51 protein-coding genes (2 of these 51 cut by a window edge) are annotated in these 57671 nt (G+C 60.0%); 23 read left to right on the top strand and 28 right to left on the bottom strand.

Annotated elements, in window-relative coordinates:
- A protein-coding gene (locus QM600_RS03095) for an ABC transporter substrate-binding protein (RefSeq protein ID WP_283260016.1) crosses the window boundary here: on the bottom strand, positions 1–1424 show its 5' portion. Its footprint begins 151 nt before the window's first position; only the first 1424 of its 1575 coding nucleotides appear in the window; its start codon is at positions 1422–1424; its stop codon lies off the left edge, out of view.
- Positions 1425–1483: 59 nt separating this feature from the next.
- Entirely contained in the window at positions 1484–3733 is a 2250-nt protein-coding gene (locus QM600_RS03090) for an arylsulfatase (protein WP_283260015.1), read from the bottom strand.
- A gap of 120 nt (positions 3734–3853) precedes the next feature.
- On the opposite strand from QM600_RS03090, the gene QM600_RS03085 reads away from it, so the two are divergent.
- From QM600_RS03085 to QM600_RS03040, 10 genes are all read left to right on the top strand, one after another.
- Positions 3854–4708: a sugar phosphate isomerase/epimerase family protein gene (locus QM600_RS03085; RefSeq protein WP_283260014.1), complete on the top strand. Its 855-nt coding sequence runs from the start codon at positions 3854–3856 to the stop codon at positions 4706–4708.
- 77 nt (positions 4709–4785) lie between these two features.
- Positions 4786–5652 (top strand): CoA transferase subunit A, encoded by an 867-nt coding sequence (locus tag QM600_RS03080; RefSeq protein ID WP_283260013.1) that lies wholly within the window; start codon positions 4786–4788, stop codon positions 5650–5652.
- 17 nt (positions 5653–5669) lie between these two features.
- Positions 5670–6425: a CoA-transferase subunit beta gene (locus QM600_RS03075; RefSeq protein ID WP_283260089.1), complete on the top strand. Its 756-nt coding sequence runs from the start codon at positions 5670–5672 to the stop codon at positions 6423–6425.
- A complete protein-coding gene (locus tag QM600_RS03070) occupies positions 6422–7495 on the top strand; it encodes an NAD(P)H-dependent flavin oxidoreductase (protein WP_283260012.1) in 1074 nt (357 codons plus the stop codon). The genes QM600_RS03075 and QM600_RS03070 overlap by 4 nt, the downstream gene beginning before the upstream one ends.
- A 33-nt stretch (positions 7496–7528) precedes the next feature.
- On the top strand, positions 7529–8404 hold the full coding sequence (locus QM600_RS03065; RefSeq protein WP_283260011.1) for an SDR family NAD(P)-dependent oxidoreductase: 876 nt from the start codon (positions 7529–7531) through the stop codon (positions 8402–8404).
- Positions 8405–8437: 33 nt separating this feature from the next.
- Positions 8438–8887 carry an FAS1-like dehydratase domain-containing protein gene (locus QM600_RS03060; protein WP_243619536.1) on the top strand — a complete coding sequence of 150 codons (450 nt, stop codon included), beginning with the start codon at positions 8438–8440 and terminating at the stop codon, positions 8885–8887.
- Positions 8884–9315 (top strand): MaoC/PaaZ C-terminal domain-containing protein, encoded by a 432-nt coding sequence (locus tag QM600_RS03055; protein ID WP_283260010.1) that lies wholly within the window; start codon positions 8884–8886, stop codon positions 9313–9315. The genes QM600_RS03060 and QM600_RS03055 overlap by 4 nt, the downstream gene beginning before the upstream one ends.
- The gene (locus QM600_RS03050; protein WP_283260009.1) at positions 9312–10280 is read left to right on the top strand and encodes an NADPH:quinone oxidoreductase family protein; all 969 of its coding nucleotides are present in this window, start codon (positions 9312–9314) and stop codon (positions 10278–10280) included. Before QM600_RS03055 ends, QM600_RS03050 begins: the two co-directional genes overlap by 4 nt.
- Before the next feature lie 68 nt (positions 10281–10348).
- Positions 10349–11548 (top strand): acyl-CoA dehydrogenase family protein, encoded by a 1200-nt coding sequence (locus QM600_RS03045; protein WP_283260008.1) that lies wholly within the window; start codon positions 10349–10351, stop codon positions 11546–11548.
- Positions 11549–11566: 18 nt separating this feature from the next.
- Positions 11567–13186, top strand: a complete 1620-nt coding sequence (locus QM600_RS03040) for a class I adenylate-forming enzyme family protein (RefSeq protein ID WP_283260007.1) — start codon at positions 11567–11569, stop codon at positions 13184–13186.
- Positions 13187–13422: 236 nt separating this feature from the next.
- Here QM600_RS03040 and QM600_RS03035 read toward each other — a convergent pair whose 3' ends face one another.
- Genes QM600_RS03035 through QM600_RS03025 form a run of 3 tightly spaced genes read right to left on the bottom strand, consistent with a single transcriptional unit; the run spans position 13423 to position 14760 of the window.
- Positions 13423–13866 (bottom strand): transketolase C-terminal domain-containing protein, encoded by a 444-nt coding sequence (locus tag QM600_RS03035; protein WP_283260005.1) that lies wholly within the window; start codon positions 13864–13866, stop codon positions 13423–13425.
- Positions 13863–14228 (bottom strand): thiamine pyrophosphate-binding protein, encoded by a 366-nt coding sequence (locus QM600_RS03030; RefSeq protein ID WP_283260004.1) that lies wholly within the window; start codon positions 14226–14228, stop codon positions 13863–13865. Before QM600_RS03030 ends, QM600_RS03035 begins: the two co-directional genes overlap by 4 nt.
- A 31-nt stretch (positions 14229–14259) precedes the next feature.
- Positions 14260–14760, bottom strand: a complete 501-nt coding sequence (locus QM600_RS03025) for a thiamine pyrophosphate-binding protein (RefSeq protein WP_283260003.1) — start codon at positions 14758–14760, stop codon at positions 14260–14262.
- 343 nt (positions 14761–15103) lie between these two features.
- Between QM600_RS03025 and QM600_RS03020 the strand changes: the two genes are divergently transcribed.
- Positions 15104–15280: a hypothetical protein gene (locus QM600_RS03020; RefSeq protein ID WP_283260002.1), complete on the top strand. Its 177-nt coding sequence runs from the start codon at positions 15104–15106 to the stop codon at positions 15278–15280.
- Between the two features lie 7 nt (positions 15281–15287).
- Here the strand turns inward: QM600_RS03020 and QM600_RS03015 are convergent, their stop codons facing one another.
- Positions 15288–16958 (bottom strand): thiamine pyrophosphate-binding protein, encoded by a 1671-nt coding sequence (locus tag QM600_RS03015; RefSeq protein WP_283260001.1) that lies wholly within the window; start codon positions 16956–16958, stop codon positions 15288–15290.
- A 161-nt stretch (positions 16959–17119) separates the two neighbouring features.
- Here QM600_RS03015 and QM600_RS03010 point away from each other — a divergent pair, with 161 nt between their 5' ends.
- Positions 17120–18754 carry a flavin-containing monooxygenase gene (locus QM600_RS03010; protein ID WP_283260000.1) on the top strand — a complete coding sequence of 545 codons (1635 nt, stop codon included), beginning with the start codon at positions 17120–17122 and terminating at the stop codon, positions 18752–18754.
- Positions 18755–18989: 235 nt separating this feature from the next.
- Here QM600_RS03010 and QM600_RS03005 read toward each other — a convergent pair whose 3' ends face one another.
- The gene (locus QM600_RS03005; protein ID WP_283259999.1) at positions 18990–20663 is read right to left on the bottom strand and encodes a thiamine pyrophosphate-requiring protein; all 1674 of its coding nucleotides are present in this window, start codon (positions 20661–20663) and stop codon (positions 18990–18992) included.
- On the opposite strand from QM600_RS03005, the gene QM600_RS03000 reads away from it, so the two are divergent.
- Positions 20662–20874, top strand: coding sequence for a hypothetical protein (locus QM600_RS03000; protein ID WP_283259998.1), 213 nt, complete (start codon positions 20662–20664; stop codon positions 20872–20874). The genes QM600_RS03005 and QM600_RS03000 overlap by 2 nt on opposite strands.
- Before the next feature lie 124 nt (positions 20875–20998).
- On the opposite strand, the gene QM600_RS02995 is transcribed toward QM600_RS03000, so the two are convergent.
- From QM600_RS02995 to QM600_RS02980, 4 genes are all read right to left on the bottom strand, one after another.
- On the bottom strand, positions 20999–22072 hold the full coding sequence (locus QM600_RS02995) for a TauD/TfdA family dioxygenase (protein ID WP_283259997.1): 1074 nt from the start codon (positions 22070–22072) through the stop codon (positions 20999–21001).
- A gap of 28 nt (positions 22073–22100) precedes the next feature.
- Entirely contained in the window at positions 22101–23840 is a 1740-nt protein-coding gene (locus QM600_RS02990) for an N-acyl-D-amino-acid deacylase family protein (protein WP_283259996.1), read from the bottom strand.
- 176 nt (positions 23841–24016) lie between these two features.
- On the bottom strand, positions 24017–25516 hold the full coding sequence (locus QM600_RS02985; RefSeq protein WP_283259995.1) for an MFS transporter: 1500 nt from the start codon (positions 25514–25516) through the stop codon (positions 24017–24019).
- Between the two features lie 223 nt (positions 25517–25739).
- Entirely contained in the window at positions 25740–26333 is a 594-nt protein-coding gene (locus tag QM600_RS02980; RefSeq protein WP_283259994.1) for a TetR/AcrR family transcriptional regulator, read from the bottom strand.
- An 84-nt stretch (positions 26334–26417) separates the two neighbouring features.
- Between QM600_RS02980 and QM600_RS02975 the strand changes: the two genes are divergently transcribed.
- The 3 genes from QM600_RS02975 (at position 26418) to QM600_RS02965 (ending at position 30936) form a co-directional block, all read left to right on the top strand.
- The gene (locus QM600_RS02975) at positions 26418–27239 is read left to right on the top strand and encodes a TauD/TfdA dioxygenase family protein (protein ID WP_283259993.1); all 822 of its coding nucleotides are present in this window, start codon (positions 26418–26420) and stop codon (positions 27237–27239) included.
- Between the two features lie 125 nt (positions 27240–27364).
- On the top strand, positions 27365–28597 hold the full coding sequence (locus QM600_RS02970) for an NADH:flavin oxidoreductase (protein ID WP_283259992.1): 1233 nt from the start codon (positions 27365–27367) through the stop codon (positions 28595–28597).
- A complete protein-coding gene (locus QM600_RS02965) occupies positions 28594–30936 on the top strand; it encodes an arylsulfatase (protein WP_283259991.1) in 2343 nt (780 codons plus the stop codon). Before QM600_RS02970 ends, QM600_RS02965 begins: the two co-directional genes overlap by 4 nt.
- A 58-nt stretch (positions 30937–30994) precedes the next feature.
- Here QM600_RS02965 and QM600_RS02960 read toward each other — a convergent pair whose 3' ends face one another.
- Entirely contained in the window at positions 30995–31930 is a 936-nt protein-coding gene (locus QM600_RS02960; protein ID WP_283259990.1) for a TauD/TfdA dioxygenase family protein, read from the bottom strand.
- A gap of 46 nt (positions 31931–31976) precedes the next feature.
- On the bottom strand, positions 31977–34331 hold the full coding sequence (locus QM600_RS02955; RefSeq protein ID WP_283259989.1) for an arylsulfatase: 2355 nt from the start codon (positions 34329–34331) through the stop codon (positions 31977–31979).
- Positions 34332–34458: 127 nt separating this feature from the next.
- Between QM600_RS02955 and QM600_RS02950 the strand changes: the two genes are divergently transcribed.
- The 3 genes from QM600_RS02950 to QM600_RS02940 are packed head-to-tail and all read left to right on the top strand — an operon-like array spanning position 34459 to position 36933.
- Positions 34459–35268: a mycofactocin-coupled SDR family oxidoreductase gene (locus tag QM600_RS02950; protein WP_283259988.1), complete on the top strand. Its 810-nt coding sequence runs from the start codon at positions 34459–34461 to the stop codon at positions 35266–35268.
- A complete protein-coding gene (locus QM600_RS02945) occupies positions 35268–36101 on the top strand; it encodes a mycofactocin-coupled SDR family oxidoreductase (RefSeq protein WP_283259987.1) in 834 nt (277 codons plus the stop codon). Before QM600_RS02950 ends, QM600_RS02945 begins: the two co-directional genes overlap by 1 nt.
- Positions 36102–36108: 7 nt before the next feature.
- Entirely contained in the window at positions 36109–36933 is an 825-nt protein-coding gene (locus QM600_RS02940; protein WP_283259986.1) for an SDR family NAD(P)-dependent oxidoreductase, read from the top strand.
- Positions 36934–36952: 19 nt separating this feature from the next.
- On the opposite strand, the gene QM600_RS02935 is transcribed toward QM600_RS02940, so the two are convergent.
- Positions 36953–37183 carry a hypothetical protein gene (locus QM600_RS02935; RefSeq protein WP_283259985.1) on the bottom strand — a complete coding sequence of 77 codons (231 nt, stop codon included), beginning with the start codon at positions 37181–37183 and terminating at the stop codon, positions 36953–36955.
- 162 nt (positions 37184–37345) lie between these two features.
- On the opposite strand from QM600_RS02935, the gene QM600_RS02930 reads away from it, so the two are divergent.
- Both QM600_RS02930 and QM600_RS02925 read left to right on the top strand, forming a co-directional pair.
- Positions 37346–37780: a nitroreductase family deazaflavin-dependent oxidoreductase gene (locus QM600_RS02930; protein WP_283259984.1), complete on the top strand. Its 435-nt coding sequence runs from the start codon at positions 37346–37348 to the stop codon at positions 37778–37780.
- A 15-nt stretch (positions 37781–37795) separates the two neighbouring features.
- A complete protein-coding gene (locus QM600_RS02925) occupies positions 37796–39571 on the top strand; it encodes a pyruvate dehydrogenase (RefSeq protein WP_283259983.1) in 1776 nt (591 codons plus the stop codon).
- A gap of 12 nt (positions 39572–39583) precedes the next feature.
- Here the strand turns inward: QM600_RS02925 and QM600_RS02920 are convergent, their stop codons facing one another.
- Positions 39584–40450 carry an amidohydrolase family protein gene (locus tag QM600_RS02920; RefSeq protein WP_283259982.1) on the bottom strand — a complete coding sequence of 289 codons (867 nt, stop codon included), beginning with the start codon at positions 40448–40450 and terminating at the stop codon, positions 39584–39586.
- Positions 40451–40654: 204 nt separating this feature from the next.
- On the opposite strand from QM600_RS02920, the gene ilvA reads away from it, so the two are divergent.
- Positions 40655–42010, top strand: a complete 1356-nt coding sequence (ilvA, locus tag QM600_RS02915) for a threonine ammonia-lyase IlvA (protein ID WP_283259981.1) — start codon at positions 40655–40657, stop codon at positions 42008–42010.
- Between the two features lie 19 nt (positions 42011–42029).
- Here the strand turns inward: ilvA and QM600_RS02910 are convergent, their stop codons facing one another.
- Positions 42030–42551: a TetR/AcrR family transcriptional regulator gene (locus tag QM600_RS02910; protein ID WP_283259980.1), complete on the bottom strand. Its 522-nt coding sequence runs from the start codon at positions 42549–42551 to the stop codon at positions 42030–42032.
- A gap of 128 nt (positions 42552–42679) precedes the next feature.
- Here QM600_RS02910 and QM600_RS02905 point away from each other — a divergent pair, with 128 nt between their 5' ends.
- Positions 42680–44224 carry an MFS transporter gene (locus tag QM600_RS02905; RefSeq protein ID WP_283259979.1) on the top strand — a complete coding sequence of 515 codons (1545 nt, stop codon included), beginning with the start codon at positions 42680–42682 and terminating at the stop codon, positions 44222–44224.
- A 60-nt stretch (positions 44225–44284) separates the two neighbouring features.
- Here QM600_RS02905 and treZ read toward each other — a convergent pair whose 3' ends face one another.
- The 12 genes from treZ to QM600_RS02845 form a co-directional block, all read right to left on the bottom strand.
- Positions 44285–46006 carry a malto-oligosyltrehalose trehalohydrolase gene (gene treZ / locus QM600_RS02900; protein ID WP_283259978.1) on the bottom strand — a complete coding sequence of 574 codons (1722 nt, stop codon included), beginning with the start codon at positions 46004–46006 and terminating at the stop codon, positions 44285–44287.
- Between the two features lie 183 nt (positions 46007–46189).
- On the bottom strand, positions 46190–46786 hold the full coding sequence (locus QM600_RS02895; RefSeq protein ID WP_283259977.1) for a helix-turn-helix domain-containing protein: 597 nt from the start codon (positions 46784–46786) through the stop codon (positions 46190–46192).
- A gap of 229 nt (positions 46787–47015) precedes the next feature.
- A complete protein-coding gene (locus tag QM600_RS02890; protein WP_283259976.1) occupies positions 47016–48041 on the bottom strand; it encodes an NADP-dependent oxidoreductase in 1026 nt (341 codons plus the stop codon).
- A gap of 45 nt (positions 48042–48086) precedes the next feature.
- The gene (locus tag QM600_RS02885) at positions 48087–48848 is read right to left on the bottom strand and encodes an SDR family NAD(P)-dependent oxidoreductase (RefSeq protein ID WP_283259975.1); all 762 of its coding nucleotides are present in this window, start codon (positions 48846–48848) and stop codon (positions 48087–48089) included.
- On the bottom strand, positions 48845–50398 hold the full coding sequence (locus QM600_RS02880) for a long-chain-fatty-acid--CoA ligase (protein ID WP_283259974.1): 1554 nt from the start codon (positions 50396–50398) through the stop codon (positions 48845–48847). The genes QM600_RS02885 and QM600_RS02880 overlap by 4 nt, the downstream gene beginning before the upstream one ends.
- A gap of 106 nt (positions 50399–50504) precedes the next feature.
- Positions 50505–50792, bottom strand: coding sequence for a YdhR family protein (locus QM600_RS02875; protein WP_283259973.1), 288 nt, complete (start codon positions 50790–50792; stop codon positions 50505–50507).
- Positions 50793–50814: 22 nt separating this feature from the next.
- The gene (locus QM600_RS02870; protein ID WP_283259972.1) at positions 50815–52005 is read right to left on the bottom strand and encodes a MalY/PatB family protein; all 1191 of its coding nucleotides are present in this window, start codon (positions 52003–52005) and stop codon (positions 50815–50817) included.
- Between the two features lie 83 nt (positions 52006–52088).
- Positions 52089–53267 (bottom strand): metal-dependent hydrolase family protein, encoded by a 1179-nt coding sequence (locus QM600_RS02865; protein ID WP_283259971.1) that lies wholly within the window; start codon positions 53265–53267, stop codon positions 52089–52091.
- Positions 53268–53356: 89 nt separating this feature from the next.
- Entirely contained in the window at positions 53357–54319 is a 963-nt protein-coding gene (locus QM600_RS02860) for a transporter substrate-binding domain-containing protein (protein WP_283259970.1), read from the bottom strand.
- A gap of 88 nt (positions 54320–54407) precedes the next feature.
- On the bottom strand, positions 54408–55169 hold the full coding sequence (locus tag QM600_RS02855) for an amino acid ABC transporter ATP-binding protein (protein ID WP_283259969.1): 762 nt from the start codon (positions 55167–55169) through the stop codon (positions 54408–54410).
- A complete protein-coding gene (locus tag QM600_RS02850) occupies positions 55166–56143 on the bottom strand; it encodes an amino acid ABC transporter permease (protein ID WP_502942851.1) in 978 nt (325 codons plus the stop codon). The genes QM600_RS02855 and QM600_RS02850 overlap by 4 nt, the downstream gene beginning before the upstream one ends.
- A 785-nt stretch (positions 56144–56928) precedes the next feature.
- Positions 56929–57671 carry the final stretch of an MFS transporter gene (locus QM600_RS02845; RefSeq protein ID WP_283259968.1) on the bottom strand. The gene runs 1282 nt beyond the window's last position, so 743 of the gene's 2025 nt are visible here — the last part of the coding sequence; its start codon lies off the right edge, out of view; the stop codon is at positions 56929–56931.

Here is a 57671-nt window from a genome sequence, read left to right as displayed (position 1 = left end):
ATCTTGTGGTACAGCTCGGCACGGTCGTTCTCGGACATCGTCGGATCGGCAGCCTGCTTGATCATGCCCAGGATTTCCGGGTCGTCGGCAGCGAACTTGAAGTTGTTGACCAAGTAGAAGTTCACGGTTTCCGCAGGATCGACTTTGGGTGTGAACGAGTTGGCGACCATCTGATCGAATTCACCGGCAATGTAGCGTGGTTCGAGCTGGTTGAGCGGAACGGGATTGAGCTCGGCATCGAAGCCCGAAGTGGACAGGGCAGACTGGATGACGTTGGCGGGCTTTTCGGTGTTGCTACCGGCACCGAACGTTAGCGTGATCTTGGTGTTTCCGTTCTTCTGGACCAATGCCTTAGCCGCCTCCGGATCGAAGGCGTACGGATACTTGTAGTCGGGATCGAATGCCGAGCTCGTCTTCGGGAACATCTGGTTGTGTGGTGTGCAGTTCCCGGAGAACAGTGCATTGATCTCATCCGGATTGATCGACTGTGCAACCGCTTGACGTATTTCTTGATCGGCCAGCTGACCCGTCGGACGCAGATAGACACCGAGGGTGCTTCGGAACGGAACTTTGTCGATAGCGAAGGCGCCGCGGTCGGCAAGCGTATTTGCCTGCACCACTTCGCTGGCCGAACTGACCCACGTGAGATCCAGTGCTCCGGTTTGGATGGCGTTCAGTCGCGTCGACGCGTCTGGGACAAGAGTGATGTCGATGCCGCCGAGACGTCCGCCCTCCGCGTCCCAGTACGGACGATCGGACCGCTTCAATATAAGCGACTCTCCGGGAACGTATTTGGTGACGACGTAGGCGCCGGAACCTGCAAGTCCCGGATCGTTGCGGATATCGGTGCCGGCGGCGATCACGGCGGGACTGATCATCATGCCTACCGGAGTGGTGAATACTCCGGGTAGTTCGACACCGGCTCCCGGCGCCAGTTCGATGCGCGCGGTGTACATGTCAGGTGCAGTGATATCGATGACGCCGGCGAGCGCCGCAGCCGAGGTACTGCCTGCGAGTGTTTTGCCTCGTTTCAGGGTGGCGGCAACCGCCTCGGCATCGAAGCGGGTTCCGTCGTTGAAGGTGACGTCGTCACGCAGCTTCAGCTCCAGATACTTGCCGTCCGAGCTGAATTCCCACGATTTGGCAAGTCCGGGAACAATTTTGTCGTTGCTGTCGACGGTCATGAGTCGATCGAAGAGTGCAGTGAGGTGACTCCAGCCGCCGATGGTCATCTGTTGCTGGGGGTCGAGATTGTTGGACGTACCGGCGGAGGCAATCCGTATCACTGCAGCGGGGTCGACCTCACCGCCGGTGCTTCCACTGTTCGTCGTACCGCTTGCGCCTCCGCCACAGGCGGAAAGTGACAGCGCTGCCACGGCAAGAGCAGTGACGAGCTTTCCCTTGCCGAACCGGGTGTGTGTCATGGTTTGCCTCTTTTCGATCGCGCTCGAAGGAATGTTGTCGATCAGCGGTACGTGTGTTTTCAGTCAAGCGTGACGGTGACTTTGTCGAGTACTCCGTCGAATGCGAACGGCAGCTGGTATTGCTCGGACACCGGGGTTCCGGTGTCGCGGCCGACGCTCAGGCCTTCGATGTAGTTGAGGCGGAATGGGGCGGTATTCGCCACCGTTCCGGATCCGACCTTCTCGTCATCGCAGAGCAGGGTGACCGCTGCGGATCCGCCGCGCTGCGTGGGGTCGATGTCGACCACGGCCACGAGTTGGTGCCGTCCGGCAGGAAGAGCGAATTCGGAAGTGACCGTGGAGCGCTCGCGGCCCAAAAGGTTGTAGTGATAGGTAAGGACACCGTTTGCCAAATACAGAGCATGGCCACCGAATCGACCACCTTGGGAGAGGAGCATGCCGTCTGCGTGGTTCGAAGTCAACACTACGTCCGCGGTAATGCTGAACGGCTTGTTGGTGACATCGGGCGCACTACCAGGGGTCACTCGCGTCACCCCGTCGTAGTAGACGAATGTGGCCAGGCCGAAAGTCGGATTGGGTTTGGGTGGTCCAGGATTGAGTGCCTTGACGATAACGGGAAGAACCTGGTTGGCTTCGGCCTCTTCCCAGAACAGATCGACCAGCGCGCCGAGTTTGTCGGGGTACTGCGCCGACAGATCGTCGGACTGGCTGTAGTCGTTCTCGACGTGATACAACTCCCAGTTCACATCGTCGAGAGAGTCTGCGCCGGTGGCGAATTCCCACGGCATTTCCCGGGGCGTAGTAGCGGCAACCCACCCTTCGGAATAGATTGCGAGGTTGCCCATCAATTCGAAATATTGTGTCGTTCGGGTCGAAGGTGCAGCCGGGTCATCGAAGGTGTAGGCCATTGGGACTCCGCACAGCGGCATCTGTTCTGCGCCCCGAATCTGTTTGGGCGCTTCTATTCCGATGACCTCGAGGATAGTGGGAACGACGTCGATGACGTGATGGAATTGCGTGCGGATCCCGCCGGCGTCCGTGATACGCGCAGCGTGCGAGAGCACCATTCCGTTGCGCGTGCCCCCGAAATGCGACGCGACCATCTTGAACCACTTGAACGGGGTATCCGTCGCGTGTGCCCAACCGGCCGGAAAGTGGTTGTAGTGCAGCGGGCCGCCGAGTTCGTCGAGGTGCTCGAGGAGTGATTCGATGCTGTCTTCCATACGGTTGACGTAACTCATCTCGTTGAGAGAGCCGTTGGCTCCACCTTCGGGACTGGCTCCGTTGTCGCCCTGGATGTAGAAGACCAGCGTGTTGTCGAGTTCACCGATGCGTTCCAATTCTTCGAGTACACGGCCTATCTGGGAGTCGGCGTAAGCGAGAGCGCCAGCGTAGACCTCCATCATGCGGGCCGCCACTTTTTGATGGTCGGCGGTGAGGGAGTCCCACGATGCGATCTGTTCGGGGCGTTCGGTCAGTTCGGTGTCTGCGGGTATAACACCGAGTTGCTTCTGTCGAGCGATCGTTTCCTCGCGTATGGCATCCCAGCCCTGATCGAACTGACCGCGGAATCGGTCGATCCAATCCCGCGGTGCGTGGTGCGGTGCGTGGGTAGCGGCATTGCTGTACTGGATGTAGACGGGCTTGTTCGGTGCAGCCGACTTCTGTCGACGAATCCAGGTAATTGCCTTGTTTGCCAGGTCATTTTCGAGGTGGTAGGTGGCATCGTCCGTAGGTGGTTCCACCGGACTGGTGCCCTCGTACAGTGCCGGGGCCCAATTGTCGGTGCTGCCGCCGAGGTAGCCGTAGAAATGTTGGAATCCCATGTTTGTGGGCCAATGGTCGAACGGTCCGGCCGGCCCGGTCTCGTACACGGGGACATTGTGGTACTTACCGAACTGTGCGGTGGAATATCCGTTGCACCGCAGCATTTCGGCAACCGTGGCAGCGCTGTCGGGGATGATACTGGTGTATCCGTCGTAGGCAAGTGCCATCTCGGTGACGCGCCCTGCACCGACCTTGTGGTGGTTGCGACCGGTCATGAGTGCCGCGCGGGTCGGAGAACACATCGCAGTTGTATGAAACTGCGTGTAACGCAGACCGGTTTCGGCGAGTCCGTCGAGCGCCGGAGTGGGAATCGGTCCACCGAAAGTGCTGCTTGCCCCGTAACCGACGTCATCGGTCATGATCACGAGAACATTCGGCGCGCTTGCGGGCGCCGACACGGGAACCGGCCATTTCGGTGCATCGGATTCGCTGGGTTCGCGGCGCTGTGAACCCGAGGTGCTCGTGCAGGTATCGACGTTCATATGTGCACTCCTGGAATGGATTCTGAAGGCCGTACGCACCGTATCAAGCATTTGCTACGCAATGTTCCACATTGGGATTACGGTGTGTTTCACGGTTAATCGAGGAAAGCAGGAGCGACTATGGATCACAATGACATATCCCGCCAGATGGACCCGGTGCGAGGCCCGTTTCCTTCCGTCAGCCTGATTACGACCGCAAGTTGGGCATTGCGTGACGAGTTGGCGCTCTGTCGGCGCGTCGGAATTTCCACGGTGACTTTGTCCGCGTACAAAGCGGTTCGAACCGGTTGGCCGGAAACCGTATCGCTGGCCCGTGAGTTCGGCGTCGCGGTCGCCTGTATCGCGCACGGAATCACAGCCGATCCGGACGATGGAACTGCCTGGGAGAGCGAGATTGCGGCACTCGACGCAGCAGTTGTCGGCGCGGCAGGTCTGGGAGCACCGACGGTGCTGTTCACAACGGGGCCGTCCGGACGTCACAGCTGGGAAGATGCGGCAGATCGACTGATCGATCGTGTGTCGCCGGTGGCCGAGCGGGCCAAACAGTTGGGGGTTCGGCTATCCCTGGAGAACACGATGCAGATGCGTTCGGATCTGAGTTTCGTTCATACAGTTCGCGATGCTGCGGTTATCGCACGGCGCCTGGACATCGGAATGGTCGTCGATCTCTACTGCGCATTCCAAGAGTCGGATCTGCTCGGTACTTTGCGCCGCGAACTCGGACGGGTGCAGATCGTGCAGGTAAGTGATTTTCGGGTAGGAACGCTCTCGGTTCCCAATCGGTGGGTACCAGGCGACGGAGATCTTCCGATGGATCGATTGTTGCGTGAAGTGCTCGGTCTCGGCTACCGCGGTGCCGTTGAGCTGGAGATTCTCGGTCCTGCGATTGAGGAGGAAGGGCCGGAGAGTGCGCTCGGGCGAGCGTATTCCTGGCTCACCGCGCAGTTGGCGGTTGACGCGGAGATGAAAGCATGATGATGTGAATCAAACGTTTGCTACGCGACTGAGACGCGGCAGAGCAACGTTTCCCCGAATTCGAAAGGGTGGACCCATTGAGTGACAAGACGATGACCGAGGACGATGTCGTACGTCGCCTGAGGTCCGGTATGACGATCGGTATCGGTGGTTGGGGGTCACGGCGCAAGCCGATGTCCCTCGTGCGTGCAATTCTTCGATCCGACCTGAAGGATCTGACCATCGTGTCCTACGGTGGTCCGGACGTCGGATTGCTCTGTGCAGCAGGGAAAGTCAAGAAGGTGATTTTCGGGTTCGTTTCGTTGGACTCGATCGCGCTCGATCCGCACTTCCGGGCCATCCGGCAGGCGGGTGCGGTAGAGGTGGCAGAGTACGACGAGGGAATGTTGCAGTGGGGTCTGTACGCTGCCGGTATCCGGATGCCCTTCTTGCCGACCCGAGCTGGACTGGGATCGGACGTCATGACGGTCAACCCCGATATGCGTACCGTATCCGACCCGTACGGAGACGAGATTTTTGCAGCGATGCCCGCCTTGAATCTCGATGCGGCACTGGTGCACATGAACCGTGCAGACATGCATGGCAATGCCCAATTCTTGGGCCCTGATCTGTATTTCGACGATCTGTTCTGCATGGCAGCCGAGGATGCCTATGTGTCGTGCGAGGAAATCGTGCCCACCAAGGCCTTGACAGCCGATGCTCATCCGTCGACGCTGCGGATCGCCCGTCTGCTGGTCTCCGGTGTGATCGAGGCACCGAACGGCGCACATTTCACCTCGTGCGTGCCGAACTACGAACGCGACGAATCCTTCCAGCGGGAATATGCGGCCGCCGCCCGCGATCCACAACAGTGGAAAGCCTTTGTCGGCGAGTACCTTTCCGGTAGCGAAGCGGACTACCAACGCGCTGTCGCGCTGCGCGATTCCCAGGCGGTGTCGGCATGAGCCAGTCGAGTGTGAACATGGCTCCTGCTACCCGAGCCGAAGTGTGCGTCATTGCTTGCGCCGAAGCGTATCGCGGCAACGGTGAGGTCATCGCGAGTGCCTTCGGCACCATTCCGGCCATCGGAGTTCGTTTGGCACGACACACCTTCGAACAGGATCTGGTGATCTCCGACGGCGAGGCACATGGAGTTCGTGGCACCTGGGCCGTCGGCGGGCCGGCCGAAGGGGAGATCGAAGCGTGGATGCCGTTCAGCGCGATCTTCAATCTGGTGTGGAACGGCAAGCGTCACATCATGATGATCCCCACCCAGCTCGACGTCTACGGCAACAGCAATATCTCGGCGATCGGTGATCACGCGGCGCCCAAGGTGCAGCTTCTGGGCGTGCGTGGTGCACCGGGAAACAGTGTGTACCACCCCACCAGCTACTGGGTTCCCGCACACAGCACCCGAGTGTTCGTGCCACGCGTAGACATGGTCTCGGGAGTCGGTAACGACAACGCGGCCAAGGCAGGTCCGGCTGCAAGCAAGCACCACGATCTGCGCCACGTCGTAACAAACTTGGCGGTGCTCGATTACGCAGACTCAGGTCGACTTCGACTCGTGTCGGTGCATCCGGGGGTCAGCGTCGACGACGTGGTGGCAGCAACCGGATTCGATCTCGAGATTCCCGAGTCGGTTCCACAGACCCGGCTTCCGAGCGCCGAAGAGCTACAGCTCATTCGGGACGTCATCGATCCCAAGGGGCTGCGCAACAAGGAGGTTTCGGCATGACTGACATTGCTGCAGACCACCAGGCACTTCACACGCGGGCCTGCGACCTCTTCGGGATCAAATACCCGATCGTGCAGACCGGAATGGGCTACGTCTCCAACTCGACACTGACCGCTGCCACAGCGGCAGCCGGCGGACTCGGCATTATCGCCGGTGGAATGTTGACCTACGAGGAACTCGCTGCGGCGATCGCGGAAGTTCAAGCCCAGACGGATAATCCATTCGGCGTAAACCTGAGAGCAGATCAGGCAGACATCGACAAGCGAATCGATCTGCTGATCCGATCCGGTGTCAAGGTTGCATCGTTCGCTCTGGCGCCAAAGCAGGCACTCATCGGCCGACTGAAAGACGCCGGATTGGTGGTCGTTCCGTCGATCGGGGCACGCCGTCACGCGGAAAAAGTTGCTTCGTGGGGCGTTGATGCGGTTATCGTTCAGGGCGGTGAGGGCGGCGGCCACACCGGTGCTGTACCGACCTCATTGCTTTTGCCTCAGGTAGTCGACGCCGTGGACATCCCGGTGATCGCGGCCGGTGGTTACTTCGACGGCCGCGGGTTGGTTTCCGCACTGTCCTACGGCGCCGCCGGAATCGCGATGGGCACACGATTCATGATGACAAGCGATTCCCCGGTAGCGAAGCAGGTCAAGGACGTCTACCTGTCGAAGTCAGTCAACGACACGGTTGTCACACTCGAGATCGACGGTGTGCCGCAACGTGTTCTGCGTGCGGGGACAATCGATCAACTGGAGTCCACAACGGGCCCGGGGAGGATGATCCGTGCGGGACGTAACGCCCTGGCGTTCCAGAAGCTCTCCGGCACACCGTGGCGCGACATGATCCGTGAGGGTCTCGCGATGAAGAAGAGCCACGAACTGGGCTGGAGTCAGGTGGTGATGGCCGCCAACGCTCCGATGCTGTATCGGTCCGCACTGGTGGACGGCCGCGTCGATGTCGGCGTCATGGCAACAGGACAGGTAGTCGGGCTGATCGAGGACGTGCCCAGCTGTAGCGAATTGATCAACAGAATTGTGGCCGAGGCAAATTCGGTTCTCGTTCGACTCTCTGCTTGACATGTTTGATACACGTATTCGAAAGGGACTTGGATGAATCAACTTGAAGGTCGTGTTGTTGTCGTCACCGGAGCCGGCCGTGGAATCGGCCGCGAACACGCGCTCCTGGCTGCCGCGGAAGGCGCGCACGTCGTAGTCAACGACACCGGTGCCGCCGCCGACGGTTCGGGAACGGATGACGCCTTGGCCTCAGCCGTCGCTGCCGAGATCACAGCTCTCGGTGGCAGCGCAATCGCGAGTACTGCGGACGTCACCACTGTTGCGGGAGCTCAGGCGCTTCTCGATCTGGCAGTAGGGAACTTCGGCGCAGTTCACGGACTGGTCAACAATGCGGGTGTTCTCCGCGACCGGATGTTCGTGAACATGAGTGAAGAAGAATGGGACACCGTGATCGCGGGTCAGCTTCGCGCGACGTTTGCTCCCTGCCGCGTGTTCGGCGCGCACTGGCGTGATCGTTCCAAAGCCGGCGACGCCGTGGCAGCATCCATCGTGAACGTCTCGTCCACGTCGGGGCTTCTCGGTGCAGTCGGCCAGAGTAACTACGGCGCCGCCAAAGCTGGGATTGCGGCGCTCACTGTGATTTTGGCGCAGGAAATCGGCCGCTACGGAGTGCGCGTTAATGCCATTACCCCGGTCGCACGCACTCGGATGACAGAGAACGTTCCCGGAATCGCCGAGATGGTGGCGGTCCCGGCGGATCCGAACGATTTCGACGTCTACCACCCGGGCAACGTGTCTCCAGTGGTCGCTCACCTGCTCACCGCCGACTGCGACACCACCGGCTCGGTCTTCTACGCCAAGGGCGGCGAGATCAAGCAGTTCCTCGGTTGGTCGTACGGCAAGAGCATCGTCAAGGATGCGCGCTGGACGCTCGAAGAGTTGGCAACGGAAATGAAGACATTCGCGTAATTTTCCTTACGACAACGAAACTCGGAGTGAGCTATGGCAAACAAAGATGCCGTGGGTGTTACGGGGACACCGTTCCGTCTCGACGTGGAACGAGGAAAGGTTCGCGAATTTGCCCACGCGATCCGCAGTACTAATCCTGAGTACCTCGACTCGGAAAACCCAGTAAGTCCGCCGACCTTCCTGACCACCACGTTCTTCTGGCAGTCCGGCGATCAGAACCCTTGGAGCGCAGTCGAACTGAATCAGCAGCGTGGACTGCATGCTGAACAGGAGTACACCTTCTTCGGGCCGCCGCCGCGTGCGGGAACCAAACTCGAGGCCCGCTCGCGTATCACCGATGTCTTCACCAAGGAAGGTCGACGAGGTGGTGAGATGACCTTCGCAGTCATGGTCACCGATTTCGTGGACGAGAACGGGACTTTGGTTGCGCAGGCAAAGATGACCGGCGTCGAGACCGGACGAGCACCGTCGGAGGAATCATGACCCTGACAGCACAGCCCGCGGCGATCACCGCACCGTCACCGTGGACGATCGGACCGGTTACCCGCACGGACTTCGTGCGCTACCAAGGTGCGTCGGGCGATATGAATCCGATTCATCATGATGAGACCTTCGCCAGGGCGGCGGGATTCGAGAGTCCGTTCTCGGTGGGAATGTTCCAGGCCGGAGTGCTGGGCACCTACGCGACGGACTGGCTCGGCGCCGAGAACGTACGTTCTTTCCGCATCCGGTTCCTCGAACAAGTGTGGCCGGGCGATGTCCTGACGTGTACCGGAAAAGTTGTCAAGGAGTATCAGGACAACACGGAGAACAAGGTGGATGTGGAACTGGAGTGCGCACGCCAGACCGGCGGCGTCGCTGTGCGGGTGTGGGCAACCTTCGTCACCGCTCCCGGTGTGGTGTCGGTGTGAAGGCGCACCAGTGTCACACCCTCGGTGAGCCGGATGTCCTCCGGCTCACCGATGTTCCCGACCCGGTGGCGGCACCGGGAACTGTGATCGTGGATGTCCGGGCTTGCGGCATCAACTTCCCGGACGGACTGATGGTTGCCGGAAACTACCAGACCAAGCCGCCGCTGCCATTCACTCCGGGGTCCGAAGTGGCTGGCGTGATTCGGGCAGTCGGAGACGGTGTCGAAGGTTTGAACGTGGGAACTCGTGTCCTGGCGTTCTGTGGAATCGGCGGTTACGCCGAGCAGGTCTCGGTTCCTGCGTCACAAGTCTTCGCGATTCCCGGTTCGATGTCCTACCCTGACGCCGCAGGATTCTCCGTGACGTACGGAACCTCCTACCATGGCCTCGTCGATCGAGCGGGACTTGCAGCCGGAGAGCGACTTCTGGTGCTCGGTGCGGCTGGAGGTGTAGGGCTCACCGCTGTCGAGATCGGTCGAGCATTGGGAGCCGAGGTCATTGCCGCAGCATCTACCGCGGAGAAGTTGGCACTGTGCGAAGAGCACGGTGCGTCGACACTGATCAACTATGCAGAGTGCGACCTGGCATCCGAACTGAAGACACGCGAACGCATCGACGTCGTCTACGACCCGGTAGGCGGCGACGCGGCGCAGGCTGCAATCAGGGCGCTCCAATGGGGCGGCCGGTACCTGACCGTCGGATACGCGAGTGGCGACATTCCCAAAGTGGGAATGAACCGTCTACTCATCTCCTCGGCCTCACTTCTCGGAGTGTTGTGGGGAGCGTGGGCAAAACGGAACCCGGCCGAGAATGCGAGCAACATGCGTCAGTTGCTGGACTGGTACGAGCATGGGCTGTTGGTGCCACACGTGTCTCGGACCTTGCCGTTCGACGCCGCGTCCGAAGCGCTGAACATCGTCATGAACCGGCAGGCTGCCGGCAAGGTGATTCTGGTCCGTGACTGATCGGTTCGGAATCGATCTTCCTTGCATACATACGCATTCATATTGTGAGAACTGAGAGGATTTCTATCGTGGACCTAGCTCCCAGCCCGGCAGCCCAGGAGATCATGGACCGCTTGAACGCGTTCATGGTCGATCATGTGTACCCGGCCGAGCCGGTGTACGCGCAGCAGATGGAAGAGATGGGGCCGCGTAATCACACGTTACCGCCTGTGGTCGAGGAACTGAAGGCAGAGGCTCGGCGTCAGGGGATGTGGAATCTGTTCCTACCCTCGCTGTCCGGGCTCTCACACCTCGACTATGCGCACATCGCTGAGATCACCGGACGGTCGCCTTACATCGCGCCGGAAGCGCTGAATTGTGCGGCACCTGATACCGGCAACATGGAAATCCTTCATATGTTCGGCACGCCCGAGCAGAAGGAGCAGTGGCTCGAGCCACTGCTGGACGGCCGTATGCGTTCGGGGTTCTCCATGACCGAGCCGGCTGTCGCGTCGTCAGATGCTCGAAACATCAGCACCTCCGTCGTTCGTGACGGCGACGACTACGTCATCAACGGTCGCAAGTGGTGGACAACAGGCGCCGCCGACCCACGTTGCGAGATCCTGGTTTTGATGGGAAAGACGGACCCTGACGCGTCGCCCCACCGTCAGCAGTCGATGGTCCTGGTACCTGTGAACACGCCGGGCGTCGAGATCATTCGGTCACTACCGATCTTCGGTTACCACGATCAGCATGGACACTGCGAAATTACATTCACGGACGTGCGAGTGCCCGTAACCAACATTCTCGCCGGGGAAGGTGAAGGATTTGCCATCGCACAAGCTCGGTTGGGTCCGGGCCGAATCCATCACGCGATGCGTTGCATCGGAATGGCGGAACGTGGACTGGAATTGATGGTCCGACGAACGTTGTCGCGAGACGCTTTCGGTGGTCCGATTTCGGATCAAGGTGTTGTACGAACGTGGATTGCGGAGTCCCGCATGGAGATCGAGCAGGCGCGTCTGCTGGTTCTCAAGACCGCGTGGATCATCGATCAGATGGGTGTCAAGGAAGCCGCGATCGAAATTGCCGCGGTCAAGGTCATCGCGCCGCGAGTGGCACGCTCCGTTCTCGAACGGTCCATCCAATGCCACGGTGGCGGGGGAGTCACCGAAGATTTCCCCATCGCCCGGATGTGGGCCAGTGCCAGGATTTTGGGAATTGCCGACGGTCCGGACGAAGTTCATATCCGCAGTGTCGCTCGGACCGAGATCCGCAAGTATCGCTGACAGGAACAGAGGGATTAGATGTCCAAGGTGTTGGGTCGAATTGCGTTCGCAGACAAACCTGAATCATTTTCGGACATCAGTATCAGCGAGGTTGTCCGTCATCGCGCCGCGAACACGCCCGATGTAGTAGCCTTCGTCACCGCGGACCGCAGTTGCACCTGGCGCGACTACGATCTGACCGCCGACCGAATCGCTGCCGCACTAGCGTGTATTGAATCGGTCGGCGGTTCCGGCGTGGCGATCTACCTCCCCGACACCATGGCGGTGCATGCCGCATTGTGTGGCGCTTATCGAGCGGGCAGGGTCGCTGCTGGGATCGGTTTCCGTTCCGGGACAAGAGAGATCGCGCACTTGATGATCAAGGCTGACTGTCGGGTTCTGATCACCACTGCGACGGTCCGCGGGCGGAGCTGTTACGACGTAGTCGATGATCTGCAGCGAAGCGGCGCACAGGTACTCAGTGTCATAGTGGTGGATGACGACGGGGCAGTGGAGTGGGGTGCAGCCGATCGCACGGAGGTGCGTAGGCGCGTCAACTCACTCGAATCATCCGACGGTACTGGAGTGTTCACTACGTCCGACACCACATTGCTGAACTCGACCTCGGGCACCACCGGACTGCCGAAGGTAGTGGCACACAACGAGAAGAAGTGGATCGAGTTCGCTCGATTGGCGATGGTGGGTGCGCGTATCACCGATGTCGATGTCTTCTGCTCGGCAGTGCCGGCGCCATTCGGCTTCGGGCTGTGGTCTGCACATTTTCTGCCGACCCTGCTCGGTGCACGCACCGTCGTCCTGGAGAAGTTCGACGTCGAGGTGATGATAGATCTGATCGAGCGTGAACGAGTCACAGTGCTATGTTGTGTCAGTACACAATTCAAGATGTTGCTTCGATCGGAACGGGTGCGTACAGCAGACCTGTCCAGTCTTCGAGTGCTCTACACCGGTGGAGAAGCGGTTCCCTACTCCGAGGCGCTGGCATTCGAAGAGCGAACGGGTGCCAAGGTTTTGCAGTTCTACGGTTCGAACGAAGCCGGTGCTGTCAGCCAGACCACTCTCGATGACGACCACGAGACTCGGTTGAAAACCTGCGGACATGTCATCGAGTCCATGAACGTGCGGATTCTCTCTGACAATGACAATGGCAGTGAGAGTGAGCCTCGGCGCGGACAACCTGCAGTTCACGGGCCGCTCGAATCGCTGGGCTACTGGCAGGACGAAGACGCGAACGCAGAGCTGTACACCGCTGATGGATGGATGTTGCTTGGGGACATCGTCGATATCGATGTCGCCGGCCGGATACGTGTGGTCGGACGCATTGCCGACCTCATCATCCGCGGAGGTAAGAATATCTCCGCAGTCGACGTCGAAGATCTGATTTGCGCGCATCCGTCAGTTCGAGCTGTTTCCGTTGTCGGGGTGCTCGACGACGTGTTCGGGGAGCGGGTGTGCGCCGTGGTGGTCACCGAATCCGGTGTCGAACTCTCCATGGCGATGCTGTCGGAATGGATGCGCGCGCAGGGAATTACCACCGAATACATTCCGGAATATGTTGTCCTGGTCGACGATCTTCCCACTGGGCCCGGTGGGAAAGTCGCCAAGAGCGAGGTGCGGAAGTTAGCCGTCTCGCGAGTGTGAGACGGCCAACTTCCACGCGACTACTGATGTCATCTGGACAGCAGTGCCAATGCCTGCCGGGTGACGCCCTCGGCTGTAACGCCGTAGTGGGCAAGTAGGTCCGCAGGAACGCCGACTTCGAGATCCTCGTCTGGTAGTGCCACGATCCCGAGTCGGGCGGAGGCGCCGTGGCGGAGGCGCCGTGGTGGCCGAGCTTCGGCCACCGCGGAACCCAGACCCCCAATTACGTTGTGCTCCTACACCGTCAGGATCGCGCCGGTCGTGCGGGCGGCATCCAAGATTGTGTCCTCGTCGAGCGGTTTGATGTAGGCCGCGTCGAGCACGGCGGCGTTGATCCCGAGCCCTTCGAGTAGCTTGGCGGCTCCCACGCCTGCGTGGTGGCTAGCGCCGAAGTAGCTCATCGCAAGGCCGGAAAGCCGGGCCACCAGGGTTACGGGCATCATCGTCGCCGCCGAGATCGAGTTGGTTTCGGCGATACCCATTTCGATGTGCCGGTTCGGGTGCCGTTCCCGCAGTTCCGTCAGGGACGAGCCTAGATCTGCGGAGAGGACGACCACATCAGGGTGCCGGTCGGCGAGCTCTGGCAGGGCATGTCCGAGCAAGTTGAGGGACGACGCCTGGCCTCCGTCGGAGAAGACGTCCTCCATCGCGGCGGCTCGATTGTTTGTCGTGGCGGTCATGCTGTTGCCTCCTGCATACGCGTGGTGATCTCGGAAATGGCCGCGTCGCGCTGCTCTGGGGTCAGGCAGCCGACGTGCCACGCCCGGGGGCCTCCTCCATGAGCGCGAGGCCCTTCTCTTTCCGAGTTCTGACGACGATGCATATCGGTCCGGTCCCCACTCGGGGAGGGCAGCGCGGAGAATGTGTCGACAAGCGCCGCGACGTCGCGTCCGTCGAGTTCGACAACGTGCCAGCCGAATGCTTCGAAACGTGCGGCGAGCGGTTCGATACCCATCATCTCGGAAGTAGGACCGCTGCCGATGTACCCATTGGCGTCGACGATCGCCACGGGGTTCCCGAGTCGATAGTGAGAGGCTGCCATGGCGGCCTCCCATACCTGACCTGCGTGGATCTCACCGTCGCCGGTGAGTACGAAGGGTCCGACGGTCTGAACCGCTCAGCCGGGCGGCCATCGCCATTCCGAGGCCAACGGACAGATTGTGGCCCAACGAGCCCGAACTGAAGTCGACACCGGGAGCCTTGCGCAGGTCGGGGTGGTCACCGAGCCGGCTCCCCACGTAGCCGAAGCGCTCCAATTCCTCGCGTGCGAAGAAACCGAGATCGCACAGGATCGGCCAGAGACCGACATCGGCATGTCCCTTGCCGAGCAGAAATCGGTCGCGGTCGGCCCAATCCGGATTTTCCGGGTCGAGCCTCAGTGCTTGGTAGTAGAGGACCGAGAGGATCTCCGCGCAGGAGAACACGCTCGAATAGTGGCCTAGTCCGGCGCCGTCGATCATTCGGATCACTTCGATCCGGAGCCAGTCCGCGCGGTTCTCCAGCTCAGCGACCGAGATGGCGCGGTCCCGTTCCAATCGAGTGTTCTGCGGTTCGATTGCGATTGTTGTCGTCATGTGATCCTTCCTCGAGTACTTTGTTCGGCTGAAGATGTCGTCCTTGCTGCGCCGCGATGCATACGACGTCGGCACAATTGGCCAGGAGTCCTGATGAACGTTGTTTCTGATGGAGTTACCCACCCGGTGTCGGGGATGGGATTTGGTCTCGCTCCGCCATGCCCGCTCGTTCTCCCGTTGTTGTCGACAAGTCATCCAGGCACCAACACCAACCGGTGTATCAAACATTTGCTACAGCTCGATCGCTGGGCAATTCGTACCGTCGCGTCTTGGGGGACAGGATGATTCGTAACTCCGCGGAACCCGGCAGCTCCGAGGATCTCGTGAGCGTGCGAGCCTCATCTTGTCGATCCTCCTGAACAACCCCGTGGCGATGGAGACCAACGCCCTGGGGTTGTCCCAGAAGAAGTTCGGCACGATGAACATCTCGGGTGACTACACCGCGATGGCCCGCTCGCTGGGTGCGTACGCCGAGCGCAGTGACTCGCGGGTGCGAGGCAGCCCATTCACTGTGAGCTGACAGGTTTTCAAGTCCCGAGGTTTCGCTGCAGTGGAGCCAGAGCTGCCATCTCGACATGAATGAGCGTCGGACCGTGATGTCCGAGCGCCTCGGTGAACGCCGCTTCGAACTGGCCGACATTGGAAACCCGACGGGCCTGGGCGCCGAATGCCGACGCCAGGGCAGTGAAGTCGGGGGTTGCGAGATCGACGTGATGATGTGAACCGTCTCCGGTGCTGCTCTGGATGCCACGCAGCATTCCGTATCCGTGATCGTCGAAAAGACACACGATCACCTTCGCGGAAGACTGTACGGCGGTGGCTAATTCGGCCACACCCAACATGAATCCACCGTCGCCCTGCAACAGGACCGTGTGTTGGTCGGCGGCGAGAGCCGCGCCCACCGCCATCGCCATGCCAGGTCCGATGCCGGCTGCCGTCGAACGAACCGAGGTTCCGGCATCCGTGACGGGGACCAGGCGATCGCCCCACACATAAGCGGGAACTGTGGCGTCACAGACCAACGCGCCGTCGGTGGGCCGCAGTCTCGTGATGATTTCACTGATTGCAAGGTGATCTGTGCCGGCCTGACGTGCCACCAGTTCGCGTGCTGCCGCCGCAGCGTCGCGGCCGGCCTCGAGGTGGGCGGCTCTGGTTGGGGCATCGACGGTCGACGGCATGGATTTTGTGAGACTGTCGAGTCCGGCAGCGGCGTCGGCGATCACGGAGGCCGCTGCCGGATAGTTCAATCCGATCATCGTCGGATCTATGTCGAGATGAACCACGGTGGGCGGTAGTTTCAGATTCCACTGCGCCGTCGGATACATCTGGAACCGTGTGCCCACTGCGAGCATCACATCGCACGTATCCAGGAACTCGCGCATCGCCGGAAGTGTCGCATAGCCACCGAGACTGCGAGGATCCAATTCCGAGATGGCCCCGCGACCCTCGCGGCTGGTGATCACCGGAGCATCCCATCGCTCTGCGAAGAGCTTCAATGCAGCACCGGCGTCCGAGCGGACCACGCCGCCTCCGGCCCAGATGATCGGCGCCTGTGCCTGGGAAAGCAACGCCACGGCTTCTTTGACACTGACTGCCTCGGGGACCTTCCGAACCAGTGGACGTATATCCGAGTCGAGGCAGTCGAGTGCGTGCGGGTCACCGATGACCGCATCCTGAAGGTCCAACGGAATCTCGACACATGTCGGCCGTGGACGGCCCGAACGGGCCGCGCGGCCGAGTCTCAGGACAGTCGCCGCGATGTCGTCGACCGATTCGACCGTCACCGTCTCCTTGGACGCGGTGCGCAACATCTCGCTCTGATGCTCGGCCTCGTGAACGTAGCCGCGCCCGCGGCCGAGATGGCCGGTTTCAACTTGGCTGGTGATCAGAAGGACCGGTGAAGACGCATGATGAGCCTCGTACAATCCGCCCATCGTATTGGCGGTGCCGGGACCGCCACTGACTATCGCCACGCCCAGTCCACCACTGACCCGGGCGTAGGCGTCGGCGCTGTGAAGGACGCCTTGTTCGTGGCGGCAGCCGACAACCCTGATGGTCCCGAGTTCTTCGATCGATCGCAGAATCGTCATGTTGTGCGCGCTGGGAATGGTGAAGACAGTAGTGACGTTCATGAATTGGAGCGCCAACGCGACACTCGTTCCGCCGGTGATTTCGTCTGTTTCTTCGAACAGTTTCATCGACATTCTCTTTCCCTGAGAGTTATCTGCTGCTGATTTCGAGTAGCCCACTGGCCGGGAGACTGTGTTCCGTCTGGGGACGCATCACTTGTACCGTCCCGTCCATGATCTCGGCAGCCCTTGTGGTGGTCGGTGTGTTTCACACGAAAGGAATAAGGACTATGAGTAAACCGTCCCGCGGACATTCGCGAGAAGCTGCAACAGTTGACGTGGTGCTGGTCGGCGCCGGAGTTTCCGGTATGTACGCGATGCACAAGTTACGCCAAAGTGGCTTGACAGTCCAGGGTTTCGAAGCTGGATCCGATGTCGGCGGGACCTGGTACTTCAATCGTTACCCGGGTGCACGCTGCGATGTGGAGAGCGTCGACTACTCATTCTCGTTCTCCGAAGAGGTTCAGCAGGAATGGGATTGGAGCGAGAAGTACGCTACCCAGCCTGAGATTCTCTCGTACATCAACTTTGTTGCGGAGCGTTTCGATCTGCGCAGTGATTTCGCCTTCGACACCCGGGTTCTCAGCGCCGAATTCGACGAGGCGACTTCAGTGTGGCGCGTGACCACAGATCAAGGGCTCGACGTCACTGCGCGGTTCTGCATCTTTGCCACGGGTTGTCTTTCAGCCGCGAATGTTCCGAACATCGAGGGGCGAGACACCTTTGCGGGCAACACTTATCACACCGGACATTGGCCGCACGAGGGTGTGGACTTCACCGGACGTCGAGTCGGAGTCATCGGAACAGGCTCGTCCGGAATTCAGTCGATCCCGGTCCTAGCCGAACAAGCCGATCAACTCTTCGTCTTCCAGCGCAGCGCGAACTACAGCGTGCCGGCCGGGAATGCGACCCTCGACGAAGCAACCCGTCAGGAGCAGAAAGCCAATTACGCAGAGCGGCGCCGGTTGTCGCGGATCAGTGGCGGTGGGTCGCCGTTCAACGCGGATCCTCGCAGTGCGCTGGAAGTGTCGGAAGAAGAACGAATTGAGGCGTACGACAAACGTTGGACGCTCGGTGGAGTGCTGTTCGGCAAGACGTTCGCTGATCAAACCAGCAACCTCGAAGCCAACGACACTGCTCGACGGTTTGCCGAGGGCAAGATTCGTTCGCTGATCGACGATCCCGAGGTCGCAGAATTGTTGATCCCCAAAGATCACCCGATCGGTACCAAACGCATCGTCACGGACACTAACTATTACGAGACGTACAACCGGGACAATGTCACCCTGGTGGATCTCAAGTCCAACCCGATCGATTCCATTGACGCGGACGGGATCAAGACTGCATCCGAGCATTACGAACTCGACGACATAGTCTTTGCTACCGGCTTCGACGCCATGACGGGTGCTTTGGAGCGAATCTCCGTCACCGGTCGGGAGGGTGTCACTCTCAAGCAGGCTTGGGAAGCGGGACCGAGAACTTATCTGGGACTGGGAGTTCCGGGCTTCCCGAACCTGTTCATCATGACCGGGCCGGGTAGCCCCGGTGTGCTCGCGAACGTGATTCTGGCCGGTGAGCAACATGCGGACTGGATCTCCGATTTCATCACCTATCTCGATGATCACGGCCTACGTACTGCCGAAGCCACGACATCGGCCACCGATGCCTGGGTGGAGGAGTGCTCCGAACGGGCCTCTCGTACTCTCTTCCCTTCGGCCAACTCGTGGTACATGGGTGCGAACATTCCAGGTAAGCCGCGGGTGTTCATGCCGTTCATCGGCGGGTTCGGTACCTACCGGCAGATTTGTGAAGACGTCAGTGCTTCCGGGTACAAGGGGTTCGAGATGATCGCCGCCGAAGACTGATCTACCGTCGGCTTCTCGAGAAATGGTTGTACCCCGTCACTAGAGGTGGCGGGGTACAACCATTTCTGTCTCGAATCTGGCTGGGCATGGGCGGCGTACTACAGCGCATTGGGCCGGATCACTTTCGCCAACCACTGAAAATATATGGAAGACAACCACTTAAGCCCCCCTTCGAGATAGTTTACGTACTCTCGGACGTGAAGTCTGGCGGGTTTCTTCAGGACCCCGCGAGTCGTCAGCGGAAGTTGTCGGGTACCGGCGACATGTACGTGTCGCCGCCGTGTGTGGAAATGCGTAGCTCTCGCGAGGTGATGAACTCCAGGAGCACGGGGCGACCGGCCTCCGTCTGAGCGATTCCGCGTTTCAGGGCGTCGGCAATCTCACTCGGATCGTCGATGCGCTCGGCGTATACACCCAGCGAGCGGGCCATCGCGGTGTAGTCACCCGAGATGTTCATCGTGCCGAACTTCTTCTGGGACAACCCCATGGCGTTGGTCTCCATCGCCATGTACGAGTTGTTCAAAAGGATCGACAAGATGGGAATCTGCTCTCGCACGCAGGTTTCCAGCTCGAGTCCGGTGAATCCGATAGCAGCGTCTCCCCATACGTTGATGCACAATTTCTCGGGGTGAACGAGCTTCGCGCCCATCACAAGGCCGAGCCCGTAGCCGAGCTGTGTTGTCTTTCCCCACCCGAGGTAGGACAGCGGTTCGACGGATTTCCAGAACGGTGACAGCTGGTCCCGTGGCGAGCCCGCGTCGTGCGTGATGATGGTGTCTGCGGGATTGGTCGCCTGGATGAGTTCCCAGACCACTCGATATGCTGAAACAGGATCCTCGTCGGACGTGAGCAGCGGCATCCATTCCGCCAACCACGCGTCGTACACCTCACGAATTTCGCTCACGACGGCTTCACTGTCTCGAATGGTGCCGTCGGTCAGTTCTGTCACAGCCTCCAGCAACGCGTCGAGGGTGAGCGCAGCGTCGCCGACCAACCCAATCTCCGCTACGACACCGTTGTCGAGGTGTGCCGGATCCAGCGTCGCATGAATCACCCGCTTACCTTTCGGAATCGCGACACCGAAATCGGTTGGCGTGAAACTGCACCCGATACCGAGAATCACATCTGCATTTTCGAGGAAGTGATGGACCGTGCGAGGCATCGCACGTCCGCCTGTCCCGAGAGACAGTGGATGGTTTTCCGGAAAGGCGCTCTTGCCTTCCTGGCTCGTGGTGACCGGGATGGCGAGCATTTCCGCCAACCGCTGCAGCTGTGGCCAGGCCTGCCCGTAGTGCACACCCTGACCGGCGTATATGACCGGGCGCTCAGCCGCGACGAGTATCTCCGCCGCGCAGCGCACCGCGACCGGGTCCGGACCCGATCGGGTTCTGACAACCGGTTGATATTCAAAGGGCACGGTGACGTCTTCGAACCACAGGTCGCGGGGAATCTCCACCACGACCGGCCCACCTCTTCCGTTCTTCAATCGGCTGAAGGCTCTGCGGAAAACCGGAACGACCTGGTTCGGGTCGTTGATCGGTTCGACGGACTTCGAGATCGACCGCAGGCTGATGGTGGAGTTGAAGTTCGGCGCGAGGTGGGCCTCGTCCCGGCGATAGCCCATCGGGAGCACCAGGAGGGGAACCGACTCACCGTACGCCTGCGCTACGGCTCCCAGACCGTTCTCGATTCCCGGTCCGTGCTGCGTGGCGTAGACACCGATCTTGCGACCACTCGTCACTCGTGAAATTGCATCTGCGATGTGCCCGCCGGTTCGTTCGGCTCGCGTGATGACCGGCCGAATATCCGCGTCCGCCGCGTATTCGAAGACGTAGTTCAGGGGGTACCCGCACACGATCTCGATTCCTTCTGCTTCGAGAATTCGGGCTACAGCTTCGCCGAACTTCATGAAATCTCCCCCTGGTTCGGGTGTTTCGCGTAAGACACGTACCGCAATGGGGCTGGGTTTGTTCGGTCCGTTCATCCGTGTGATCGCCGGACTGGAAGACGAACCGGAGTCCGAACTGACCGCACGTATCTACAGTTACGTCCGGAATAATGTTCTGGGACAACAGCACACGGACAAGTGGCCTGTCATGCCGTGTGCGTTTCGCTCATGATGAGCGAAACGTTGAGTTTGGCCGGATATACGCAGCCAGATGGCTGCTCTCAGTCTCCGGGTGAGCGCTAAACATATGTGCTAGAACAGGATTCATTGTCAATCAGGCACTCCTCCGGGCTCGCCTACTGTTTGGCGGCGATCTGGGCCATGTAGCGTTCCGGCATCTCCATGAAGGGCGTGCGAAACCGCGCCCACCGCGGCAGGTCAGCCATCGAGTAGATGTCCTGCTGATTGTCCGGACGACGCGGCCACGACGGGATGTTCACCCAGAGTCGCATCAAGTGCCGTCGCTGGTTAACATTCTCATGGTCCCCGTATGGCGTGCGGCCGTGGACGATCAGTCGGTTGTTGAGGAACTGGATGTCTCCGGGCGCAATGCTCATATCGAGGTAGAACTCCGGTGAGGACGACAGTTCGCAGAACAGCTCCAACGCGGCTTCCTGCTCCGGGGTGATGTCGAAGTAGCCGGCCCGGGCGGCGTCGCGGGTCTGGGCTACGTGGACACATGAGCTGAACACCCCGTCGGTTTGGGCGAAGAGCGCGACGTTGGAGGGCGTCACGATGTTGCCGTCGCCGCGTTCGGCATCCATCTGACTGCGCATCACCGGCATACCCTCGTAGAGCATGCGGGCCAGGTCCGGGTTCGTCTCGACCATGCGGTCGTGGACGGCCGCCGCACTGGCGATCCGGCTGGCGCCGCCGTCCTTCGCCTCACGCAAGCAGAGGAGTGAGACCACGTCATGGCCGTCGCAATGCATGTTCATCGACTGCGCCGACCGGTAACCGCGGACCTGTTCGTCGACCAGGTCGGCCACGTTCAGTACATGGCCCAGGATCTCGCCGTTTCCCGACTGCGGGATGATGACGCCCAGGTGGGCGCCCAGGCCACAGTAGATTCGTGCCAGGTCGTCGTCGCTGTACCGTTCGCGTGACAGCCCGCGGATGAGCACGAAGCCCAAGCCCGACCACAGTTCGTCGCGCAGTCGAGACAGAAACCGGCCAACGGTGTGCAGCGGGAAAGTGTCGACGGTGATCTCGGCCAGGTCCAGGTCGCCGCGGGCCTTCAGCGTGGCCAGTGCCGCGTCGATCTCGGCGAGTTCTGCTGTGGACAATTGCCACAGGCCGTCCTGACGGTAGTCAATGGTGCTGCCGAGCCAGGCGCGGCGACCGCCGACCGATGCAAGGGTGTCGTTCATAGTTCCTCCTGGACAGAGCGTGGAATTTTCAGGCCGAGAGACGGGACGGTGCAGGTTGTGGGCCTCGAACCAGGTTCCCCGGCAAGGCACCGGTGTGCTGCCCGCCGCGAGTGACGACGATGCCGTTGACGATGGTGGCGGTGTAGCCCCGTGCGTCCTGCATCAGGCGTCGGCCGCCTGCCGGTAGATCGCGGACTACGCGCGGCAGCTCCAATTCGAGGTTCTGCAGATCGATGACGTTCAGGTCGGCTCGGTATCCCGGCGCGATGAGGCCACGGTCCTGCAGGCCCATCATCTCTGCGCATCGCTTGGTCATCACATGGATCAGATAGGGCAGGGACAACCGTTCACCCTGGACGCGGTCCCTACCCCAGTGTGTGAGCAGGTGGGTGTAGATGCTGCCGTCGCAGATAACCCCGAGATGGGCCCCGCCGTCCCCCAAACCTGGAACAGCGCGGGCGTTGAGCAGCATCTCGCGGGTCGGTTCCAGCGTGTAGTCGGCGTAGTTCGAGAAGGCCAGATAGAGGATATTGCGGCCGCCCTTGTCCAGCAGCTTGTCGTAGGCGAGGCTCTCGGGGGCGACACCCAAACGTTCGGCCTGCGCACCGATGCTGCTGCCGCGGGCGGGTTCGTAGTCGAAACCCTCACCCATCTCGTAGAGCTGGTCGAAGTCCCGTACGCGCATCCCGATCGCCATATCAGGATCGGGATCATTGCTCTCGGCGAGGATGCGCGCCTTGACCTCCGGTCGGCGCAGTTCTCGGACGCGGTCGGCAAGTGGCCGGTCGGCCATCGAGAGGTAGGTCTCGGTCGAGTAGAAGGGGCTCAGGGTCAGCTCGAGACCCAGCAGGACACCCAACGGCCGCGGCAGGACCTGCATCGTGGCCTCGCCGCCCGCTGCGTTGAACGTGTCGAACTTGTTCACGACGGTGCGCCAGGCCTTTGGATTACCGTGACTTTGGACCAGTGACATGCTGAAGGGCCGGTGGAACGCCTTCGCCTGGCGCAAGCCCATGTCCAAGACCTGCTCCCAGTTGTCGTTGTAATCGATGACGAACTGGATCAGGCCCGCTCCGGCTCGGTCGAGGGCAGCGGCCAGTCCGGCGTACTCTTCCTCGGTCGCGGCCAGGGTCGGCGTGAGCTGGCCGTCACTGGAACGGTGGAACATCGTCTGTGACGTGCCGAACCCGAAAGCGCCGGCACGGATCGACTCCTCGAGAAGAGCAGCCATCTTCTCGATCTCCTCCGAAGTAGCGGGTTCGCGGTGAAATGCCCGCTCTCCCATGACATAGGTGCGTAAGGCGGCATGCGGGACGTAGCTGCAGATGTCGGCGTCGAACCGACGCCGACCCAGATAGTCGAGGTACTCGGGGTAGGTGGTCCACTGCCAGTCCAATCCCTCGGTGAGTACGACGTTGGGAATATCCTCGACGCCTTCCATGAGCTTGATCAACATGTCGCGCTGCTCGGGCTTGCACGGCGCAAATCCCACACCGCAGTTGCCCATGACGACAGTCGTCACCCCGTGGTTGGTCGACGGCACCAGCCGGTTCGCCCAGGTGGCCTGACCGTCGTAGTGGGTGTGGACATCGATGAAGCCCGGGGTGACCAGCTGACCACGAGCATCGATCTCCTGACGTCCACCACCGGTGACGTCTCCCACCTTCACGATGACGCCGCCAGAGACAGCTACATCGGCCTGCTGTGGGGGTCGGCCCGAGCCGTCGATGACGGTGCCGTTGCGGATGACGAGATCAAAATTGTTCATTGTCTCCCTCTTCGTGAGTCGCGATCCTGAACGACCTCGCTGGGCCTGTCGCAAGAGCCGTCGTCGAACTGCATCCTTGGCGGACAACACTGTTGCCGAGCACGAGTACTGCAAACAGTGCGAAATGGCGCCTTGTGGACGGCGCCATTTCGGTGAAGCTGTTTGCGTGTCGAGTCCTAGTGTGCGAGTTGTGCTGCGGAGATAGAGTTTTCGGCCTCGTTTGAGCCGACACCACCGGTCGCCGGTGTGCGTCCGTGACGCATGATCAGCGCTACGCCGATGCCCACGACTAGCACGATCGCGCAGATGAGATATCCGTATTCGAAGCCTTGTACGGAGGAAATCGGCTGCTGCGTAGTCGGATTGAGCATGAGGATGTAGTTTGCGGCCAGGGCTCCCAGGAAGGCGCTTGAGAGTGCTCCGGAGACCTGCTCCGACGTGAACTTCATCGAACCCGTTACTGCTTGGGTATTGGCAGGAACCGCTTCGATCAGGAGATTGGTGGAGGCGACAAAGTAAAGTCCCATTCCGGTGCCGGCCACCATGGCTACCAGGATTGTCATGGAGGGTGTATCCACTGCGCCGACTCCGATGAGGACAGCAGTGAGCAGGCACATAGTGAGCGCGAAGATCATCACCAAACGCGGTGAGTACTTACGGGCTAACCAGCCGCCGACGATGCCGCAGATCGCTGCGGCCAGTCCGGACGGCAAGCCGTAGTGCATAGCGTATCCGGTGGCAGTGAAGCCCAGACCGGACTCGTCGTTGCCGGGAATAGCGGGGGTACGGAGCATCTGGGGCATCAGCGCGCCGTTTGCGCCGTTGTACACGCCGAAGCAGGCGGCAATCAGCAGCGTCATCCAGACCCCGGGCCGTGAGAGGAGCCCCATCGAGATCAGAGGCTGTTCGATGCGGCGTTCGGCGACGATGAACGCGACGATCATCGCTACACCGACGGTGAAGGCGACCGCCCGGTAATCAGGCCGGATCGCTCCGAAGATTAGTGAACTGGCACCGAGTCCGAGCAGCGCTGCGCCGAGGTAGTCGATGGTGTGATTGATGCGGACCTTCGACTCGGGAACGAACACCGCAGTGGCGAGGATGACCACTGCGGAGTAGACGAAGAGAAACCAGAAGGCCGATCGGAAGCCGTGATTGTCGATGAGCCAGCCACCGATCAGTGGTCCGCCGAGGGACGATGCGCCGATCCCGACACCAATTCCGCCTACGCCCAAAGGGACCCAGCGAGCGGGGATCAAGTCGCGGATCAATCCGTAGCAGATAACCGCCGATGCCAAGCCGACCGCCTGCAGGCCACGCCCGACGAGGAAGAAGTTGAAGTTGGTGACGGTTGCGCAGATCGCGGTGCCGAGGAGGAAAAATGCGCTCGCCCACATCAGCATCTTCTTCTTACCGTGTACATCGGCAAGTTTTCCGAGGATCGGAACGACCACGCCACCGACGAGCAAGGGAACGGTCATGACCAGTCCCACTTGATTGGTCTTGAACGCGATGGCCATGTCGGTGAGCCCGGGACTGATGAGAGTGAATTCGAAGGCGACGATTTCGGTCATCAACGCGATGAGCGCGATGATGAGAATCGACTGTTTTTTGGAGCGCGATTCGGTATCGGAGTCAAAGCCCGACGGTGTAGCTGCTGGCACGGCGTTTGCCATGGCATCTCCAAGGTTGGTAGTTAACGTGATGCCAGTCACTTTCCGTGTAGTAAGTGATCTTCGTCTAGGAGTTCTCCCAGTCATCGGGAGGGATCGCACTTCGACGAATCTGGCGCCCATGACCTTCTCGTGGGTGCGGCAGTGCGCAATCTGTCAATCAAACCAATTGGTCCGGTTCATGTGCGAAGTGTGCTGGGGGAGAAGATGTTCGAGCCCTGTGCGGTCAGTGTCGTCCACGCGCAGGCGGTGGTGACTCCGGTGCGATCGGTTGTAAGACGAGCCTGCCGACCAGGAGGGCCAGTCGTTCGTCGATGTCGCTCTTGTTCTCGGGATTGTTTCCGAAGGCGTCGACAAGTTGTTCGCCGAAGACGGTCCATCCGTAGGTGAGGGCAAATGCCCCGATCAGGTCGATGTGGGAATCGGATCCGAGTCGGCGCTTGAGTTCTTCGATCGCTGGGAACTGGACCGGGAACTTGTCACGGTCCTCGTCCGAAAGCAATAGCCAGGCCATCGTTCGAACGGACAGGCCGTTGGCGATGGTGGCACGAAAGATCTCCGACATCGCCTCGCTGGGGTCGGCTGTCGATTCGACGATCTGAAGCCCGGATTGGCTGCGGGATTCCAGTACTGCGCGCAACAAGTCGTCCTTGTTGCCGATGTGGCGGTGGATGAGTCCTAGGTTGACCCGCGCCTCGGTCGCGATGTCACGAAGTGACGCTTTGGTTCCCACTCTTGCGAAATGACGGCCCGCGACCTCGATGACGGCAGCTCTGACCTCGTCTGCGCCGGTCGGTTTGGGGATGGATTCAGGTGCCATTGGTCCACCCTATCGTGAGCGAGAAATGTTGGGTGGCAACAAACTTGCTCTTGACATGGCCGACAGAATCCCTACTCTGTAGACATGCGTCTACAGTCGCTGGTGAACCCAGTCATCCGCCCGCTCACTTCTGTCATCGGTGCCGAAATTATCGGGATCGATCTTGCCCGCACCAAGCCCTCGGACATCGAATTCGTGTCGAAGGCACTGCTCGAACACAAGGTGCTGTTCTTCCGCGATCAAGAACTCGACGATCGTGCACACGCGGACTTCGCTGCACACTTCGGAGTTCCTCAGCACTTCGCCTTCTTGCCGCCGGTAGCCGAGGACGTACCCGAGGTTCACGCGCTCGCCAGTGGTGGAACCAAACCGAAGCGTTCCAATGCCGATATCTGGCACTCCGACGCGACCTTCCAGGCCACTCCACCGATGGGATCGATTCTGCGTTCGCTGATCTCGCCCGCCACTGGTGGAGATACCTTGTGGGCCAACATGGAAGCTGCCTACGAAGCATTGTCACCTCGGTTGCAGGAGATGCTCGACGGTATGACGGCGACACACGACTTCAAGAATTCGAGTACGCACCGTAACCATCCTCTCGGTGACGTCTACCCGCCGATCTCGCAACCGGTTGTCCGGACGCATCCGGTTACGGGACGAAAGTCGTTGTACGTCAACCGGACGTTCACCACGCGAATCGACGGACTCAGTGAACGTGAGAACGAAATGCTGTTGCCCTTCCTGTGTGATCACGTTCGCGGCCCCGAGTTTCAGTGCCGATTCACCTGGGAAGCAGGGTCCGTCGCGTTCTGGGACAACCGCTGTACTCAGCACTATGCAGTAGCGGACTACACGCAGCCGCGACTTATGCACCGCGTAGTGATCGACGGGGATCGCCCGTTCTAGTCCGGCGGGTTCGACCGACCTGTTTGCCGAGATTGCAATAAAACCTCCCGTCTCGTGAGACGGGGAGTAACGGCACGTGGTTCCCGCGGTCCATAGTGGAGCGACATCACAGACGGAGGAGCGAAATGACGGTGAACGAGCAAGGCACGCAGAGTTCAGTTGTGTTCACGCCGGGTCGAATTGGACCGCTGACTCTTCGAAACCGCATCATCAAAGCCGCGACGTTCGAAGGTCGAACGCCTGACGCATTGGTTACCGACGAGTTGATCGCTTTCCATGCCGAGGTGGCAGCAGGTGGCGCTGCAATGACCACTGTCGCTTACTGCGCCGTGCAGCCTGAGGGGCGCACCCAGGGGGGACAGATCTGGATGCGCCCGGATGCCGTGCCGGGCCTCCGCAAGCTCACCGATGCCGTGCACTCACAGGGCGCCGCAGCTCAGGCTCAGATCGGTCATGCGGGAATCGTCGCAAATTCGACGTCCACTGGGTTGCCGGCGCTGGGGCCCACGAACAGGTGGGATCCGGCCAAGGCGAAGTTCTCCCGTAGTGCAACGGTTGACGATATCACTCGCATCGCGCGATCGCATGGCACTGCCGCCGAGCTCGCACTGGAGTCCGGCTTCGATTCGGTCGAGGTCCACTTGGGGCACAACTATTTTGCGAGTTCGTTCCTCAGTCCCAAGATTAACAAGCGCAAGGACGAATACGGTGGTTCCTTCGAAAATCGATCTAAGGTAGCGCTCAACTCCTTGCGCGCGGTGCGGGACCGAGTCGGGGACCGCATGGCCGTCACCGCGAAGATGAACATGGATGACGGTGTCGCCGGCGGGTTCTGGATCGAAGAGGCCGTGCGCCTTGCACAGCTACTCGAGGCGGAGGGGTTGGTCGACGCTCTGCAGATGACGGTGGGAAGCTCGCCTCTCAATCCGATGTACCTCTTCCGCGGCGAGGCGCCGATTCGAGAAATGGCAGCGTTGATGCCTCCGGTTCGTAAGCTCGGGCTCAAGGTGGTCGGTAAGTACATGCTGCACAGCTACCCGTACGAACCGCTGTTCATGCTCGAACAGGCGCGTCAGATCAGGGCGGCAGTCAAGATTCCGCTCATTCTGCTCGGTGGTGTCACTGACCTGCTGGGAATGAATACCGCGATGGAGTCCGGCTTCGAGTTTGTCGCGATGGGTCGCGCGCTGCTGCGTGAACCAGATCTGGTTCGAAAACTGCAGGCAGACAACGCCACACGTTCACTGTGTATTCACTGCAACAAATGCATGCCGACCAATTTCTTCAATACTCACTGTGTACTGCGCCCCGAGTCGCCGACGATGCCGACTGCCGGAGAGAAAGTTGTGGTTCCATGACGGTAAACCGTTTCACAATTCCGATCGTCAACAACGTGGCACAGCCAAAACCGGCTGTGTTCGTCCAAGATCAGGTTCCGAAATTCAATCGGGTGGATCCGGTGCGACCGCCGGAAGGCGCACCCAACGTACTTCTCGTCATGATCGACGACGTGGGATTTGGTGCCGCATCCACGTTCGGCGGACCGTGCCGCACGCCTACCGCAGACCGGTTGGCTTCGGAAGGCTTGAAGTACAGCAAGTTTCACACAACAGCTTTGTGCTCACCGACTCGTGCGGCGACACTGACCGGACGTAATCATCACAGCGTCGGATTCGGCAACATCGCCGAGGTCTCCACGACATCCCCCGGCTATAACGGAATGCGTCCGGCCAGTGCAGCGACCGTCGCACGAGTGTTGCAGGGCAACGGATATGCGACCGGCGCCTTCGGCAAGATGCACCAGACGCCGCCGTGGGAAACAACCGCAGCCGGCCCGTTCGACCACTGGCCACTGCGTGAAGGCTTCGACAAGTTCTACGGATTCCTCGGCGCCGAGGCAGATCAGTTCGCGCCGGTGCTCTACGACGGCTACACCATGATCGCCCCACCGAAGACCGCCGAGGAGGGCTACCACCTCTCCGAAGACCTTGTGGACCAGTCGATCAAGTGGATCGACGGCGTCAATACGATGGACCCCGACAAGCCGTGGTTCTGCTACGTACCGTTCGGAGCCGTTCATGCGCCGTTGCAGATTCCCGACTCGTACCAGGAAAAATACCGCGGCAAGTTCGATCACGGTTGGGACGAGCAGCGCGAGATCACCCTCGCTCGGCAGAAGGAACTCGGCGTTGTCGGCGAGGACACCGAGTTGGCGCCGTGGGCACCGGGGGTGCCGCATTGGGACACATTGACCGACGTCCAACGCACGGTTTCCGCGCGTCTGATGGAAACGTATGCGGCGTTCCTCGAGCACACCGACGATCAGGTCGGACGCCTCGTCGATCACCTCGAGAAGCGTGAATTGCTGGACAATACGCTGGTCATCTACATGATTGGTGACAATGGCGCGTCCGCGGAAGGCGGCCTGGACGGTTCGTTCAACTACATGGCCACTCTCAACGGGTATCCGCAGACACCGGAGGAGATCAACGCGCGCCTCGACGATATCGGAACCGAGGACAGCTACGCGCACTATCCCGTGGGATGGGCGCTCGCGCTGGACACTCCGTACCAGTGGGCCAAGCAGGTTGCGTCGCACTACGGCGGAACGCGCAACGGGCTGGTTATGCATTGGCCCGACGGAATCGGGGCCAGGGGCGAGGTTCGCAATCAGTGGCATCACTGCGTGGACATCACTCCGACGATTCTCGAGGCGGTCGGCATCCCGTCACCGACGATGGTGGACGGTGTTCCGCAGCAGCCGATCGAGGGCACCGCGATGAACTACACGTTCGACGACGCGGAAGCAACAGATCAGCATGTGACCCAGTACTTCGAGATTTTCGGCAATCGAGGCCTCTACGATCACGGCTGGACGGCCGTGACAGCGCACCGCCGGCCGTGGGAGTTGGCGCTGCCCGGCCAGGACTACGCCGATGACACGTGGGAGCTGTACGACACCTCGGTCGACTGGTCGCAGGCCCGGAACCTGGCGGCCGAATATCCGGCCAAACTACGTGAGCTACAAGAGAAATTCCTTCTCGAAGGCGCTCGCTACCAGGTGTTCCCGATCGACGACCGCACCAGAACTCGAAACATCGACCCGGCAACACGCGCTCCGCACGTTTTGCGTGGCAGGACCGGGCTGACCCTGTATCCACATATGAACGGGTTGGTCGAGACAGCAGCGCCGCGAGTATTCAGCAGTTCGTACACGATCACCGCGAAGATCGATGTCGGAGTCAAGATTCTGAACGGGGTCCTGATGAGTTTCGGCGGACGCTTCGGCGGGTTAGCGCTGTACGTGCGCGATTCGGTTCCGGTGTTCTGCTACAACAACTCCTATGTTTCGCACACGTATCTTCGTGGTGCAACACAGCTCGAACCCGGAATGCGTGAGGTGACCATCGATTTCGACTACGACGGCGGCGGAATGGGCCTGGGCGGAATGTTCACCCTCCTGGTCGACGGACTACCGGTGAGCAAGGAACGAGTGTCGCAGACGACGCCGGCGATGTTCAGCCTGAACGAGCATCTCGACGTCGGGCTGAGTCGAGGAACTCCGGTAACGCCTGAAATTCCTGTTGGTGGTGACGCTTTCGACGGTGCGCTCGAGCACGTACGAATCGATGTCGAAGCTGCGCGTCCTCCGCAGGAGGCGAAGGCGCTCGAGGATATCGTTCGAGCTACTCAGTAGGAAAGAGCAGTAGTAGAGCCCCGCGTGGACAACACGCGGGGCTCTGTGGTGTGTGAGGTCAGAACGGTTTGTCGCCGAGAATGGTGACGCGCTCCATTATCCGAGGATCGGGGAAGTAGTCACCGCACGCGTAGTGCTGGGTGGCACGGTTGTCCCAGAATGCCACGGATCCAGGCTTCCAATGGAACCGGCACTGATATTCCGGATGTGTCGCCTCGTGCATCAAGATCTTCAACAGTTCGTCACTCTCGTCCTTGGGAATGCCGACGATGTGTGTGGTGAAAATTGTGTTGACGTAGATCAGCTTCTGCCCGGTCTCCGGATGAATTCGAACCACCGGGTGTTCCTGGGGCGGGTACTCCAAGGCCTTCTGTGCCTTGATATCTGGTGGCAGTCGACGTCCGAACGTCTGCATGAAGTCGTGCACCGCGACCTTGCCGTCGATGCGTGCCTTGACCTCGTCGGAGAGTCCGTCGTAGGCGACGGCCATGTCGGACCAGAGTGTGTCGCCGCCGGTCGTAGGAACGCTGACGGCCTTCAGGATCGAGCCCATCGGCGGCGTCTGCTCGAAGGAAGCGTCACTGTGCCAGACGTTTTCGACCGGAATATCGGCGGGCCCGCGAGCGAGACGCACAACCTCCGGAATATCTGCCTTCGGGATGAAGGGGTGAATTTCGGGCGTGCCCCAAAGTTCGGCCATGTCACGATGCACGTGAGAATCGAGGTTCTGATCGCGGAAGAAGATCACTTTCCATTCGAGCAAGCAGCGATGCAGTTCAGCATGGAGTTCCGGGCTGATCGGCTTCGACAGATCGACGCCACTGATTTCGGCACCGATGGTCCGTGAGTACGGTGTGATGTCGAACATCGTGTACGGCTTCTGCGCCGAGTCGTCGGCGGTCCGATACAGCGGACGAACATAAACGGCGGACTTGGGGTTTCGAGTTCCTTGTGGGACCGGAACAACAGCGCGGTCTTCGATTTCTGCAGTCATCGTGCCTCCTGATTGGTTGTGAATGGAGTAGATAGTCGTGGAGTGTTTACTCAGCTGCCAGAGCCATCGCCCGGAGTCGCGCCACGGCGTCAGTGCCGATATTTCGCAGGGGAGTTCCGGGCAGGTACCGCGCAGCAATCAAAGTTCCTGTGTAACCGAAGGTTCCGTCTGTGATGTGTCTGGCCCAGGAAACCGGCGAGCGTCGGTCGATGCCGACGTCGATTCCTTGGAAGAGTGCTTGACCGGCCATGGACGAAACTTCGGTGAGCTCACCGGCACACTCGCCGGCGATCTCGAGGCGCACCGTGAGTGTGGATGCGTCGTGCGCCTGCACATCGAGCGTCAGCTCCTGCCTACCGGGATTCAAAGGCTCGGAACTGATTGTGTCGACGGTTCCGTAAGCATTGTGCAGGTATGTGACTCGGTCGTTGTCGATATAGAGCGAGTATCCGCTGCTCTGTCCGCCGTGGGCTACCAGGGTTCCGCGGTCGCCCGGATGAAAATCGACCTCGACGGCGATCCGATAGGACCGTAGAGCAACCAACTGGGCAGACCGATACCGCTCCAGGGTAGGAGTTCCGGGCAGTATCCGTACGGGGAGGGACAGGCGCTCTTCTCGCTGCGGACGCAATGCCCGCTTCAGCCCGGAACCTTCATCGAGTGGAAACACTTGATTCTCCCAGGCGGCGCGCTCCCACCATTTCGAAAGTTCGGCCACCTTGTCGGGGCGCTCGGCAGCGAGGTTGCGACATTCCGTCGGATCTTCGTCGAGGTGATAGAGCTCGTACTCTGCGTCGTCGAACGGACTTAGCGGAACATGACGGCTGACGATCTCCCAGCCGTCCTCGTAATAGCCGCGATGACCGAACATTTCGTAGATTTGTCCACCGCGTTCGTGTGGTGCTTCAGCGTCGAGCATAGTTTTTGCGAAGCTGGAGCCGTCTTCAGGTTTGAGCGGAACTCCCTGTCGGTGAGTCGGATTCGCAATCCCGATCAGCTCGAGCAATGTGGGAAAGAGATCGGTGACGTGCACGTACTGCCGCCGGATCCCGCCGCCGAAATTACGAAGCCTGGTCGGCCACGACATCACGGCGGGCACTGAATGCCCTCCGGCGTGCGTGTTGACCTTGTACAGGCGGAACGGAGTATTGGATGCCATCGCCCACCCCCGTGGATAGTGCGGCATCGAGCGGGGTCCGCCTACCATGTCGATAGTCTCGAGATCGCGAGCGAAGCCGTCGGTTCGGACTCCCTTGTCATGGAATCGGCGCAGCGCATCGAAGTACTGCATCGTCCCGTCGGCCTCGCCCTCGCGTGACGCGCCGTTGTCGGACGTGAACAACACAATGGTGTTGTCCCATTCTCCCAAGTCCTCCAAGGTTTTCCGAATGCGGCCGAGGCTCTGATCGACGCTGTCGACCATCGCCGCGTAAACCTCCATGTATCGGGCGAAAACTATCTGCTCGTCCGCAGTGAGACTGTCCCAGGCGACAACGTCGTCGCCTTCCTCGGTATTGCGCGGCGCAAGTCGGGTTCCGTCACGGATGACACCGAGGTGGAGTTGCTTCGCGAAACGCGATTCCCGCAGCGCATCCCAGCCTTGCGAATAGGTGCCGCGATACTTCTCGATATCCACAGGCTTGGCGTGCAACGGTGCATGAACTGCTCCGTGTGCGACGTAGAGAAACGCGGGCTTTGTGGGATCGGACGCTTTGACGGACTTCAGCATTCGGATTGCTTCGTCAGTGATGTCGTCGGTGAAGTAGTAGCCGGTCGGGTACTCATCGGGACTGACCTGCTCGTTTCCGCGCAAGATCGCCGGCGGATTGTGTAGGTCGGTCATGCCGCCGAGAAATCCGTAGAAGCGCTCGAAACCTCGTTGCAGCGGCCATGACTGCATCGATGCGCCGTCGTGATCGTCATTGTCCTTGCATAGGTGCCACTTTCCCACCGCCATCGTTGCGTAGCCGGCGTCGCGGAGTGTCTCGGCAAGGGTGGGGACATCGTCGCCGAGTTCCATAGCGAGCGAAGGGAATCCAGGATCTGCGTGTGCGACGTAGCCAACTCCGGCAGCGTGAGCGTTACGGCCGGTCAGCAGTGCAGCACGAGTGGGCGAGCACATCGGGGTGACATGGAAATTGCTGTACCGCAGCCCTTCTTGCGCCAGCAGGTCGATGTTCGGTGTATCGATTTCGGATCCGAAACAGCCCACGTCGGAGAATCCGAGATCATCACACATCACTACCACGACGTTGGGTGCGCCGGCAGGGGGAGTGGCACGTTCCGGCCACCACGACTCGGATTCGGCCAGTGTGCGTCCAATACGGCCCCGGAAGTCTTGGTAGGCGCGACGTTCCGGCGCGATATCGGCGGGGATCCCTCGTTTATCTGAGCTGGACATGGTGGCGACGTTACGAGTGCGATGCAGACCGTGCCGAGGGGGAATCCCGCTCCTCGGGAGATGCACTGATGATCGCGACGCGGAATCAATAGTGTCCCGAAGTACGAGACGGAGCAAAGGACAATGTATGTCACGAATGACTGACAAGGTCGTACTGATCACGGGTGCCGGCGCCGGAATGGGGCGAAGTCACGCAGTGCGACTGGCCGAAGAAGGCGCCGATATCATCGCCGTTGATCTGCCCGGCGAGGTTGGCGAACAAGGGTTGGCAGAGACGTCCAGATTGGTGCAGGCGCTCGGCCGCAGCATTGTCACCGCAACCGCTGATGTGCGCGATCACGGCGCGCTCGATGATGCCGTGGCTACCGGTGTCGCACGACTGGGTTCAGTGGACGTGATTGTTGCCAACGCGGGCATCTGCGAGACACCAGGGCCTTCGTGGACCATCGATGAAGAGGTCTGGAACCGGGCGATCGACATCAATCTGACGGGAGCCTGGAATACGGTGAAAGCCGGAGTGGCCGCGCTGAGTGCGGCCGGAGGCTCGGTGATCATCATCAGTTCCACCGCCGGTATCTCCGGCGCAGCCGGTCGATCTCAATACTCCGCATCCAAGCATGCCGTTGTCGGTCTTGCCCGCACATTGGCCAATGAACTCGGGAGACAATCCATCCGCGTGAATACAGTTCATCCCGGAGCCGTAGGAACTGACATGGTGCTCAACCCGGAAACTTTTGCCAGACTTCGACCAGACCTCGTAGCGCCCACCGCGGCTGATGCGGCCGAAGTGCTCCGAGCGAATACGTTGTTGCCCGTGCCGTGGGTCGAATCCGTCGATGTGAGCAACGCAGTACTGTTCCTAGCCTCGGACGAATCCCGTTACGTCACAGGCCTACAGATGGTTGTCGACGCCGGCCAGACCCAGAAGGTGGCGTGATGGGTGGGCGGTTGGCAGGCAAAGTTGCACTGATCAGCGGTGGTGCGAGGGGAATCGGCCGCGCCCAAGCGGTTCGATTCGCCGAAGAAGGTGCCGACATCATCGTCGTGGACATCGGTGAGGCGGTGGAACATTCGACGACGCCCGGTTCGAGCAGTGCCGACCTGGCCGAGACCGTGAGTTTGGTAGAAGGTCTGGGGCGCAAGATTGCCTCTTTCGAGGCGGACGTTCGCGATCAGAAGGCGCTGGACGCTGCAGTTGCCGAAGGTGTTGTTGCGCTTGGTCGGTTGGACATCATCTGCGGGACGGCCGGCGTCAGCTCCGCGGGAAAGGCTCTCGAACTGTCAGCCGAGCGTTGGCAGACCATGCTCGACGTCAACCTGACCGGTGTCTGGCGTACGTGCAAGGCTGGAATTCCACATGTGATCGACGGCGGTGCCGGTGGGTCCATCGTGTTGATCAGTTCGATCGCCGGATTGCGTGGTTTGGTGAGCGTCGGCCACTACACGGCCGCAAAGCACGGCGTCGTTGGATTGATGCGGTCCCTTTCGCAAGAACTTGCGCCGCACAGTATTCGGGTGAACACGGTTCACCCCGCCAACACACGTACGACGATGCTGCAGAACCCCGGAACTATGAAGACCGTGCGGCCTGATCTGGAGAACCCCACGCAGGAAGACTTCGAGGCGGGACTGCAGTCCATGCACATGTTGCCGGTCGCGATGCTCGAGCCGCGAGACATCGCCAATGCCAGCTTGTTCCTGGCTTCCGACGAGGCGCGATACATTACCGGCGTAACCCTGCCCGTTGACGCCGGTCACTGCCAAAAGTAGGAGAGCTGTGAAACTCGAAGAATTGCGCGGCGGAACTGCCGTGATCACCGGCGCCGGAAGCGGAATCGGTGAAGCGCTGGCACACGAAGCAGCTTCACTCGGAATGAATCTGGTACTTGCAGATATCTCGGCTGAGCGGCTGGATGCGGTAGCAGTGAACCTGCGCGCGGACGGCCATCGCGTGCTCGCCGTACCGACCGATGTCCGAGTGGCAGCCCAAGTGGATGCGCTCGCTGACGCGGCGTATGCCGAATTCGGTTCTGTCGCACTGCTAGCCAACAACGCCGGTCTCGAATCGGTCGGATACACCTGGGACATACCGGCAGACGAATGGCAACGTGTCATCGACGTCAATCTCACCGGCGTCTTTCACGGTATTCGTTCGTTCATTCCTCGAATGGGGGCGGATCCACAGCACTCGCATCTGGTCAACACTGTGTCGGTCGGCGGTGTCTCGATCACTCCACGGATGACGGCGTACGCGGCGTCAAAGCATGGAGTGCAGGCGCTCAGTGAGTGCGTGTATCTGGAATGCGCCGAGAAGTTTCCGCAGATACAGGTTTCGGTATTCAGTCCGGCGCAGGTGGCCACCAGAATCTTCGACGATGTCGAAGTACGCCACGACTCCGATGAGGACGCCGAATTCTGGCGAGAGAACATTCGCGGCGGAATGACACCGCAGACCGCTGCGAAGCTGTACTTCGACGGTCTTTCACGAGATGAATTCTGGATACTCACTCATCCTGAGGCCTTCGAACGACTTGCCGGCAAACGAGCGAAGGTCCTCGCCGGAAAGCTGCGTCCCGACGCGGTATTCGACGGACGGAACTGAGGGGGAGGATTGGCATCCTCTAGATGCGGGAGTAATGGAAGCGTCGTACCCACCAGGTTGTGACTGCTGCTGACGCTGCGGTCAGTACAGCGACCTGCATGGACGTCGTCACGGCGAGGATGACCACGAACAGAATCAAGCCGAGGATCATGGCTTCGATCTTGTACAGAGGCCAGGGTGTGCCGGCGATGTCGACGCAGTTGTCGGTGGTCCGGCGTGATTCGCGGGTGGAGATTTCTGCGGTTGTCATGCCGTCACCTGCCCTTGTTGTGTCCTGTTGTGGACTTTCAGGGTATCCAGATACTTGGTTTCGGGCAAGCGAACTTTATTGATCAGCAGCTCACTTTATCGATACACCGGCAGATTTGTTCGTTCGGTGGCAATGGGGTGGGAGTGGGTGTTCACTGGACCCATGCCAATTACAGGTGAATATGAACCCAGTCCCGCAACGTGGGCTGCCGACCAGGTTGAACTCATCGAGAAGTCCGGCGGGACCGAGGGCAACGAACTGAACGGCATGGCCGTCGTTGTCCTCACGACTGTCGGTGCGAAGTCCGGCAAGATTCGCAAGACGCCGTTGATGCGCGTCGAGCACGACGGTAAGTACGCCGTCGTGGCGTCCTTGGGCGGCGCTCCCAAGAATCCGGTCTGGTACTACAACGTCAAAGCGAATCCGAATGTCACCCTGCGTGACGCGACGCAGGTCTCGGACATGGTTGCGCGTGAGGTGACCGGCGACGAGAAGGCGATCTGGTGGGAACGTGCAGTTGCTGCCTTCCCCGACTATGCGGAGTATCAGAAGAAGACGGATCGCGAGATTCCGGTATTCGTGCTCGAACCCAAGTAGCTTTACGGAGGCCGCATGAGTCCGAAAACTGTTGCAGATCAATTGGTTCGGCAGCTAGTTGATGCCGGTGTCAGTCGAATCTACGGGATCGTCGGAGACAGTCTCAACCCCATCGTGGACGCAGTGCGGCGCACCGGCGGATCCACGACGGGTGGTATCGATTGGATTCATGTCCGGCATGAGGAAGCAGCAGCTTTTGCTGCAGCAGCGGATGCGCAGATCACGGGACGGTTGGCGGTCTGCGCCGGTTCGTGCGGCCCCGGAAACCTGCATCTGATCAACGGGCTTTACGACGCACATCGCTCGGGCGCGCCGGTCCTTGCGATTGCGTCGCACATTCCGAGTGCTCAGATCGGGATGGGTTACTTCCAGGAAACCCATCCCGAGCGCATCTTCATCGAGTGTTCGAGCTACACCGAACTGATCAGCACCGCAGTGCAGTCGCCGCGGGTCGTACAGTCTGCAATCCAGCATTCGGTGGCCGGCAACGGTGTCTCGGTGATTGTCTTGCCGGGTGACATCGCGGAATGTCCCGCGGAAGGAACGCCGCCGACTCTTGTGGAAACGCGCAGGCCGGCGCTCGTTCCGGATGCGGGTGACGTTACGGCGTTGGCCGAGGTGATCAACGCGTCGGAAAAGGTGGCGATCTTCGCCGGCGCCGGGGTGCGAGGCGCCCGAGACGAAGTCCTCGAATTGGCCGAAACTGTTGGCGCGCCCATCGGCCACAGCTTGCGGGGCAAAGAGTGGATTCAGTACGACAACCCGTACGACGTCGGGATGACGGGTCTTCTGGGTTACGGTGCCGCACACGACGGTATGCATGGCGCTGACCTGCTGCTCCTGATCGGAACGGATTTTCCGTACGATCAATTTCTGCCACACACTGTGCGGACCGCTCAGATAGATTCTGCAGCAGAGAAATTGGGTCGTCGAACCAGCTTGGATCTTGCGGTGCACGGAGATGTTGCAGCCACACTCGCGGCGTTGATTCCTCAATTGGACCGCAAGGCTGACCGGGTTTTCCTCGAGGACATGCTCGCTACGCACAACACTCTCATGACCAAAGTTGTAGGGGCGTATACCGATCCGGTGAAGCAGCGAACGCCGATTCATCCCGAATATGCAGCATCGATCCTCGACGACCTTGCCGCGGAGGACGCGATCTTCACTGCTGACACCGGCATGTGCAATGTGTGGACGGCACGATATCTCAATCCCAACGGTTCCCGGCGATTTCTTTCGTCGGCCTTGCATGGTTCCATGGCCAATGCACTGCCACACGCTCTGGGTGCGCAATGGGCAAGCCCGGGACGGCAAGTCATTTCGGTCTCCGGCGACGGGGGACTGTCGATGTTGCTCGGCGAACTGGTGACGGTCGCGATGTACCGACTGCCGGTCAAGATCGTTGTGTTCAACAACTCGACCTTGGGAATGGTCAAACTCGAGATGTTGGTGGACGGTCTACCCGATTTCGGCGTCGACGTTCCGCCAGTCGACTATGCGGCCGTGGCTGCGGCCTTGGGGATCTTCGCGCGTCGTATCGAAAGCCCTGATGATATCGAATCCGGTATTCGCGCTGCCCTCGATCACGATGGTCCGGCATTGGTCGATCTTGTGACGGATCCGCTGGCATTGTCGTTGCCGCCCAACATCACCGGAGGTCAGGTCAAGGGATTCGCGCTCGCCATGTCGAAGATGGTGATGAACGGCGGTGTGGGGGAGGCCGTGCAGATGGCGAAGTCCAATCTGCGGAACGTGCCGCGCCCGTCGCAGTTCAACCCGAGGGGCTGAGAAGGCGTCATCTCAGCCTTTCAGTTTCAGTACCTTGCGGGCGTTTTCATGGAGGAACTTCGGCCACACGTCGGCGTTGAACGGAACGTGCGGCATATCTCCGAAGATCCGGTCCAGCGTTAGTCCGGCTGGAAAGTAGCCGGCGTAGATGATCTTGTCGGCGCCGCGAGTGTTCGCGTAGTCGACGATCGTCTTCGGGTAATGCTTGGGGGCGAACGCCGAGGTGGAGTAGTACAGATTGGGCCATTTGAGCATCAGCTTGACGGCCAACTCCTCCCAGGGTTCGCAGCCGTGCCGGGTGACAAAAACCAGGTCCGGAAAATCGAACATCACGTCGTCGATCAATTCGACGTGCTGGACCGCGGATTTGAGCCTGGGCCCGGCGATACCGGCGCACGCGAAGATCGGGATATCCAGTTCGACGCACTTGGCGTAGATCGGGTACATCTGCGGCGCGTTGAGTGCCACTTGCGGGAACGTTCCTGCTGCAAAAGAACTCACCGAGACGATGCCGAATTCTTCGTACTCGCGCGTCATTCGGTTGAGTGTGCCCATGATGTCGTTGGGGTCGACCGCGGAACCCTGCGGAACGAACCGGTCCGGGAAGAGTGTGACCGCGCGCTTTCCCGACTCCTTCGCCATGCTGACCATGCCGATCTCGATGCCGTGCTTGTCCATCTCCTTCAGGGTCACGGAGACGGGATCGTCGGTGGAAAGGTTGTCGGGCACGCCCTTGAACATGTACTGCGCCGGCATGCTGAACTCGTTGAGGCTCTGCTGGTCCTTGGTCTGACGTGTGATGAAGGCGTACTCGTCGTAGCCGGACTCGCGAAACCCGATGTGTGTGTCGATAATCGGGACTCCGTCGTAGGGGGTCATGCGGTGCACTCCTCGGGTTTCGTTGCGTCTGATGCGCGCGTAAGGCCAGGCGTCGCGTTGGGGGCCGTGGACCATTGAACTTCGTTCTATTTCCGGCTTTGTGATGAGAGTAGGTGAGTGCGCACCCAGCGTCTTCGAATCGGCGCGAATCTTCTGCGGTGACCGCGGTGGGAAGGTTGGCGTCGGACGTGCAAAAATGGCGGAGTGTCTAACTCGCCCGAGGTCGTAGCTACCAAGTCCACCCTGCCAGCGCTTGACGCGCGGGAAATTGACGCGGCTATCGAGCGAATTCAAGACGTTATTGCGGCCACACCTTTGCAATACAGCGAGAGGCTGTCAGCGCTGACCGGTGCCAAGGTGTATCTCAAGCGCGAAGACCTGCAAAGTGTTCGCTCGTACAAGATCCGCGGTGCGTTCAACCTGATCGCACAGTTGACCGACGAGGAACTTGCCGCGGGCGTCGTGGCTGCCAGTGCCGGAAACCACGCACAGGGCGTCGCGTATGCCTGCCGACGGATGCAGATCCAGGGCCGGATCTACGTTCCGGCCAACACGCCGAAGCAGAAGCGCGACCGGATCCGCGCTCACGGTGGCGAATTTGTCGAACTTTTCACGATTGGTGAAACGTACGACGCGGCTGCTGCGGCAGCGGTGGAGGATGTCGCGCGAACGGGTGCCACCATGGTTGCTCCCTTTGACGACCCGCGTACCGCGGCCGGCCAGGGGACAATCGCCGCAGAGATCCTGCAGCAGTTGGATGCGCCCCTCGACGCGATTGTTGTACCGGTTGGCGGCGGCGGGTGCATCGCGGGAATCGCAACCTACCTGCATGAGCGTTCGCCGAAGACATCCATTGTCGGCATCGAGCCGTCCGGTGCGGCGTCGATGACGGCGGCCCTGGTGGCTGGTGCCCCCGTGACGCTGCCGGTGGTGGATCCGTTTGTGGACGGCGCGGCGGTCAAGCGAATCGGTGATCTTCCGTACGAAGTGGTCTCGCGCTTGGGTGCTGCCGTGGTTTCCCATGCGTCGTTGCCGTTGGTGGCCCGTCAGCTGTCAGGGCTTCCGGGTTCGGGCTCGTTTGTAGTGAACCAGATCGACGAAGGCGCTATCTGCACGGCGATGCTCGAGATCTATCAGAACGAGGGCATCATTGCTGAACCGGCGGGCGCGCTTTCCGTTGCAGCACTTCAGAATTTGACTCTCGAGCCGGGGTCGACCGTCGTGTGCCTGATTTCCGGTGGAAATAACGACGTCTCGCGCTACGGAGAAATCCTCGAGCGTTCGTTGGTGCATCTAGGACTCAAGCACTACTTCCTGGTGGATTTCCCGCAGGAGCCGGGAGCGCTGCGTCGATTCCTCTCCGAGGTGCTGGGCCCGGACGACGACATTTCGCTGTTCGAGTACGTCAAGCGCAACAACCGTGAGACGGGCGCTGCGTTGGTCGGTATCGAACTGGGCTCCGCCGACGGTTTGTCGTCGTTGCTCGAACGTATGGAGCATGCACCGATGAAGTCCGAGCGGCTCGAGCCGGGGAGCCCGGCGTACCGCTATCTGACGTAGGGAATGTTCCGTCAGGTGGTCACGGCATCAGCCGCTCGATCACCTGACGGTGCAGTTCGGGATCCGGTTGGGGGAGTCCGAGCATCGCGGCGAGGTAGATGCCGTCGCCGACAAGGCGGATGATTTCGGCTTGAACGGGATCAGCATTCTCCGTCTGCAGACCCTGGTCCCAGCTGCGCATCACTTCGATGACAGCTTTCTGGATTTCGTCGTGCTGGCCGTCGACGGTGCGCAGTGCGGCGATGATCGAGCGGAACAGCGACAGTTCTTCGGCTGTGCTCGAATCCGGAATCTGAAGATAGAACTCGGTCGCGGACGTGCCACCGGCAACGGCGTCGGCAAGCTGCTGATCGGACCGTTCCCCAAGTCTGCGGACCATCGCCGCGAGGAGAGCTTCCTTACTGGGGAAGTGGTACAGCAACCCGCCCTTTGATACCCCGGCTTCGGTGGCAACTCCTTCGAGCGTGACCTGGGCGACGCTGCTGACCAGTAGCAACTTCTCCAGTGCGTCGAGAATGCGATCACGTGTGCCTTGAGCCATGTGATGGAACTGTACCGGGAAATAACTTTACCGCCGAGACGGTTCACTGTTAGTGTAAAACCGTCACTGTACCGGCTGGACGGTTCAGTGGAATTCGTACTCGACTCACGGAAAGTTGCAGAAGAGCAATGTCAGTGTCGGCAGATCAGACGTCTGCAATCAATCCCGAGGATGTTCGGGCAACCAAGCGCGACTGGGCGGGCTTGGTGGTCCTCGCGTTTGCGGTGTTGCTCATCGCGGTCGACGGCACGGTGCTCGATCTGGCCCTGCCGTTCATCAGCGCGGACCTGGAACCGAGCAGCACTCAGCTGCTCTGGATCATCGACGTCTACTCGTTCATTCTCGCGGGTCTCCTCATCACGATGGGCACGCTCGGTGACCGCATCGGCAGGCGAAAGCTCCTGCTCATCGGCGCGGTGGGCTTCGGTCTCGCGTCGATCATCGCGGCTATGGCCACTACCCCGGAAATGCTGATCGCAGCCCGTGTGCTGCAAGGCATTTCCGGTGCGACGCTTATGCCTGCGACGCTGGGTCTGATCCGCACCATCTTCGTCAACCCGCGTCAGCGCACCGAGGCAATCGGCGTCTGGGGTGCCATGGCCGGCGGCGGTACTGCAGCCGGCCCGCTGATCGGCGGTTGGATGCTCGAGCACTACTGGTGGGGTTCCGTTTTCCTCATCAACATCCCCGTCATGATCGCCCTGGTCGTTCTCGGTCCGATCCTGATTCCGGAGTCCAAGGACCCCAACCCTGGTCGATTCGATCTGATCAGTGCGGCTCTGTCGATGGCAGCCATGCTGCCGTTGGTCTACGCGATCAAGGAATCGGTTGTCCACGGCGTCAGCTTCACGTTGTTCGCCATCGCCCTGGTCGGCCTGGCAGCGGGTGTCGCCTTCGTTCGTCGTCAGCGGAGCCTGAAGGATCCGATGCTGGATCTGAAGCTGTTCTCCAACGCTGCCTTCTCCACCGCTGTTCTCACCAATCTGCTGTCAGTCTTCGCGCTGGCCGGTGTCCTGTTCTTCGGTTCCCAATACCTGCAGTTGGTCTTGGGTAACGGAGCCTTCAATGCCGGCCTGTTGATGCTGCCCGGCATGTTGCTGAGCGCCTTGACTGCCGTGGCGGGTGCCTGGCTGATCCGCCGGTGGACAGTGTCACAGGTGCTCAGCGTCGGGTTGATTGTCGCTGGAATCGGTGCGGGTATGTTGCTGGCGCTCGGTGTCGACAGTGGTCCGGTGATGTTCGTGATCGGCTTCGGTTTGGTCGGAGCCGGAGTTGGCGTCGCACTGACTCTGACTAACGACCTCGTGGTCAGCGCGGTTGAGCCCGAGCGTGCCGGTGCCGCGTCAGCGGTGTCCGAGACAGCCTACGAACTCGGTATCGCGCTCGGCGTGGCAATCCTCGGCAGTGTGGTCATGGCGATCTTCCGCAAGGGAATCGACATCTCCATGCTTGATTCCGATCAAGCACACGCAGCGCAGGGCACCCTCGGCGGCGCGCTCGAAGAAGCCAAGCATCTGCCCGTCGAGGCAGGATCGGCGCTGGTCGATTCTGCGAAGTCGGCCTTCGTCGACGGCATGCACGTCGCCTCCGGTGCTACTGCTCTCGTGCTGTTCATCAGCGCTGCGCTGGTGCTGCGGATGTTGCGGAGTACGCCCGAGAACGCGAAGCGTTAACGCATGATGCAGCAGAACGCGAAGCGTTAACGCATGATGCAGCAGAATGCGAAGCGCTAGTTAGTTCTCCAGCACCACAAATGAATGCCCTGGCACCACAGTTGCGGACGCGGTCTCGTCCTGAGTCGGCAGATCCCACCAGAGAATGGGGGTTCCGCCGGACGGGACGTGGGCCGCGTCCGTTCCCAGATTGCAGACGATCTGTAATGTGCCGCGTCGCAGCGTGATCCACTTCTTGTCCTCGTCGTAGTCGACGCGCAGGTGCCCCAGCCAGGGATCGGTGAGCTCGATTCGCTTCGTGCGCAATGCAAGTAGATCGCGATAGCAGGTCAGCAGGCGTGCGTGGGGTTCCGCGTCGAGCTCATCCCAGTTCAACTTCGATCGCAGAAACGTCTGGGGGTCTTGCGGATCGGGGATGTCGTCGGTGTTCCAGCCGTGGGCCGCGAATTCGGCCTTACGTCCGCGTGCAGTAGCCGCCCCCAGTTCCGGTTCCGGATGCGAAGTGAAGAACTGGAACGGCGTCGACGCGCCCCATTCCTCGCCCATGAACAGCATCGGCGTATACGGCGCGAGCAGGACGAGCGCGGCTTTGACGGCCAATTGCCCCGGCGTCAGATAGGCGCTGGGGCGGTCGCCGATTGCACGGTTGCCGATCTGATCGTGAGTGCATGTGTAGGCCAGCAGGGCGCTGGCGGCCTGTTGCGAAATGTCGATGGGACGGCCATGAACCCGTCCGCGGAACGACGAGTACGTGCCCGCATGAAAGAAGCCGCGCCGCAACGTGTTCGCCAGTGATTCCAGAGATCCGAAGTCCGCGTAGTAACCCTGCCGCTCGCCGGAAACAGCAGTGTGGATCGCATGGTGGACGTCGTCGTCCCATTGCGCGTCAAGCCCGAATCCGCCCGCTGCTCGGGGAGTGATGAGAGTGGCGTCGTTGAGATCGCTTTCGGCGATCAGCGTAAGCGGCCGGCCGACATGGGCAGACAGTGTTTCGGTGCGGACTGCGAGTTCCTCGAGAATGTGTGTGCTGCTGTGGTCGACCAGTGCGTGGACGGCGTCGAGGCGCAGGCCGTCGATGTGGAAATCGCGCATCCAGCGCAATGCGTTCTCGATGATGTACTCACGTACTTCGCCGGACTGCGGACCGCCGATGTTGATGGTTCGACCCCAGGTGTTTGCACCGTCGGCAATGTACGGACCGAAACGCTCGAGATAGTTTCCCGACGGTCCGAGATGGTTGTAGACGACATCCAGGATCACTCCGAGTCCGCGATCGTGGGCGGCATTTATCAAGCGCTGCAACCCGTCCGGACCGCCGTACCCTTCGTGGACCGTGTACCAGAGCACGCCGTCGTAGCCCCAGTTGTGGGTGCCGTTGAAACCGTTGACCGGCATCAGTTCCACGAACCCGACACCGAGATTCACGAGGTGATCGAGGCGGGAGATCGCGGCGTCGAATGTTCCCTCGGGAGTGAACGTTCCGATGTGCAGTTCGTACACCGATGATCCGGCAAGTTGGCGTCCGGTCCAGCTCGCATCCGTCCACACCGATTCATCGAGGACGTGGAGCTGGGAAAGTTTGTGCACGCCTGCGGGTTGGCGCGGCGACCGTGGGTCGGGGAGTGTGTCGCCGTCGACCACAAATCCGTACCGCGCGTCTTCGCGGCATTCGATCTCGCGGCGCCACCAACCGTCGGCGGCTCGTGTCATCTCGTGAACTATGCCGTCGACGTCAACCTGAACTGATTCTGGAATGGGCGCCCAGACCTCGAAAGTGTGCACCCGATCAGCATGCCTGGTTCAGTGCTGATGTGCCGCACTTGAGTGCACATAACCCGGTCGCATATGGCCAGATGTGACCGCGTGCAGCGACTTGTGTGCACTCAAGAACGCGTCTGGACGCGGCATCCGAAGAACGAACTACCAATCGATCCGGGACGGTCGTACAACTCACTGACCTCGAGCTCAGTCGTGTGGATGCTCGATCGGCATCGAATTCCTCGACGACTCACTCCGACGCATGACGAGGACCGCCTCGGAATGACCGCCAATTGCTCGAAACGAGTGTGGTCTATCCGCGGCATAGCGAATCCAGTCGCCTTGGTGAAGTTCGACCGGATCGTCGGGGTCACCGGCCAAGAGCGTGCCGCTCAAGACGCAAATGAACTCAACACTGTCTGACTCGTGTCCTTCCGACGAATAGCCGGTTTCATTGACCACACAGTGCAGGACATGAACCATGTCCGCGCCGTAGATAGTCCCCATCGCGCGAAATTTGTAATCGTGGTAATCGTGCCAATCTTCGTCGCTCTCACGGCGAACTACCGTTGGCGGAGCCGAATCAAACTTCGAGACTAAGTCGGTCAACGATACTTCCAGTGCCAGGGCAATCGACTGGAGCGTATCGATCGTCGAATTCGATTCTCCGATTTCGAGGGCGAGGAGCGTCGTCTTCGAGACTCCGGAGCGTCGCGCCAGCTCGGAGACCGAGAGTCTGCACTGCAGTCGGTATCGCTTCACGTTTCGGCCGACAAACGCGTTGGTGGATTGCATGGTTGTCATATTCTCAGACCTACGCCGTCGGGCCGATTGGAACTCGAGGAAACGTGTCATTCTTTTCGGAAATATTCATGTGTAGCGATCCCCCATAAGTCAGAACTGCTTGGCATAGCCAGATACTTCCAACTGCGCATAGTAGCTGGTGCTCCATGCTCCCCGTGTCCGCCGTACCGACGCCGCACTCCGAGAAAGTGTCGAGGAATGCGCCGTCGGGCGAATTGCGTTGATTGATTCACGCACCCAGATCGAGGATCTGCTTGCCTACGTTCTGACCCTCGAAGAGTCTCATCAAGGTTTGCGGAAACTCGAGGATGGAGCCGGTGACGATGTCCTCGATGTTGTTCAGCTTTCCCTCGGACATCCACTGCGCCAGGGGAGTTACAGCTTCGGCCATCCTGTCTTCGTAGTCGAAGACAACCATGCCCTCCATACGGGCGCGCTTGACCAGCAGTGCCCGATAGTTAGTGGGTCCAGCCGTGACCTCTGTCGAATTGTACTGGGAGATCGCTCCGCAGACGACAACTCGTGCCCGCATCGCGAGATTCGACAGTCCGGCATCGAGGATCTCTCCGCCGACATTGTCGAAGAAGACGTTGACCCCACCTGGTGCGAGACGACGTAATTCCTCGCCCACATTCTCGGACTTGTAGTCGATCGCGCCGTCGAAACCGAGTTCGTTCACCAGGAAATCGCACTTCGCGCGTCCGCCTGCGGTGCCGATTACCTTGCCGCCCAGAATCTTCACGATCTGGCCGACGGTGCTACCCACGGCACCCGCGGCGCCCGAGACGAAAACCGTCTGGCCTGGCTGGAATTCGCCGACATCTGTCAGTCCGAAATACGCTGTGGCGCCGGTAATGCCGAGAACGCCGAGGTATGCGCTGGCCGGAACATCAAGATTCTGGTTGATGACACTGACCCCGTCGCCCGAACTGACTGCGTATTCTTGAACTCCGAATGCACCGGTCACCAGAGTGCCGACCGGAAAGTCCGTAGCCTTCGAGTCCACGACCTCGCCGAGTGCAAAAGCTCGCATTACTTCGCCGATTGCTACCGGCGGAATGTAAGAGCGGCCTGAATTCATCCACCCGCGCATCGCGGGGTCGAGTGAAATCTGTCGGACGCGAACGACGAAACGGCCCTCGTCCGGAACTGGGACAGGCTCGCTGACCAATTTCCAGTCGCTTTCCTTGGCGAAGCCCACCGGACGGCGGTCGAGGAGCAACTTTCGGTTGGTATTCGGGGAAACGTCGGTCATCGCAGATCCTCCAGTGCTTGACGTGTATTGCTCGAACTGTTCATGTCAGGTTGTAGTGATTCCGCCGTCGACGCACAGCGTCGTTCCGGTGACGTATCCGCCGGCATCGCTGGCCAGGAAAACTGCGGCTGCTGCCAATTCTTCGCCGCGTCCGACACGCCCGGCAAGAACACGGTGGTTCATGCTCTCGATGTACCCATCCGGGTAGGTCGCCGTCATCTCCGATTCGAAGAAGCCCGGAGCAATGGCAGTCACACGAATTCCCTTGCGGCCAGTCCACTGTGACGCCAGATCGCGTGTGAGTGCAATAACACCCGCCTTGCTCGATGCATATGCCGCCTGGGGAAGCCCGGCCGTCGTCAAGGCGAGAACGCTCGAGATGTTGATGATGGCGCTGCCCGGATTCATTACCCGTCCACAGGCCTGTGCCATCCAATAGGTTCCGAAGAGGTTGACGTCGACAATGCTGCGAAACTGTTCGGGAGTTTCGCGAGTTGCAGGCACGGCGGACGACAGACCGGCGTTGTTGACGAGGATATCGACTTTGCCGTAGGCCGCGATTGCGGCATCGACGATGGCAGTCGCGTCCTCCGGCTTGGAAACGTCGGCCTGTACCGTGATCGCACGCCCACCCAGAGCTTCGATCATCGACTTCGTTTCTTCAAGCCGATCCAAACGCCGCGCTGCAAGAACAACATTCGCGCCGGCTTCGGCAAAGCCCTTGGCGAAGGCAACGCCCAAGCCCGAAGACGCACCGGTGACTACGGCGACCTTGCCGTCGAGTCGAAACATATCCAGGACACTCATGAGTTTGCTCCGTTCATACTCCGCGCTGATGGTGCGCGGAGTTCTTTCTTGAGGATTTTTCCGGTGGAACCCTTGGGCAGAGTGTCGATGATCGTCACTCTGCGCGGGTACTTGTATGCGGCCATGCGCTCTTTGGCGAAAGTTACGAGATCTTCGGGTTCGACGGTGTGGCCCGGCTTCAGACTGATGACGGCGACGACCTCTTCGCCCAAGCGGTCGTGGTCCTCGCCGATGACGGCTGCTTCGGCGACGGCAGGATGGGTGTAGAGGATTTCCTCGACTTCCCTCGGGTAGACGTTGTATCCGCCGCGGACGACAAGATCCTTCTTACGGTCGACGATGAAGTAGTAGTCGTCTTCATCTCGGTATCCGAGGTCTCCGGTCGAGAACCAACCGTCGCGCAGCGCTTCTGCGGTTGCTTCGGGACGATTGTAGTAGCCCTTCATGATGTTGTGCCCGGAGATCTGGAGCTCTCCGATATTCTCCTCACCGGCTTCCAACACGGTTCCCTGATCGTCGACGAGTCGAATTTCGACGCCCCAGATGGGTTTTCCGATCGAGCGCACCTTGCGTGCCTGTGCACTGACGTTGAATGTCGCAACACTCGCAGATTCGGACAGTCCGTAGCCTTCGAGAATCACCATGCCGTCGAACTTCTCCTCGAATGCGCGTAGAAGTTCACCCGGGATCGCGGCACCACCGGAAACTCCGACTCGCAGCGAGGACAGATCGTGACCGGACGTGTCCGCATGGAGAAGGCCGGCGAAGATCGTCGGAACTCCGGGCAAGATGGTGACACGTCTCGCGGCCACAGTGTCCAGTACAGGTTCGATCTCGAAACGGGGGACCAACGCGAGTGTCGTGCCGAACCGAACTGCAGTGTTGAGAACGCTGGACAGTCCGAAAACATGAAACATCGGCAGGGCAGCCAAGCTCACGTCATCGGGCTGGTATCCGAGCAATTCCCCTGTGACGGTGCAGTTCATGTAGAGCTGGTAGTGGGTGAGCTCAGCGCCCTTCGGCTTGCCGGTTGTCCCGCTCGTGTACAGAAGTACTGCTGTGTCATCTGCGCTTGTTGCCGAGATCTCGGTATGAGCCCGGCTTTGCATCAGGTCGGCAAAGTCGCGAATTTCGTGTGTGACGTCACCGGATCCGGCCGCGCCGACGGCATAGATCTTCACGTCACCGACCGTCGACACGGCTTCGACGGCTTGGTTGGTTAGTGCGCGCAGTGTAATCAGCATCGAGGCATCGCTGTCCGCCAGTTGGTAGGCGACTTCTGCCGGATGGAGGAGTGGGTTCAGCGGAACCATCACCAGTCCGGCCTTCAGAATCCCGAAGTAGGCAAAAAGGAACTCGGGCTGGTTGGGCAGCTGAACGGCAATCCGGGCGCCGCGTTCCATCCCTGCGGAGATCAATCCGGCGGCAACGCGATCGGAAGCGGAGTCCACATCTTCGTAACTCACGACGTCATCGCCGAAGTACACCAGGGGCTTGCGCGGAACTTTGCGGCGCGATTCGCGCAGCATGGTGGCAAGGTTGAAGGACATACCAATCTCTTTCTGGTTTGAATCGGTGCGCGGCGGACGGTACGTGGCATGACGACATACCGGTGGTGTGTCTCCCTCATCGAAAGCACACCACCGGCAACGATTTTCAGTCGTCCAGAGTCATCAGAACTTCGACGACCTCGAGCTTGACCTCGCCGATTACGCCGAAGCGCTCAGCGACACTGGCGACGATGGGGCCGTTGACGTAGGCGTCGACGGCTTCCTTGGTTTCGAAGAGGTAGACGCCACCCAGTTCGCCGGTCTCGTGGTTCCGGATGTAGTACTTCTGTGTGAGACCTTCGAGTGCGCGAAACTTCTCGAAACCCTCACGGGACTTGCGCTCGGTTTCCTCGTCAGATGCCTCGATCTTCATGCGCATAGAGACGATCCACATAGTGTTCTCCTTATATGTTGTGTTACTTAGTGATCCGACGCTGCTTGAGCGCGCCGGCCATGGCCGCCACAGCCCGTTCGATGACCGGGCGAGATGTGGCGAAGTTGAATCGGGCGTGTCCGCGGCCGTTCGGTCCGAAAGGGGATCCGGCGCTGAGCGCGACCCGGGCGTGTTGGAGAAAGAAATCAGCAGGCTCGGTGTTGAGTTCCAGGTCACTGCAGTCCAGCCAACCGAGGTAGGTGGCTTCGGGCGCGACGTATCCGATTCCCGGAAGCCGATCTGCCAGCAATTCGGCCAGCAAGCGGCGGTTTCCGTCGAGGTAGCTCACCACGTCGTCGAGCCATTCACTGCCGTCGCGGTACGCGGCAATGCTCGCACGGATGCCGAATGGAGTGGCGCCGTGGGTTTTCAGGAGCGACAGCGACTCCCAGCGTTCCTGATCGGCATCGTTGGAGAGGATCACCTGTGAACAGTTCAGCCCAGCAAGATTCCAGGCTTTGGTCGCGGATACTGCCGTGATCGTATGCGCTGCAGTGGTTTCGGAAATACTTGCATACGGAATGTGTTGGGCGCCGGGAAATACCAGGGGAGAATGGATCTCGTCGGAGACGACCCGAGCTCCGTATGAATCGACGATTGCGCTCAGTGCCGTAAGTTCGTCGCGTCGGAACACGCGACCGATCGGGTTGTGAGGTTGGCAGAGGATGAGGGTTTTGGCGCCGCGCGCGAACGCGGCCTCGACAGCGGGAAGATTGAGCGAGGCATCGAGACCGTGGCCGAGCATGGGAGCCTCCATGACTGGACGCTCCAGATTGTGTGCCAGCGCGAAGAACGGCATGTACGCGGGAGTCGGAATAACGACCCCGGATCCAGCCGGGGAGAAGGTTTCGATCGCCACCCCGATTGAGTGAACTACATCGGGAAGTATGTGTACTCGAGCGGGATCTACAGTCCAACCGTAGTGCCTCGATTGCCAATCAGCAACTGCTGCAGGAAGATCCGTACTTTGTCCGCGTGGGGCATAGCCGAACTCCTCGTGTTCGACTGCGTTGCGTAGGGCTTCGACCACGGGTTCGGCTGTGGGGAAATCCATCTCGGCAATCCAGAGGGGGAGTACATCCTCTGGATGGGCCGTCCATTTCAGTGAGCTCCGCCGGCGAAGATCTTCGATCGACAACCGGTCGAAGGGGTGTTCCGAACCCGACGTTGACATGGGAGCTCCTTGAGGCACTGTGAATGAACGAACGCTGCGTTGTAATCGGCTAGTTGCACGGAAGTCGACTCAATCTGGTCACTTCATCGTGGCTGGTTGATGACCGGGTAATCCCGTCCGCGCGCAATGATGCGTGACAGTCGGCGGACAACCGAGATATCTGCGCGCGGATCGCCGTCGACTACCAGTAGATCGGCATCGAAGTCTGCCTCGAGTCTGCCGGTCGTGCCGGCGATGCCGAGTGCTTCTGCAGCGTCGCGCGTGGCCATCGCAATGACTTCCTCGTTGGAGAAGCCCAGCGATGCTAAGTATTCCAATCCGCCGGCATATTCGTCGTGTGGAGTATTTACGATGCCGGCATCAGTGCCCGCCACGATGCTGATGCCGAGACGCTTCATCTCGGGCAAATTCTCGCCGATCTTCGTACCGAAACGTTCGCTGTACGTTTCGGCATTCAGATTGATTGTCGGGCACACAAAAATTCCTGCAGCCGCGATCTTCACAGCAAGTTCACGGTCGAAAACGTGTCGATGGTCTTCGTTGACAAACGTGCAGTGTTCCAGCGTTGACACCCCGGCGTCGACGGCCAGTCTGACGGCATCGGTGCCGTGAGCGTGCGCGGCAACTTTCATACCGAGTACGCGCGCCTCGTCGACAATGACCTTCATATGCTCGTCTGTGTACTGGTTGATCCACGGTAGCGAACCTTTGGTCATCATTCCGCCTGATGACATGACCTTGATCAGATCGACGCCCTCCCTGTGATGGGTCCGCACGATCTTGCGTATGTCGTCGAGGCTGTCGGCTTCGCCGCCCATGAACCAACAATGTCCGCCGGTAATGGTCACCGGTGGACCGGTCACCAACATTCGAGGTCCATACGCTATGCCCTGATCAATCGAATCACGGACAGTGACATCGAGGAAGGATCGCGCGCCAAGATCTCGTGCTGTTGTGACACCTGCACTCAACAAAGCACTGGCATTGTGAAGCATTAACACCAGTTGCTGTCTGTCATCTTCCGCACGCATGCGCGCGACTGGATCCAGGCCGCCGTCGAATGCGAGGTGCACGTGCGTATCGATCATTCCCGGCATGATCGTCGAATCAGGGTAGTTGCTCCGATGTATACCTGCGTACTCAGGCGGAAGATCCACTTCGCTTCCAACCCAAGCGATTTTGCGCTCGGAAACCACTACTACGCCGTCCGGGATAGCTGCCGAACCTGTCAGCACAGTGCCGGCGGTAAGTACCTCAGTCATGTGGCCTCTCGAGTTCTGTTCCGAATCATGGTGAATTGTGATTTTGTCGGGACTGTCAGGATGGGGTCTAGTTTTTGATTGAGTGCGAATCAGCTTGTCGGCGTGTTGACTACACACTTCTCAATCGTCGAGTCGGACATGTTCCATCGGGACATGACCTTCGCGTAATCTCCGTTGTCGATCACATGGTTGATGGCATCGCACATCGGCTTGGCCATTCCGTTTCCGCGCATGGACACGGTGCCGATGATGCCCGGATTGACGTTTGCGGGTTGTCCGCCGACCTCAATCTTGGAATCGGGGAGCGCGGATTCGTGTGCTGCAGTCGCGCCGACGGTGAGGTACGCGTCGACAGCACCGGACTGTAATGCCAGAAGGCTGGCAGCGGACGTCGCGAAGTATTTTATGTCAATCGGTGCGAGACCCTTGGCGGCAAGATCGACGTTCCACTGCTGTAGCAACTTGTCCTGTGTCGTCGCAGCCTTTGTTGCGATGACCTTGCCGGATGCTTCTTCTGGAGTCGTGATCCGGAGTCCGGAGTCCTTCTTTACTTCGAAGCTGGCCAAATCCTTTCGGTACGAGCCCATATCGTAGGATTCCAACCTCGCCGGTGTGATGGTGATGTTGCCGATGCTCGAATCGTATTTGCCGCTTGCGAGTCCGAGGAACAGGTTTTCGTAGGACGTGTTGACGATCTCGAGCTTGAGTCCGAGCACGCCGGCTACCAGCGCTGCGATATCGGGATCGAGTCCGACCAGTGTCTTGTTGTCCGCTCCGACAAAGGCGAGCGGGGGAGCGCCGTTCGGGGCAGCACCGATTGCGTTGATCAGTGTGCCTCTTTCGCGGACGGTAGCTGGCACCTCGGCGGCGATGGCGTCGACTTTTGCCGGAATGATTGGCTCTTGGTCCTGGGGCAGAGTGGACTGATCGTCGGTGGCGGCGGATGCCGACCGACTGTCTACGGGTGCGGAGCAGGCAGTGAGGGCGGTGACTACAGCCATCACGCTCAGGCCTGTCGCTATCCGTCGATAGCGCTGTGTTGTCGTTGTCATTTTCTGCTCCTCGGCAAGTGTTATTTCCTGCTCTGCAGCAGGGGAATTGGTTGATGAAGTCTTGTGGCAGTTGATTATTGGTGCTGTTTCAGAGCACCCGGGAGAGGAAGTCTTTGGTGCGTCCTTGTCGGGGGTGATCCAGGACTTGGCTCGGTGGACCCTGCTCGACTATCTGCCCGCCATCCATGAAGATGACCCTGTCCGCGACTTCGCGGGCGAATCCGATTTCGTGTGTAACAACGATCATCGTCGTGCCCGAACGGGCGAGCTTCTTCATGACATCGAGGACCTCTCCGACCAATTCCGGGTCGAGCGCTGAAGTGGGTTCGTCGAACAGGATCAACTCGGGTTCAAGCGCCAGTGCGCGGGCGATGGCTACACGCTGTTGCTGGCCGCCGGAGAGTTGCCGGGGGTACGCCGAGCTTTTGTCCGAGAGTCCGACTTGATCGAGTAGCTCTACGGCCAAATCGTGAGCATCGGATTTAGACTTGCGGCCGATTGCGATCGGAGCTTCGACGATGTTCTCCAGAACAGTCATGTTCTGAAAGAGGTTGAAGTTCTGGAACACGAATCCGATGTTCGAGCGCTGTTTGAGGAGGTCGCCAGCTTTTAATTCGCGTATGCGTTTTCCGCTGACTCGATACCCGATGAGCTCTCCTGAAACGCGAATGTATCCGGAGTCGAGTTTTTCCAGAAAGTTGATGCCGCGCAGGAGTGTTGACTTTCCTGACCCTGACGGTCCGAGGATGACAGCGACCTCTCCGGCATCGACAGTGAGACTGACTCCCACGAGCACTTTGTTGGCACCAAAACTCTTGTGCGCGTCGTAAACCTCGACAACAGGATTCATCGGGCACCCAGTTTTGTGAGCGTAGTCATCTGCATCCTCAATTTTTGTAACGGCGTGGGCGGTAGTGTGCGTAGTGCTCCCTTGGAGAAGTGCCGCTCCAGGTAGAATTGGCCCACTGACATGACGGATACCAAGATCACGTACCAGACGGATGCGACCATGAGAAGCGGGACGATCTGACCGCTACCGCCGTAAATCACCTGAACTTGGTAGAAAAGCTCGCCGATGGCGAGGACATATACAACGGATGTGCCCTTGAGCAAGCTGATGATCAAATTTGCAGCGTTAGGGAGGATGGTGCGCATGGCTTGTGGGAAAATGATTCGACGGAATTGGCGAAACTTCGGAATTCCCAGTGCCGTACCAGCTTCCAGCTGCCCCTGATCTACTGAAAGTATGCCTGAGCGAACGATTTCAGCAGCGTATGCGGATTCATGCAAGCTCAATCCGATGATCGCTGCACCCACTCCGCTGATCAGATGGAGGGTGGGGATCTCTGCGAACGACGGACCGAAGGGAATTCCGATGCTCAATGTTGAGTACAGGTACGATATGTTGCCCCAGAAAAGTAACTGGACGATGAGCGGAATAGATCTGAATAACCACACGTAGCTCCAACTGGTGGCGCGGAGTATGGGATTGCTGGACAATCGCATCATCGCCAAGACGACACCGCCGGCAAAGCCGATGACACCACCGAAGAGTGTCAGCTGCAATGTCAGGAGAACAGCGTTCATGATCGATTTCTCGAAGAGCCACTCGCTGAACGTTTTCCAGTCCCAGGCGGGGTTTGTCAGCAGTCCGCTCACGAACATCGCGAGTAGCAGTAGCACGGTTGCACCACCAACCAGACGCCATGGGTACCGTGCCGGGGTTACCGGCAGTTCAGTCAGTGATGCCAAATCGTAGGGTGCGTCGCTGGATTCGGATGTGCGGTCACGCTCGAGGCGTTGACGGGTAGTCGATGTGTTCACACGGGCTCCAAGGAAGATGTGACGAGAGTTTCCTCCCTGGACACGGGTCGGGGAGGGATGGGTCGTTTGTGCAACGAGGGGTCGGTCGATGTCCTTCGTTAAGTATCTGTGTTGTTCGATTCACTTGGTGTGCAGCAAAATTCGGTTCGGTCAGGCTATCGGTGATGCAGTTCGATACGACCCCGCGTGTGAGGGTTCGTCATCACTCTTCCCGATCTGGGGGTTGACGGCTTCGGTTAACCGTTGCATCGTGCCTTGCCTAGTCGGTTGTCTTGGCACCGTGGTGAGGGGTTTCGACGTTGAGTGCGCAGTTGAGACCGAAGCGTGGTGTTGCTCGGCCGGCGCGGGTCAATTCATCATTGCTATTGGTTGCCTGTGCCCTCATTCGAATCCCTTTCAGTCAGGTTCCCAGGTCCGAATGGAACAGTTATGCGACCGGCTGGTCCCATTACTTAACCACACTGTGATGTGACACACAAGCTTCTATGTGTCTGACGTGACTGTTGCCGGACAGCTTCTTTCGCTGCCGACGAAAAATGCTCGGGAGTGCCGTACGGTGTCCAGTCGCATCTAGTTCTGGACCGCGCAATGTCGGCTGTGGTCCCCAACCTTGCTGGGAGGAAAGGTTTTTCGGCATGCTTGGCCGGTGGACCTAGCTGTGGTCCAGTCTGTGGCAGGAGCTGAGGGTCACCCTCTCTGCTGCTGACCTTTGATTCCGAAACCAAGGGCTGCAGGTCCTCGCATACGACGAAGGCGCGGTCGAGCTTCGTGAGTGAATGACTGAATCAGTGGTCAGACTGGGAGACAAGTGCCGAGTCGAGGGGAACGTCGAAGTCGACCGAGGTCGATTGCGCAATCACGGCAATCTGCCGAGCCTGTGAACCCATACCGCCAGGTGCGAGTGCGGTGAGAATGTACCGCCCGGAAGCCGGTAGCGATATTCCGTAGTGTCCGGTCTCATCGGTGAGGGTCGAGGCGATGAATTCACCGGTCGGTTTGGTCAGCGTGACAATGGTTCCCGCGATGGACAGTCCGTCGACACTGACTGTCCCGGAGATCGTGAGCCGCTGGCCCAACGTCACGGTGTGCGTCGATTGTGCGTCTTCGAAGGTGAGGACCTGCGATGTGGGGGACCACCCGTCGGCGCTGGTGATCACGAGGTAGCGTCCGGGTTCCCGTAGGGCCAACGAGAACACGCCCTCGTTGTCGGCGCGGCTCCAATCCACGGGTTGGCCGTCCATGTCCATGACTGTGACCACGGCTTGCTTGACTGGTCTCTGATCATCGCGCACCACACGCCCGGCTACAACGATTTCATTCTCGGCGGAGGGGATTTCGAATCCCTCGGGCGTGACGGGTGGCAATGCGGATTCAGGTTTGGCGCCGTACCGCGGAATGAATGCCGCCGCAATGACTGCGCCTACTGCGGCAAGGGCGGCGAGCCAGAAGATATTCTTGAATGCGCCGAGTGCCGGCAATCCTTCGCCAGGCCCGGCGGGGATGACTATCGCAGTGAGCATGGCCGCGA

Source organism: Rhodococcus sp. IEGM 1379 (genome assembly GCF_030056815.1).
GTDB lineage: Bacteria > Actinomycetota > Actinomycetes > Mycobacteriales > Mycobacteriaceae > Rhodococcus_F.
This window is presented reverse-complemented; position numbering and strand designations above follow the sequence as displayed.

Coding starts and splice junctions, on each gene's coding strand:
- QM600_RS02955 (WP_283259989.1), bottom strand. CDS start 34,331: ATGTCCAGCTCAGATAAACGAGGGATCCCCGCCGATATCGCGCCGGAA.
- QM600_RS03075 (WP_283260089.1), top strand. CDS start 5,670: ATGGCTCCTGCTACCCGAGCCGAAGTGTGCGTCATTGCTTGCGCCGAA.
- QM600_RS02995 (WP_283259997.1), bottom strand. CDS start 22,072: ATGAACGACACCCTTGCATCGGTCGGCGGTCGCCGCGCCTGGCTCGGC.
- QM600_RS03070 (WP_283260012.1), top strand. CDS start 6,422: ATGACTGACATTGCTGCAGACCACCAGGCACTTCACACGCGGGCCTGC.
- QM600_RS03025 (WP_283260003.1), bottom strand. CDS start 14,760: ATGACGACAACAATCGCAATCGAACCGCAGAACACTCGATTGGAACGG.
- QM600_RS02890 (WP_283259976.1), bottom strand. CDS start 48,041: ATGACCGACGTTTCCCCGAATACCAACCGAAAGTTGCTCCTCGACCGC.
- QM600_RS03000 (WP_283259998.1), top strand. CDS start 20,662: ATGAAATCTCCCCCTGGTTCGGGTGTTTCGCGTAAGACACGTACCGCA.
- QM600_RS02925 (WP_283259983.1), top strand. CDS start 37,796: ATGAGTCCGAAAACTGTTGCAGATCAATTGGTTCGGCAGCTAGTTGAT.
- QM600_RS02930 (WP_283259984.1), top strand. CDS start 37,346: ATGCCAATTACAGGTGAATATGAACCCAGTCCCGCAACGTGGGCTGCC.
- QM600_RS02950 (WP_283259988.1), top strand. CDS start 34,459: ATGTCACGAATGACTGACAAGGTCGTACTGATCACGGGTGCCGGCGCC.
- QM600_RS03035 (WP_283260005.1), bottom strand. CDS start 13,866: ATGACCGCCACGACAAACAATCGAGCCGCCGCGATGGAGGACGTCTTC.
- QM600_RS02875 (WP_283259973.1), bottom strand. CDS start 50,792: ATGTGGATCGTCTCTATGCGCATGAAGATCGAGGCATCTGACGAGGAA.
- QM600_RS02880 (WP_283259974.1), bottom strand. CDS start 50,398: ATGTCCTTCAACCTTGCCACCATGCTGCGCGAATCGCGCCGCAAAGTT.
- QM600_RS03055 (WP_283260010.1), top strand. CDS start 8,884: ATGACCCTGACAGCACAGCCCGCGGCGATCACCGCACCGTCACCGTGG.
- QM600_RS02860 (WP_283259970.1), bottom strand. CDS start 54,319: ATGACAACGACAACACAGCGCTATCGACGGATAGCGACAGGCCTGAGC.
- QM600_RS02920 (WP_283259982.1), bottom strand. CDS start 40,450: ATGACCCCCTACGACGGAGTCCCGATTATCGACACACACATCGGGTTT.
- QM600_RS03060 (WP_243619536.1), top strand. CDS start 8,438: ATGGCAAACAAAGATGCCGTGGGTGTTACGGGGACACCGTTCCGTCTC.
- QM600_RS02910 (WP_283259980.1), bottom strand. CDS start 42,551: ATGGCTCAAGGCACACGTGATCGCATTCTCGACGCACTGGAGAAGTTG.
- QM600_RS02970 (WP_283259992.1), top strand. CDS start 27,365: ATGACGGTGAACGAGCAAGGCACGCAGAGTTCAGTTGTGTTCACGCCG.
- QM600_RS02945 (WP_283259987.1), top strand. CDS start 35,268: ATGGGTGGGCGGTTGGCAGGCAAAGTTGCACTGATCAGCGGTGGTGCG.
- QM600_RS03030 (WP_283260004.1), bottom strand. CDS start 14,228: ATGGCAGCCTCTCACTATCGACTCGGGAACCCCGTGGCGATCGTCGAC.
- QM600_RS03040 (WP_283260007.1), top strand. CDS start 11,567: ATGTCCAAGGTGTTGGGTCGAATTGCGTTCGCAGACAAACCTGAATCA.
- QM600_RS02975 (WP_283259993.1), top strand. CDS start 26,418: ATGCGTCTACAGTCGCTGGTGAACCCAGTCATCCGCCCGCTCACTTCT.
- QM600_RS02985 (WP_283259995.1), bottom strand. CDS start 25,516: ATGGCAAACGCCGTGCCAGCAGCTACACCGTCGGGCTTTGACTCCGAT.
- QM600_RS02965 (WP_283259991.1), top strand. CDS start 28,594: ATGACGGTAAACCGTTTCACAATTCCGATCGTCAACAACGTGGCACAG.
- QM600_RS03085 (WP_283260014.1), top strand. CDS start 3,854: ATGGATCACAATGACATATCCCGCCAGATGGACCCGGTGCGAGGCCCG.
- QM600_RS02990 (WP_283259996.1), bottom strand. CDS start 23,840: ATGAACAATTTTGATCTCGTCATCCGCAACGGCACCGTCATCGACGGC.
- QM600_RS02855 (WP_283259969.1), bottom strand. CDS start 55,169: ATGAATCCTGTTGTCGAGGTTTACGACGCGCACAAGAGTTTTGGTGCC.
- QM600_RS02865 (WP_283259971.1), bottom strand. CDS start 53,267: ATGACTGAGGTACTTACCGCCGGCACTGTGCTGACAGGTTCGGCAGCT.
- QM600_RS03090 (WP_283260015.1), bottom strand. CDS start 3,733: ATGAACGTCGATACCTGCACGAGCACCTCGGGTTCACAGCGCCGCGAA.
- QM600_RS02935 (WP_283259985.1), bottom strand. CDS start 37,183: ATGACAACCGCAGAAATCTCCACCCGCGAATCACGCCGGACCACCGAC.
- QM600_RS02980 (WP_283259994.1), bottom strand. CDS start 26,333: ATGGCACCTGAATCCATCCCCAAACCGACCGGCGCAGACGAGGTCAGA.
- QM600_RS03015 (WP_283260001.1), bottom strand. CDS start 16,958: ATGAAACTGTTCGAAGAAACAGACGAAATCACCGGCGGAACGAGTGTC.
- QM600_RS02885 (WP_283259975.1), bottom strand. CDS start 48,848: ATGAGTGTCCTGGATATGTTTCGACTCGACGGCAAGGTCGCCGTAGTC.
- QM600_RS02905 (WP_283259979.1), top strand. CDS start 42,680: ATGTCAGTGTCGGCAGATCAGACGTCTGCAATCAATCCCGAGGATGTT.
- QM600_RS02870 (WP_283259972.1), bottom strand. CDS start 52,005: ATGTCAACGTCGGGTTCGGAACACCCCTTCGACCGGTTGTCGATCGAA.
- QM600_RS03005 (WP_283259999.1), bottom strand. CDS start 20,663: ATGAAGTTCGGCGAAGCTGTAGCCCGAATTCTCGAAGCAGAAGGAATC.
- QM600_RS03010 (WP_283260000.1), top strand. CDS start 17,120: ATGAGTAAACCGTCCCGCGGACATTCGCGAGAAGCTGCAACAGTTGAC.
- QM600_RS02895 (WP_283259977.1), bottom strand. CDS start 46,786: ATGACAACCATGCAATCCACCAACGCGTTTGTCGGCCGAAACGTGAAG.
- QM600_RS03065 (WP_283260011.1), top strand. CDS start 7,529: ATGAATCAACTTGAAGGTCGTGTTGTTGTCGTCACCGGAGCCGGCCGT.
- QM600_RS02960 (WP_283259990.1), bottom strand. CDS start 31,930: ATGACTGCAGAAATCGAAGACCGCGCTGTTGTTCCGGTCCCACAAGGA.